General features: G+C 74.0%; 60 protein-coding genes (1 of these 60 only partly in view). 26 read left to right on the top strand and 34 right to left on the bottom strand.

The window, feature by feature from the left end; translation table 11 throughout:
* Nucleotides 1-618, bottom strand: partial view of an Ldh family oxidoreductase gene (locus tag E4P39_RS12565; protein ID WP_135136925.1) — the 5' portion only. Its footprint begins 444 nt before the window's first position; 618 of the gene's 1,062 nt are visible here — the first part of the coding sequence; it begins with the start codon at nt 616-618; its stop codon lies beyond the left edge, outside the window.
* Between the two features lie 83 nt (nt 619-701).
* On the opposite strand from E4P39_RS12565, the gene E4P39_RS12560 reads away from it, so the two are divergent.
* From E4P39_RS12560 to E4P39_RS12545, 4 genes are read left to right on the top strand one after another with little or no spacing between them, the layout of a single operon-like run.
* Nucleotides 702-1,019 carry a putative quinol monooxygenase gene (locus tag E4P39_RS12560; RefSeq protein ID WP_135136924.1) on the top strand — a complete coding sequence of 106 codons (318 nt, stop codon included), beginning with the start codon at nt 702-704 and terminating at the stop codon, nt 1,017-1,019.
* Nucleotides 1,016-1,504 (top strand): cupin domain-containing protein, encoded by a 489-nt coding sequence (locus tag E4P39_RS12555; protein ID WP_135136923.1) that lies wholly within the window; start codon nt 1,016-1,018, stop codon nt 1,502-1,504. Before E4P39_RS12560 ends, E4P39_RS12555 begins: the two co-directional genes overlap by 4 nt.
* Nucleotides 1,501-2,913 carry an NAD-dependent succinate-semialdehyde dehydrogenase gene (locus E4P39_RS12550; RefSeq protein ID WP_135136922.1) on the top strand — a complete coding sequence of 471 codons (1,413 nt, stop codon included), beginning with the start codon at nt 1,501-1,503 and terminating at the stop codon, nt 2,911-2,913. The genes E4P39_RS12555 and E4P39_RS12550 overlap by 4 nt, the downstream gene beginning before the upstream one ends.
* Before the next feature lie 7 nt (nt 2,914-2,920).
* Nucleotides 2,921-3,997 carry an isocitrate/isopropylmalate dehydrogenase family protein gene (locus E4P39_RS12545; RefSeq protein ID WP_135136921.1) on the top strand — a complete coding sequence of 359 codons (1,077 nt, stop codon included), beginning with the start codon at nt 2,921-2,923 and terminating at the stop codon, nt 3,995-3,997.
* Between the two features lie 118 nt (nt 3,998-4,115).
* On the opposite strand, the gene E4P39_RS12540 is transcribed toward E4P39_RS12545, so the two are convergent.
* Nucleotides 4,116-5,312, bottom strand: coding sequence for an MFS transporter (locus E4P39_RS12540; protein WP_209306510.1), 1,197 nt, complete (start codon nt 5,310-5,312; stop codon nt 4,116-4,118).
* A complete protein-coding gene (locus tag E4P39_RS12535) occupies nt 5,309-6,001 on the bottom strand; it encodes a GntR family transcriptional regulator (RefSeq protein ID WP_135136920.1) in 693 nt (230 codons plus the stop codon). Before E4P39_RS12535 ends, E4P39_RS12540 begins: the two co-directional genes overlap by 4 nt.
* Nucleotides 6,002-6,075: 74 nt before the next feature.
* Here E4P39_RS12535 and rraA point away from each other — a divergent pair, with 74 nt between their 5' ends.
* Nucleotides 6,076-6,564 carry a ribonuclease E activity regulator RraA gene (gene rraA / locus E4P39_RS12530; protein WP_135136919.1) on the top strand — a complete coding sequence of 163 codons (489 nt, stop codon included), beginning with the start codon at nt 6,076-6,078 and terminating at the stop codon, nt 6,562-6,564.
* A gap of 58 nt (nt 6,565-6,622) precedes the next feature.
* Here rraA and E4P39_RS12525 read toward each other — a convergent pair whose 3' ends face one another.
* Both E4P39_RS12525 and E4P39_RS12520 read right to left on the bottom strand, forming a co-directional pair.
* Nucleotides 6,623-7,015 (bottom strand): nuclear transport factor 2 family protein, encoded by a 393-nt coding sequence (locus tag E4P39_RS12525; protein WP_135136918.1) that lies wholly within the window; start codon nt 7,013-7,015, stop codon nt 6,623-6,625.
* Between the two features lie 177 nt (nt 7,016-7,192).
* On the bottom strand, nt 7,193-7,420 hold the full coding sequence (locus E4P39_RS12520; RefSeq protein WP_135136917.1) for a hypothetical protein: 228 nt from the start codon (nt 7,418-7,420) through the stop codon (nt 7,193-7,195).
* 19 nt (nt 7,421-7,439) lie between these two features.
* On the opposite strand from E4P39_RS12520, the gene E4P39_RS12515 reads away from it, so the two are divergent.
* Nucleotides 7,440-8,093 carry a hypothetical protein gene (locus tag E4P39_RS12515; protein WP_135136916.1) on the top strand — a complete coding sequence of 218 codons (654 nt, stop codon included), beginning with the start codon at nt 7,440-7,442 and terminating at the stop codon, nt 8,091-8,093.
* 63 nt (nt 8,094-8,156) lie between these two features.
* Nucleotides 8,157-8,474: a hypothetical protein gene (locus E4P39_RS12510; RefSeq protein ID WP_135136915.1), complete on the top strand. Its 318-nt coding sequence runs from the start codon at nt 8,157-8,159 to the stop codon at nt 8,472-8,474.
* Between the two features lie 12 nt (nt 8,475-8,486).
* Here the strand turns inward: E4P39_RS12510 and E4P39_RS12505 are convergent, their stop codons facing one another.
* From E4P39_RS12505 to E4P39_RS12470, 8 genes are all read right to left on the bottom strand, one after another.
* Nucleotides 8,487-9,047, bottom strand: a complete 561-nt coding sequence (locus E4P39_RS12505; protein ID WP_135136914.1) for a dihydrofolate reductase family protein — start codon at nt 9,045-9,047, stop codon at nt 8,487-8,489.
* 59 nt (nt 9,048-9,106) lie between these two features.
* Nucleotides 9,107-9,478: a hypothetical protein gene (locus E4P39_RS12500; protein WP_135136913.1), complete on the bottom strand. Its 372-nt coding sequence runs from the start codon at nt 9,476-9,478 to the stop codon at nt 9,107-9,109.
* A gap of 75 nt (nt 9,479-9,553) precedes the next feature.
* A complete protein-coding gene (locus tag E4P39_RS12495; RefSeq protein WP_135136912.1) occupies nt 9,554-11,863 on the bottom strand; it encodes a heavy metal translocating P-type ATPase in 2,310 nt (769 codons plus the stop codon).
* Nucleotides 11,860-12,756: a hypothetical protein gene (locus tag E4P39_RS12490; RefSeq protein WP_135136911.1), complete on the bottom strand. Its 897-nt coding sequence runs from the start codon at nt 12,754-12,756 to the stop codon at nt 11,860-11,862. The genes E4P39_RS12495 and E4P39_RS12490 overlap by 4 nt, the downstream gene beginning before the upstream one ends.
* Before the next feature lie 25 nt (nt 12,757-12,781).
* Nucleotides 12,782-12,991 carry a heavy-metal-associated domain-containing protein gene (locus E4P39_RS12485; protein ID WP_135136910.1) on the bottom strand — a complete coding sequence of 70 codons (210 nt, stop codon included), beginning with the start codon at nt 12,989-12,991 and terminating at the stop codon, nt 12,782-12,784.
* A 26-nt stretch (nt 12,992-13,017) separates the two neighbouring features.
* A complete protein-coding gene (locus E4P39_RS12480) occupies nt 13,018-13,326 on the bottom strand; it encodes a metal-sensitive transcriptional regulator (RefSeq protein WP_280790858.1) in 309 nt (102 codons plus the stop codon).
* A gap of 92 nt (nt 13,327-13,418) precedes the next feature.
* On the bottom strand, nt 13,419-13,766 hold the full coding sequence (locus E4P39_RS12475; RefSeq protein WP_135136908.1) for a helix-turn-helix domain-containing protein: 348 nt from the start codon (nt 13,764-13,766) through the stop codon (nt 13,419-13,421).
* A 74-nt stretch (nt 13,767-13,840) separates the two neighbouring features.
* Nucleotides 13,841-14,335, bottom strand: a complete 495-nt coding sequence (locus E4P39_RS12470; RefSeq protein ID WP_135136907.1) for an Hsp20/alpha crystallin family protein — start codon at nt 14,333-14,335, stop codon at nt 13,841-13,843.
* A 206-nt stretch (nt 14,336-14,541) separates the two neighbouring features.
* Here E4P39_RS12470 and E4P39_RS12465 point away from each other — a divergent pair, with 206 nt between their 5' ends.
* The 4 genes from E4P39_RS12465 to E4P39_RS12450 all read left to right on the top strand — a co-directional run bounded on the left by E4P39_RS12465 (nt 14,542) and on the right by E4P39_RS12450 (nt 17,727).
* Nucleotides 14,542-15,744 (top strand): ABC transporter ATP-binding protein, encoded by a 1,203-nt coding sequence (locus tag E4P39_RS12465; RefSeq protein WP_135136906.1) that lies wholly within the window; start codon nt 14,542-14,544, stop codon nt 15,742-15,744.
* An 89-nt stretch (nt 15,745-15,833) separates the two neighbouring features.
* Complete coding sequence (locus E4P39_RS12460) at nt 15,834-16,088, top strand: hypothetical protein (protein WP_135136905.1); 255 nt, start codon at nt 15,834-15,836, stop codon at nt 16,086-16,088.
* Entirely contained in the window at nt 16,066-17,007 is a 942-nt protein-coding gene (locus E4P39_RS12455) for a hypothetical protein (protein WP_135136904.1), read from the top strand. Before E4P39_RS12460 ends, E4P39_RS12455 begins: the two co-directional genes overlap by 23 nt.
* Before the next feature lie 9 nt (nt 17,008-17,016).
* Nucleotides 17,017-17,727 (top strand): nitrilase-related carbon-nitrogen hydrolase, encoded by a 711-nt coding sequence (locus E4P39_RS12450; RefSeq protein WP_135136903.1) that lies wholly within the window; start codon nt 17,017-17,019, stop codon nt 17,725-17,727.
* On the opposite strand, the gene E4P39_RS12445 is transcribed toward E4P39_RS12450, so the two are convergent.
* The 3 genes from E4P39_RS12445 to E4P39_RS12435 form a co-directional block, all read right to left on the bottom strand.
* The gene (locus E4P39_RS12445) at nt 17,677-19,950 is read right to left on the bottom strand and encodes a LuxR C-terminal-related transcriptional regulator (protein ID WP_209306509.1); all 2,274 of its coding nucleotides are present in this window, start codon (nt 19,948-19,950) and stop codon (nt 17,677-17,679) included. The two genes, E4P39_RS12450 and E4P39_RS12445, sit on opposite strands and share 51 nt — an antisense overlap.
* 69 nt (nt 19,951-20,019) lie before the next feature.
* Nucleotides 20,020-20,409, bottom strand: a complete 390-nt coding sequence (locus tag E4P39_RS12440; RefSeq protein ID WP_209306508.1) for a hypothetical protein — start codon at nt 20,407-20,409, stop codon at nt 20,020-20,022.
* Between the two features lie 79 nt (nt 20,410-20,488).
* Nucleotides 20,489-21,385 carry an oxidoreductase gene (locus tag E4P39_RS12435; RefSeq protein ID WP_135136901.1) on the bottom strand — a complete coding sequence of 299 codons (897 nt, stop codon included), beginning with the start codon at nt 21,383-21,385 and terminating at the stop codon, nt 20,489-20,491.
* A 92-nt stretch (nt 21,386-21,477) separates the two neighbouring features.
* Here E4P39_RS12435 and E4P39_RS12430 point away from each other — a divergent pair, with 92 nt between their 5' ends.
* The 4 genes from E4P39_RS12430 (at nt 21,478) to E4P39_RS12415 (ending at nt 24,240) form a co-directional block, all read left to right on the top strand.
* Nucleotides 21,478-21,876: an STAS domain-containing protein gene (locus E4P39_RS12430; protein ID WP_135136900.1), complete on the top strand. Its 399-nt coding sequence runs from the start codon at nt 21,478-21,480 to the stop codon at nt 21,874-21,876.
* A gap of 72 nt (nt 21,877-21,948) precedes the next feature.
* The gene (locus tag E4P39_RS12425) at nt 21,949-23,223 is read left to right on the top strand and encodes a YibE/F family protein (protein ID WP_135136899.1); all 1,275 of its coding nucleotides are present in this window, start codon (nt 21,949-21,951) and stop codon (nt 23,221-23,223) included.
* Nucleotides 23,220-23,840, top strand: a complete 621-nt coding sequence (locus tag E4P39_RS12420; RefSeq protein ID WP_135136898.1) for a class I SAM-dependent methyltransferase — start codon at nt 23,220-23,222, stop codon at nt 23,838-23,840. The genes E4P39_RS12425 and E4P39_RS12420 overlap by 4 nt, the downstream gene beginning before the upstream one ends.
* A gap of 73 nt (nt 23,841-23,913) precedes the next feature.
* Entirely contained in the window at nt 23,914-24,240 is a 327-nt protein-coding gene (locus E4P39_RS12415) for a TraR/DksA C4-type zinc finger protein (protein WP_135136897.1), read from the top strand.
* Nucleotides 24,241-24,247: 7 nt separating this feature from the next.
* Here the strand turns inward: E4P39_RS12415 and E4P39_RS12410 are convergent, their stop codons facing one another.
* Together E4P39_RS12410 and E4P39_RS12405 are read right to left on the bottom strand one after the other, a co-directional pair.
* Nucleotides 24,248-24,907, bottom strand: a complete 660-nt coding sequence (locus E4P39_RS12410) for a response regulator transcription factor (protein ID WP_135136896.1) — start codon at nt 24,905-24,907, stop codon at nt 24,248-24,250.
* A complete protein-coding gene (locus E4P39_RS12405; RefSeq protein ID WP_167761826.1) occupies nt 24,904-26,082 on the bottom strand; it encodes a histidine kinase in 1,179 nt (392 codons plus the stop codon). Before E4P39_RS12405 ends, E4P39_RS12410 begins: the two co-directional genes overlap by 4 nt.
* A 187-nt stretch (nt 26,083-26,269) precedes the next feature.
* Here E4P39_RS12405 and E4P39_RS12400 point away from each other — a divergent pair, with 187 nt between their 5' ends.
* Nucleotides 26,270-26,977: a hypothetical protein gene (locus E4P39_RS12400; protein ID WP_135136894.1), complete on the top strand. Its 708-nt coding sequence runs from the start codon at nt 26,270-26,272 to the stop codon at nt 26,975-26,977.
* A 56-nt stretch (nt 26,978-27,033) separates the two neighbouring features.
* Here E4P39_RS12400 and E4P39_RS12395 read toward each other — a convergent pair whose 3' ends face one another.
* The 3 genes from E4P39_RS12395 to E4P39_RS12385 form a co-directional block, all read right to left on the bottom strand.
* On the bottom strand, nt 27,034-27,963 hold the full coding sequence (locus E4P39_RS12395; protein ID WP_245159797.1) for a prenyltransferase: 930 nt from the start codon (nt 27,961-27,963) through the stop codon (nt 27,034-27,036).
* A gap of 160 nt (nt 27,964-28,123) precedes the next feature.
* Nucleotides 28,124-28,921, bottom strand: coding sequence for a class I SAM-dependent methyltransferase (locus tag E4P39_RS12390; RefSeq protein WP_135136893.1), 798 nt, complete (start codon nt 28,919-28,921; stop codon nt 28,124-28,126).
* Nucleotides 28,915-30,237, bottom strand: a complete 1,323-nt coding sequence (locus tag E4P39_RS12385; RefSeq protein ID WP_135136892.1) for a glycosyltransferase family 4 protein — start codon at nt 30,235-30,237, stop codon at nt 28,915-28,917. Before E4P39_RS12385 ends, E4P39_RS12390 begins: the two co-directional genes overlap by 7 nt.
* Nucleotides 30,238-30,334: 97 nt before the next feature.
* On the opposite strand from E4P39_RS12385, the gene E4P39_RS12380 reads away from it, so the two are divergent.
* Both E4P39_RS12380 and E4P39_RS12375 read left to right on the top strand, forming a co-directional pair.
* Entirely contained in the window at nt 30,335-30,628 is a 294-nt protein-coding gene (locus tag E4P39_RS12380) for a Dabb family protein (RefSeq protein ID WP_135136891.1), read from the top strand.
* Between the two features lie 84 nt (nt 30,629-30,712).
* Nucleotides 30,713-31,828 (top strand): DUF4192 domain-containing protein, encoded by a 1,116-nt coding sequence (locus E4P39_RS12375; RefSeq protein ID WP_135136890.1) that lies wholly within the window; start codon nt 30,713-30,715, stop codon nt 31,826-31,828.
* Nucleotides 31,829-31,852: 24 nt separating this feature from the next.
* On the opposite strand, the gene E4P39_RS12370 is transcribed toward E4P39_RS12375, so the two are convergent.
* On the bottom strand, nt 31,853-33,934 hold the full coding sequence (locus tag E4P39_RS12370) for a S9 family peptidase (RefSeq protein WP_135136889.1): 2,082 nt from the start codon (nt 33,932-33,934) through the stop codon (nt 31,853-31,855).
* A gap of 138 nt (nt 33,935-34,072) precedes the next feature.
* A complete protein-coding gene (locus tag E4P39_RS12365; RefSeq protein WP_135136888.1) occupies nt 34,073-34,798 on the bottom strand; it encodes a metal-dependent transcriptional regulator in 726 nt (241 codons plus the stop codon).
* Nucleotides 34,799-34,983: 185 nt separating this feature from the next.
* Here E4P39_RS12365 and E4P39_RS12360 point away from each other — a divergent pair, with 185 nt between their 5' ends.
* Complete coding sequence (locus E4P39_RS12360; RefSeq protein ID WP_135136887.1) at nt 34,984-36,165, top strand: acetoin utilization protein AcuC; 1,182 nt, start codon at nt 34,984-34,986, stop codon at nt 36,163-36,165.
* Nucleotides 36,158-38,869: a bifunctional GNAT family N-acetyltransferase/acetate--CoA ligase family protein gene (locus tag E4P39_RS12355; RefSeq protein ID WP_135136886.1), complete on the top strand. Its 2,712-nt coding sequence runs from the start codon at nt 36,158-36,160 to the stop codon at nt 38,867-38,869. Before E4P39_RS12360 ends, E4P39_RS12355 begins: the two co-directional genes overlap by 8 nt.
* Nucleotides 38,870-38,929: 60 nt before the next feature.
* Here E4P39_RS12355 and sigB read toward each other — a convergent pair whose 3' ends face one another.
* Entirely contained in the window at nt 38,930-39,916 is a 987-nt protein-coding gene (gene sigB, locus E4P39_RS12350; protein WP_135136885.1) for an RNA polymerase sigma factor SigB, read from the bottom strand.
* Nucleotides 39,917-40,153: 237 nt separating this feature from the next.
* Entirely contained in the window at nt 40,154-40,573 is a 420-nt protein-coding gene (gene dtd / locus E4P39_RS12345; protein WP_348633817.1) for a D-aminoacyl-tRNA deacylase, read from the bottom strand.
* A gap of 208 nt (nt 40,574-40,781) precedes the next feature.
* Here dtd and E4P39_RS12340 point away from each other — a divergent pair, with 208 nt between their 5' ends.
* From E4P39_RS12340 to E4P39_RS12330, 3 genes are all read left to right on the top strand, one after another.
* Nucleotides 40,782-41,228 carry an STAS domain-containing protein gene (locus E4P39_RS12340; RefSeq protein WP_167761824.1) on the top strand — a complete coding sequence of 149 codons (447 nt, stop codon included), beginning with the start codon at nt 40,782-40,784 and terminating at the stop codon, nt 41,226-41,228.
* A 73-nt stretch (nt 41,229-41,301) separates the two neighbouring features.
* Nucleotides 41,302-41,883 carry an HhH-GPD-type base excision DNA repair protein gene (locus tag E4P39_RS12335; protein ID WP_209306507.1) on the top strand — a complete coding sequence of 194 codons (582 nt, stop codon included), beginning with the start codon at nt 41,302-41,304 and terminating at the stop codon, nt 41,881-41,883.
* A gap of 134 nt (nt 41,884-42,017) precedes the next feature.
* Nucleotides 42,018-42,350: a DUF3099 domain-containing protein gene (locus tag E4P39_RS12330; protein WP_135136881.1), complete on the top strand. Its 333-nt coding sequence runs from the start codon at nt 42,018-42,020 to the stop codon at nt 42,348-42,350.
* Between the two features lie 10 nt (nt 42,351-42,360).
* Here E4P39_RS12330 and E4P39_RS12325 read toward each other — a convergent pair whose 3' ends face one another.
* Both E4P39_RS12325 and E4P39_RS12320 read right to left on the bottom strand, forming a co-directional pair.
* Complete coding sequence (locus E4P39_RS12325) at nt 42,361-43,239, bottom strand: PfkB family carbohydrate kinase (protein WP_135136880.1); 879 nt, start codon at nt 43,237-43,239, stop codon at nt 42,361-42,363.
* Nucleotides 43,240-43,246: 7 nt separating this feature from the next.
* Nucleotides 43,247-44,191, bottom strand: a complete 945-nt coding sequence (locus E4P39_RS12320) for a pseudouridine-5'-phosphate glycosidase (protein ID WP_209306506.1) — start codon at nt 44,189-44,191, stop codon at nt 43,247-43,249.
* A 103-nt stretch (nt 44,192-44,294) separates the two neighbouring features.
* Between E4P39_RS12320 and E4P39_RS12315 the strand changes: the two genes are divergently transcribed.
* Nucleotides 44,295-44,525 carry a DUF3039 domain-containing protein gene (locus tag E4P39_RS12315; protein ID WP_135136878.1) on the top strand — a complete coding sequence of 77 codons (231 nt, stop codon included), beginning with the start codon at nt 44,295-44,297 and terminating at the stop codon, nt 44,523-44,525.
* A 113-nt stretch (nt 44,526-44,638) separates the two neighbouring features.
* Here E4P39_RS12315 and E4P39_RS12310 read toward each other — a convergent pair whose 3' ends face one another.
* From E4P39_RS12310 to ppgK, 5 genes are all read right to left on the bottom strand, one after another.
* A complete protein-coding gene (locus tag E4P39_RS12310) occupies nt 44,639-45,718 on the bottom strand; it encodes a YhjD/YihY/BrkB family envelope integrity protein (RefSeq protein WP_135136877.1) in 1,080 nt (359 codons plus the stop codon).
* 105 nt (nt 45,719-45,823) lie between these two features.
* Nucleotides 45,824-48,262, bottom strand: coding sequence for a VanW family protein (locus E4P39_RS12305; RefSeq protein ID WP_135136876.1), 2,439 nt, complete (start codon nt 48,260-48,262; stop codon nt 45,824-45,826).
* 142 nt (nt 48,263-48,404) lie between these two features.
* Entirely contained in the window at nt 48,405-48,620 is a 216-nt protein-coding gene (locus E4P39_RS12300) for a hypothetical protein (RefSeq protein WP_135136875.1), read from the bottom strand.
* Nucleotides 48,621-49,087: 467 nt separating this feature from the next.
* A complete protein-coding gene (locus E4P39_RS12295; RefSeq protein WP_135136874.1) occupies nt 49,088-50,488 on the bottom strand; it encodes an RNA polymerase sigma factor in 1,401 nt (466 codons plus the stop codon).
* 329 nt (nt 50,489-50,817) lie between these two features.
* On the bottom strand, nt 50,818-51,561 hold the full coding sequence (gene ppgK, locus E4P39_RS12290; RefSeq protein WP_135136873.1) for a polyphosphate--glucose phosphotransferase: 744 nt from the start codon (nt 51,559-51,561) through the stop codon (nt 50,818-50,820).
* A 56-nt stretch (nt 51,562-51,617) separates the two neighbouring features.
* Here ppgK and E4P39_RS12285 point away from each other — a divergent pair, with 56 nt between their 5' ends.
* Nucleotides 51,618-52,445: an inositol monophosphatase family protein gene (locus E4P39_RS12285; protein WP_245159795.1), complete on the top strand. Its 828-nt coding sequence runs from the start codon at nt 51,618-51,620 to the stop codon at nt 52,443-52,445.
* Nucleotides 52,446-52,452: 7 nt separating this feature from the next.
* On the opposite strand, the gene E4P39_RS12280 is transcribed toward E4P39_RS12285, so the two are convergent.
* Together E4P39_RS12280 and E4P39_RS12275 are read right to left on the bottom strand one after the other, a co-directional pair.
* Nucleotides 52,453-52,986: a LytR C-terminal domain-containing protein gene (locus E4P39_RS12280; RefSeq protein WP_135136872.1), complete on the bottom strand. Its 534-nt coding sequence runs from the start codon at nt 52,984-52,986 to the stop codon at nt 52,453-52,455.
* Nucleotides 52,987-53,094: 108 nt separating this feature from the next.
* The gene (locus tag E4P39_RS12275) at nt 53,095-54,141 is read right to left on the bottom strand and encodes a phosphotransferase family protein (protein ID WP_135136871.1); all 1,047 of its coding nucleotides are present in this window, start codon (nt 54,139-54,141) and stop codon (nt 53,095-53,097) included.
* A 355-nt stretch (nt 54,142-54,496) separates the two neighbouring features.
* Here E4P39_RS12275 and E4P39_RS12270 point away from each other — a divergent pair, with 355 nt between their 5' ends.
* The gene (locus E4P39_RS12270) at nt 54,497-54,799 is read left to right on the top strand and encodes a DUF4193 domain-containing protein (RefSeq protein ID WP_089335018.1); all 303 of its coding nucleotides are present in this window, start codon (nt 54,497-54,499) and stop codon (nt 54,797-54,799) included.
* Nucleotides 54,800-54,981 lie beyond the last annotated feature (182 nt).

Here is a 54,981-nt window from a genome sequence, read left to right as displayed (position 1 = left end):
CGCGGTGAGCGCCCAGGTCTCCGGGATGGGCTCCCCGCGGTTCTTCGCCAGGTAGATCTTGCCCCGGGCCACGGCGGTGTTGGCGATGTCGACGGCGACGACCCGGCCGTCGGGCCCCGGGGCGGCGATCGACCACGGGTTGGTGCCGAGCCGCTTCTCCCGACCGCCCCAGGGAGCCATCGCCGGGCTGGCGTTCGTGGTGAGGACGGCGACGCAGCCGTCGTGGGCGGCGCGGCGGGTGAAGTACATCGCCGTGCCGAAGTGGTTGGAGTTGCGCACACCCACCACCCCGACGCCGTGGGTCCGGGCCCGCTCGACGGCCAGCCTGCGGGCGCGCTCGGTCAGCACCTGGCCGATGCCGTCGCGACCGTCCAGCAGCAGCAGCGGTCCGGTGTCGGACAGGACCGCGGGGTCGGTCACCGCGCCCATGGCGCCGGAGCGGATCCGCGCGGCGTACCAGGGCAGCCGCAGGAGGCCGTGCGACTGGTGGCCCCACAGGTCGGCCTGCACGAGGCTGTCCGCGACCAGGGCCGCGTCCTCGTGCGGCACGTCGAGGGAGACGAGGACCCGCGTCCCGAAGTCCCGCATCGTGTCCGGCGAGATCCGTGCCTCTGTCATGACGAGCCTCTCGGTCTTGTGTTGTACTCGTTGATGTATACAGTATCGCATACAACAACCCCCACGGAATCGAAGGACGGCGAATGTTCAGCCTGGTGGTCCAGATGGATGTGCGGCCCGAGCATCGGGAGGAGTTCCTCGCCGGCATGACGGCGAACGCCGAGGCGGCGGTGCGCGACGAACCGGGGTGCCTGCGCTTCGACATCTCGTCGGTGGCGACCGACCCCAACCGCTTCTTCCTCTACGAGATCTACACCGACGCCGCGGCCTTCGAGGCGCACAAGGCGTCCCCGCACTTCGCGCAGTGGCGCCGGATCGCCGAGCGCGTGCTCGTCCCCGGCAGCCAGGTCAACACGGCCGGCTCGCTGCTCGTCACCCACACCGCCGAGGAGTCCGCATGAGCACTGAATCCGCTTCCACGCAGCCCGTCCCGCCGTCGATGGTCCTGCGCCCCGAGGAGATCGAGCGCTTCGACCGCGGCAACGGCGTCGCCACGATCCCGTTCGTCGGCAAGTGGAACTGCGAGCACAACAAGGTCACCACCGGGATGACCGTGTTCTCGCCGGGCACCGGGATCCCGCTGCACTCGCACGACGTCGAGGAGAGCGTGCTCGTCTTCGAGGGCGAGGCCACCGCCGTCGTCGGGGACGACGAGTTCGACCTGGTCGCCGGGCAGGCCACCTGGGTGCCGGCCGGCGTTCCGCACTGCTTCCGCAACCGCGGCGAGGGCTCGATGACCATCTGCTGGGTCTACGGCGGGCGCGACGTCACGCGCACGATCACCGCGACCGGCGAGACGTTCGAGCACCTGTCCGACAGCGACCGTGGCGCTGGACCCGTGCACCGTGGCGATGGTGCCGTGCCCTCGTCCGGCGAATCGGCATGAGCGCCGTCGTCACCGTGAACCCGGCGACGGGGGAGCGGCTCGCCGAGTACCCGGCCTTTACCGACGCCGAGGTGGACGCCGCCCTCGACCGGGCGGCCGAGGCGCAGTGCGAATGGGCCGCACGGCCGTACGCCGAGCGGGCCGCGGTCCTCCGCCGCACCGCCGAGGTCCTGCGGGCCGCGGCCGAGGACCTCGCCCTGCTCGTCACCCGGGAGATGGGCAAGCCGCTGGCCGAGGCCCGTGCCGAGGTGGAGAAGTGCGCCACGGCGTGCGACTACTACGCCGAGCACGCCGGCGAGTTCCTCACCGACGAGCCGGTGGCCACCTCCGCCGACCGCAGTTGGATCGGCTACGAGCCGGTCGGCGTGGTGCTCGCCGTCATGCCGTGGAACTTCCCGCTCTGGCAGGTGCTGCGCTTCGCGGCCCCGGCGCTCATGGCAGGCAACGCCGCGCTGCTCAAGCACTCGCCGAACACGACCGGCTGCGCGCTGGCGGTCGAGCGCGTGCTGGCCGAGGCCGGTGCGCCGAAGGGGTTGTTCAAGGCTCTGGTGGTCGCCGAGCCGGACGTTCCCGCCGTCACCCGCCGGCTGATCGACGACCCCCGGATCGGCGCCGTCACCATCACCGGCAGCGAGCGGGCGGGCCGGGCCGTCGGCTCCGCCGCGGGCGATGCGATCAAGAAGTCCGTGCTCGAGCTGGGCGGCTCCGATCCCTTCGTCGTCCTCGCCGACGCCGACCTGCCGCGCGTCGCTGCCATGGCGGCGCGCGGCAGGTTCCTCAACGCCGGGCAGAGCTGCATCTCGCCGAAGCGGTTCGTGGTCGACGCCTCGGTCGTCGACGAGTTCACCCGGCTGCTGGTCGCCGAGGTGGCGGCGCTGACCGTCGGGGATCCGGAGGCGGACGGCACCGACGTCGGGCCGATGGCCCGGGAGGACCTGCTCGAGGGGGTCAACCGGCAGGTGGAGGCGTCGGTCTCGAAGGGTGCCCGGCTGCTCGCCGGCGGGCATCGTCTCGACCGACCCGGGAACTTCTACGCGCCGACCGTCCTGGCCGACGTCGAGCCCGGTCAGGTCGCCCACGACGAGGAGACCTTCGGCCCCGTGGCCACGGTGATCGTGGCCGACGGCGACGACGAGGCCGTCCGGATCGCCAACGACACCCGCTTCGGCCTCGGCGCGAGCGTCTGGACGGCCGATCCCGAGCGCGGGATCGCCGTCGCCCGGCGGATCCGCTCCGGCGCCGTCTTCGTCAACGCCGTCGTCGCCTCGGACGTCCGGATGCCGTTCGGCGGCACCCGCGCCAGCGGCTACGGCCGGGAGCTGGCCGCCGCCGGCATCCGCGAGTTCGTCAACGTCCGCACCTGGTGGGTTCTCGACGAGCCCGCCGTCACCGCACCCACGTCCGAGTAGGAGAGTCATGTCGCACACGTACCGCCTGGGCGTGATGCTCGGGGACGGCATCGGCCCCGAGATCGTGCCCGCATCCGTGCGGGTGGTCGACGCCGCCCTCGGGGCCGCCGGCGCCGACCCGGTCGACTGGCAGGAGCTGCCGCTCGGCGCCTCCGCCATCGACGAGCACGGCAGCGCCATCCCGGCCGCCACCCTGGAGGCGCTGACCGGAACCGACGGCTGGCTGCTCGGGCCGCACGACAGCGCGGCGTACCCCGAGCCGCACCGGTCGCAACTGAACCCGAGCGGCGCCATCCGGAAGCACTTCGACCTGTACGCGAACATCCGGCCTGCCCGTGGCTTCGAGGGCGGGCAGGCGATCGCCCCCGACACCGACCTGGTGATCGTCCGCGAGAACACCGAGGGCTTCTACGCCGACCGCAACACCTACGCCGGCACGGGGGAGTTCATGCCGACGGCGGACGTGGCGATCTGTCTGGGGGTCTTCACCCGGCCGGCCGTCGAGCGGATCGCCCGGACGGCGTTCGAGCTGGCCCGCCGCCGGCGCAACAAGGTGACGATCGTGCACAAGGCCAACGTCCTGCAGCTGAGCTCCGGTCTGTTCAAGCGGGTCTGCCTGGAGGTGGCCGAGGCCTTCCCGGACGTCGAGGTCGACGACTTCCACATCGACGCGATGACGGTGCACCTGCTGCGCCGGGCCGCCGACTTCGACGTCGTGGTCGCAGAGAACATGTTCGGCGACATCCTGTCCGACATGGCCGGCGAGCTGGCCGGCTCGCTGGGCATCGCCCCGTCGATCAACGCCTCGGACGACCGGTGCATGGCGCAGGCCTCGCACGGGTCCGCCCCGGACATCGCGGGCAAGGGCCTGGCCAACCCGATCGCGATGATCCTCTCGTCCGGCATGCTGCTCGACTGGCTGAGCACGCGATACCGCGACGAGCGGGCAGCCGACGCCGCCGGGCGCGTGGAGGCCGGCGTCCGCGCGGCGGTGCGCGGGGGAGTGGCCACCCGCGACCTGGGCGGCACCGCCTCCACCGACGAGTTCACCGGAGCCGTGGTGGAGCACATCGCCGCGAACTAGAGCCGGCGGCTCCAGGGACGGCGTGCCGCGGGAACGTTGTGCGCGGATGAGCAGGTTTCTGGCGAGAGACTGCTGATCAGCGCCCACTGTTCGGTCGCTGGGTAAGGCTGTCCGCGGCCTAGGTGGTCGTGCCGCCGTCCACGGCGAGCCGCCGAGCCGCGACCCCGACGACCGCGAGCGCGGCGGCGGTCGCGGCCAGCACCCCGGCGGCGCCGACCCCGGCGGCGACCAGGCCGACCGCGCTGGGGATGAGCACCTGGCCGAGCCGGTTACCCGTGAGCCGCAGGGACATCGCCCGGCCACGGAGGCCGGGTGGGGCCACCTCGGCGAGCCAGGACATGGTCAGCGGCTGCCCGACCCCCAGGCCGAGACCGAGCAGCACGACCACGACCGCCACGGCCACCGGCGGCAGCGGCACGGCGACGACGGCCATGGAGACGGCTGACAGGGCGACGCTGACGATCATCAGCCGGCGTCGTCCGACCCACTGGACGAGGCGGCCGAGGAAGAACCGCGAGGTCATCGAGGCGACGGCGCGCAACGTCAGCAGCAGCCCGACGACGCCCGCGGCCAGGCCCCGGTCGGCGCCGAGGGCGGGCAGGTACACGAGGGTGATGTCGACCGCGGACAGGACGACGCAGCTGATCAGGAGTGCCCGGACGAGTCCGGGTAGGCGCAGCAGCGTGCCCATGCCGCCACTCGCGGCGTCGCCGCCCGGGCGGGCACGGGCCGGCATCCGCAGGAACGCGGTACAGACCAGGAGGACGACGCCGAGAACGGTGGCGGTCGCGAAGATCGGTGTGGTGTCGGGGAGCGCCCCGTCCCCGCCGAGCAGCGTGATGAGGGCCGGTCCCGCTGCCTGGCCCAGGGACGCGGCGAACGTGTAGTAGCCGAAGGCGGTGTCGAACCGGCCGGGGCCCGCGGTGTTCGCGACGGCGGCCTGCTGGCCGACGACCGACAGCAGGTGGCCGGTGCCGAGGACCACGCTGCCCAGGACCAGCCCGGCCGCGCCACCGCGTTCGGTCCAGAAGACCGCGCCCGAGGCGGCCATGAGCACGGCGCCGACGAGCATCACGCGTCGCTCGCCGAAGCGGTCGGTGGCCTGCCCCGAGGGCACGGCCAGCACGAGGGGAACGACGGCGAACGAGGCGGTGAGCACCCCCAGCCAGGCGGCTGGCACGTCCAGCTCGAGCGCCCGGTACGCCGACGTGGGGCGCAGGACGAACGTCACGACCTGGGTGATCGTCGAGTGGAGCAGCAGGAGGCCGAGCAGCTTGCGCCCCGGCCTGCCGGTGGCTTCCCCCGGGCCGCTCACCGGGGTCGTTCCGGGTCGGCCAGCCGGTCGGCCGACCGTGCGCCGAGGCTGGTCTCCACGTGGCGGCGCATCAGCTCTGCTGCGGTGTCCGCGTCGCCGTCCCGCACCGCCTCGAACAGCTGCCGGTGCTCGGTGACCCGGGCCGCACGCTCCTCGTCGCTCCGGCCGGCCTCGAGGCCGTGCCGGCGGTAGCGGTCGGTCTTCACCCAGAGCCCGTCGAGGATCTCGACCAGCAGTGCGTTGTGCGACGCGAGGTGGATGGCCGCGTGAAACCGGTGGTGGCTCTCCAGCTGCGCCGCGGAAGGACGAGTCGGTAGGGCGTCTAGCCCCTCGAGGGCGGCCCGGACGTCGGCGACATCGGCGTCGGTCCGGCGCTGCGCTGCGAGGGATGCGGCGAGCGGGTCGAGGCTCGATCGCAGCTCCAGCAGGTCGCGCGCCTCGGCGGCGTCCAGCGGCCGCACCCTGGCGTCCCGGTGGGCGTCGAGGTCGACGAGGCCCTCCTGCTTCAGCCGGCGCAGGGCCTCTCGCAGGGGAGTGGTGCTGATCCCGATCCGGGAGGCGAGCGCTCCCTGGGGCAGGACCGCACCCGGCGCCAGGTCGCCGGACAGGATCAGCCCCCGGAGCCGCGTGTAGGCGAGGTCGCTCTTCGTCGCGAAGCCGGGGTCGCCGGAGTTCGGGGCATCGAGCACGGTGTTCCTTCCGCCAATCGGTGGCTACGTTATAGGTTATAACCGTCCGCCCGTCGACGAGAGCGAGCCACTCCGTGACCAGTCCCGCGACCACCGATCTGTGCGACGCCCACCCGGAGGTCCAGGTCTGCGAGCCGGTGTTCCAGATCTTCGGCGGCAGGGTCCGGTTCAGTGGGCCGCTCACCACTCTCAAGGTGTTCGAGGACAACACCCTGATCAAGCAGGCGGTCGAGAGTCCGGGCGAGGGCCGGGTCCTCGTCGTGGACGGCGGGGGCTCGCAGCGCTGTGGGCTCGTGGGCGGCAACCTGGCCGTCTCCGCCGCGGCGAACGGCTGGGCAGGGATCGTGGTCTACGGCTACATCCGGGACGCCGACGAACTGGCCGAGCAGGCGCTCGGTGTCCGGGCGCTGGGGGCGTTCCCGCGGAGGAGCGAGCGCGGGCTGCACTCGGGTCAGGTGGGTCGGACGGTCGTCTTCGCGGGCGTGGTGTTCCGCGAGGGGGAGTGGCTCTGCGCGGATGCCGACGGCGTGATCGTGCTGCCGGAGGCGCCGGCAGCCGGCTGATCGGTGACGACGCGGCGCGCGATCGGGATCCCGGTCGACGCGCCGCGTCGTCGCCTCGTCAGCCGATCAGCTCGTCGAGGGCGTACTGGTCGGCGGACGCGGCGGTGAACTCGGTGACCCGGCCGTCCCGGAAGCGGAAGACGTGCACGTCGGTGATGTCCGCCCGGACGTTCCCGCGGTGTCCGGTCGTCCGGCAGACGGCGACCCCGGTCTCCTCGTCCGCGAGCACGGTCATCGGCTCGGTGGCGAAGCTGCCCTCCGTGACCTGCATGAGCCGGCCGAACATCTCGTAGACGGCGGTGCGGCCCTCGTAGGTGCCGGCCAGCTGGCTGCGCCCGGGCTGATTCCAGCGGATGTTCTCGTCGAACAGGTCGTCCAGAGCGGCGAAATCACCCTTCGCGAAGGCCACGTAGCCCTCGCGGAGACGCCGGGCGTTCGGGTGGTCGGACATGGCTGCCTCCTCGCAGTCGTTCCCCAGCGGGATGTGGACCGCGTCGGCCCGGCCGGATGACCCAGGGGCGCGACCGGCGGTGCCGGCGGGCGCGAGCAGTCTGACGCGCGCGGGGTACGGCCGGCACCCGATCCGGTACGGCCCGGGGTGGCGGTTGCGGAGGGTGGTTCGCAGACGTCAGCGGCGGCGGAGCAGGCGGGTGACGCGGTGCAGGCGGCCGGGCTTCGGTTCGGGGGGTGCCGCCGGCTCGGGGGCCTCGGTCAGCCCGGCGTGGCGCTCGTGCAGCCGGGTGCGCACGTCGTCGGGCGTGTAGGCGCGGCGCTGGCGCTCGTTGCGGGCCAGGACGGCACCGGTGGCGGCGACGCCGGCGAGGCCGGCCAGTCCGAGCAGCTTCCAGGGGCGCACGCTCCGTAACCTATCGCCCGTGGCAGAGCTGGCACTGGACGAGGCCGTCGAACTCACCCGCACCGGCGACGTGTGGGTCTTCCGCGGCGCCTCGATCGCCGATCGCGCGATCCGGGCGCTGACCAACGCGCCGGTCAACCACGTCGGCATGGCCGTCGTCCTCGAGGACATGCCGCCACTGCTCTGGCACGCCGAGCTCGGCCGCTCGCTGCCCGACGCCTGGACGGGTCAGCACCAGCGCGGCGTCCAGCTGCACGACCTGAACGACGCCGTCACGACCTGGCGACGCCGCTACGGCCAGCGGGCGTGGCTCCGGCAGCTCGTCGGGCCGGCGGAGGACGGCGGCGTGACCCCGGAGATGGAGGACGCCGTCCTGCGCACCATCGCCCGGCTCGACGGCCGGCCGTTCCCGACCACGCGCGGGCTGGTCCGCGGCTGGGTCAACGGCCGCCTCCGGCGCAGCACCTCCGCGGAGACGGTTTTCTGTGCGGAGCTGGTGGCGGCCACCTACACCGCCATGGGGCTGCTCCCCGGGGATCGGCCGCTCAACGCCTACGACCCGGGCAGCTTCTGGTCCGGCGACGATCTGGAGCTGCTGCAGGGCGCCCGGTTGGGGCCGGAGATTCCCGTCGAAATGTCTCTACCGGGTGGGACTCTCCCTCCTGAGGGATAGGGCATTCCCGAGGTGTTGCCCGTGTTGATCGGTGCGCGGGGAGGTCTGCACAGGAGGGCCGTCATGGACGAGGTACTCGCCCGCCGAGAAGCGTCGCCGGACCGGGCCGCACAGCACCGGCACTGGCGTCGACCCGATCCCGTGGGAGACATCCTCGCGACCGCTTGGAGCTCCGCTGCCGCAGAGCCGCGCGAGATCCGGGTGCGCCCCGAGGTCTACCACCGCATCCTCGCCGAGCTCGACCCGGTCGAGCGGGCGCTCGTCGAGGAGCGACGCCTGCTCGGCTCGCCCATCGCGCTCCCGCTCGTGGTCGACGCCCAGCTGCCCCTGCTCCCCGGGTTCGAGATCGTGCGTGCCCGGCCGCACGCGACCGCGGCCTGACGAAGGTCCGGGTCAGGCGTTCCGGCGCACCCGGTAGGTGGACTGCACCATGCCGCCGGGATAGGTCTGCGTGCGGACGTGCTCGAGCGGGATGTCGGCCGTCAGCTCGCCGAACGGCGTGTGTCCCGTGCCGATCAGCACCGGCACCCGGGAGAGCGTCAGGTCCACGACCAGACCCGCCCGCAGGAACTGGTGCACGGTGCGCCCGCCGTCGACGTACACCCGCCGGTAGCCGGCCGCGGTTCCTGCCGCCACCGCCTCGTCGAAGGAGCGGTGCACGGTGATGCGGGGATCGGCACCGACCTCCAGCGTCGTGCTGAGCACGTGCACCGGCCTGCCCTGGTACGGCCACTCGTCGAACGGTGCGATGACGTCGTAGGTGGCGCGGCCCATGACCAGCGCGTCGATGCCGCTGACGAACTCGCTGAAGCCGAAGTCCCCGCCCTCGCCGTCGTCGGGGCCGGCGTTCTCGTCCGCGCCGCCGGTGAGCCAGGCGATGTCGCCGTCGAGCCGGGCGATGAAGCCGTCGACGCTCATGCCGAGGAAGACATGAGCGGTGAAGGAAACGTCCATGCCGGACACCCTGCCGCAGCGGTACGACGCTTCGGGTTCCCTCGTGCGGCCGGACCGCGCTACTTCCCGCCGGGCCTCGGGACGACGGCCGGGAACACCGCGGCGGACACGGCCGCGACCCCGCCGCTGACCAGGGCGGCCCGGCGGTAGCGGGGCAGTCGGAGCAGCGGCACCATGCTCGCCGCGTGCAGCAGGTCGACCGCTGACGCGGCACCGACCAGCCGGGCCCCGGGCGCGACCAGCACGCCGGCGTGCTGGACCAGTAGTCGCGCCCCCAGCACGCGGACGACCCACACGCGCGACCGCGGGTACTCGGGGCACAGCGCGTCGACCAGCGTGCGCGGACGGGCGAGGAGCGCGACTCCCCAGGTCAGGCCCAGCGCCGCGAGCAGTCGGGTGAGGACCAGGCGACGCGTGCCGGGGCGAGCCATCGAGGTCCTCCGCGAGGTCGGGGGTGACGGCCGCCAACCTACGTCCCTGCTCCCAGGGGGAAGCGGAGACATGGGTCAGCCGCGGGCGGTCTCGGCCGGGCGGTCCGTCCGTGGCCGGCCGGCGGGTACCGGCGGGGCGGCGTCCCGGTTCTCCGCCAGCGGCGCGAAGCCGCGCAGCCGCAGGCTGTTCGTGACCACGAACACCGAGCTGAACGCCATCGCGGCCCCGGCGATCATCGGGTTGAGCAACCCGGCGGCGGCCAGCGGGATCGCGCCCACGTTGTAGGCGAAGGCCCAGAAGAGGTTCCCCTTGATGGTGGCCAGCGTCCGGCGGGACAGCCGGATCGCATCCGCGGCCACCCGCAGGTCACCGCGCACGAGCGTCAGGTCGCTGGCCTCGATGGCGACGTCCGTGCCGGTGCCCATCGCGAGACCGAGGTCGGCCTGTGCCAGTGCGGCGGCGTCGTTGACCCCGTCGCCGACCATCGCGACGGTCCGGCCCTCCGCCTGCAGCCGGCGGACGACGTCCACCTTCTGCTGCGGCAGGACCTCGGCGATGACCTGCTCGATCCCGACCTCGGCCGCCACGGACCGCGCGACGGCCTCGTTGTCGCCGGTCAGCAGCACCGGGGTCAGGCCGAGGCCGCGCAGCTGCCGGACGGCGTCCGCGGAGGTCGGCTTGATCGCGTCGGCGACGACCAGGACACCGCGGGCCGCGCCGTCCCAGCCGACCGCGATCGCCGTCCGGCCGGCGGCCTCGGCGGCCGCGGCCGCGGCCTCCAGCTCGGCCGGCAGGCGGAGTCCTCGCTCGGCCAGCAGCCGGCGGCGGCCGGCGAGCACGCTGCGCCCGTCGACGACGCCGGTCACGCCCAATCCCTCGACGTTGGCGAAGCCCGAGACCGCGGCCAGGGCGCCGGTCCGCTCGGCGGCGGCGCGGGCCACCGCCCGCGCGATCGGGTGCTCCGACGCCGCCTCCAGGGCCCCGGCCAGCCGGAGCACCTCGACGGCGTCCTCTCCGGCGGCCGGGACGACGTCGAGCAGCGTCATGCGGCCGGTGGTGACGGTGCCGGTCTTGTCGAGGACGACGGTGTCGACGGTCCGCGTGCTCTCCAGCACCTCGGGGCCCCTGATCAGGATCCCGAGCTGGGCGCCGCGGCCCGTGCCGACCATGAGCGCGGTCGGCGTCGCCAGCCCCAGCGCGCAGGGGCAGGCGATGATCAGGACGGCGACCGCCGCGGTGAACGCGGCCGGCAGACCCGCGCCCGTCCCGATCCAGAAGCCGAGGGTCGCGACGGCCAGCGCCAGCACCACCGGCACGAAGATCCCGGAGATCCGGTCGGCCAGGCGCTGCACCTCGGCCTTGCCGTTCTGCGCGTCCTCGACCAGCCGCGCCATCTGGGCGAGCTGGGTCTCCGAGCCGACGCGGGTGGCCCGCACGACCAGCCGGCCGCCGGCATTGACGGTGGCCCCCGCGACGACGTCGCCCGGACCGACCTCGACCGGCACCGATTCGCCGGTCAGCATCGAGGCGTCGACGGCGGACGAGCCGTCGGTGACCACGCCGTCGGCGGCGATCTTCTCGCCGGGGCGGACGACGAACTCCTCGCCCACCGCGAGCTCATCGACGGGGATCAGCCGCTCGACCCCGCCGCGCAGCACCGCGACGTCCTTGGCGCCGAGCTCCAGCAGGGCCCGCAGGGCGGCACCGGCCTGCCGCTTGGAGCGGGCCTCGAAGTAGCGCCCCGCCAGGAGGAACGTCGTCACCCCGGCGGCGGCCTCGAGGTAGATGTTCGCGGTGCCGTCGGTCCGCGCGATGGTGAGCTCGAAGGGGTGCACCATGCCCGGCTCTCCGGCGGAGCCCAGGAACAGCGCGTACAGCGACCAGCCGAAGGCGGCGAGCGTGCCCAGGGAGACGAGGGTGTCCATCGTCGCGGCCCCGTGCCGCAGGTTGGTCCAGGCCGCCCGGTGGAACGGTGCGCCGCCCCAGACGACGACGGGTGCGGCCAGCGTGAGGGACAGCCACTGCCAGAAGTCGAACTGCAGCGCGGGGACCATCGCCATGGCCACGACCGGCACGGTCAGGGCGGTGGAGACCAGCAGCCGGGTGCGCAGCGACCGCACGGGGTCGGCCCGGTCCGGCTCCTCGTCGCGGACCGGCTGGGGGAGCGCCGCGGTGTACCCGGTCTGCTCCACGGTGGCGATCAGCTCGTCGGTCGTCACGCCGTCGGCGAAGCGGACCTTCGCCTTCTCGGTCGCGTAGTTGACCGTCGCGGTGACGCCGTCCATCCGGTTCAGCTTCTTCTCGACGCGCGCCGCGCAGGACGCACACGTCATGCCGCCGATCAGCAGCTCGACCTCGCCGGGGCCGCCCGCAGTGGTGGTCATCGGCCCTCCTCGTGCGCGCCGGCCGCGACGGTGAACGCGGCGGTGCGGACGACATCCCCGTGCTTGAAGTCGAGGAACAGCCGGTAGGTGCCGGCGGACGGTGCGGTGGTGAAGAAGCGGACGTCCGGCCCCGCGTCGCCGTCGTCGGCCGGGTGGACGTGCAGGTAGGCGAGGTCGCCGCTGCGCAGCGCGACCAGGTGCCCGTACGCCCCGAGGTAGGGCTGCAGGTCGGTCACCGGCCGGCCGTCCCGGCGCACCGAGAGGGTCAGCTCCGACTCGGTGCCGGCGGTCAGCTCGCCGTCCAGGGTGACGGTGTAGCCGGCGACCTCGCTGGTCCGGGACGCCGCGGGCAGCGGGGTGGGCATGAAGCCCCCGGCGACCGACAGGTCGGCGCCGAGGATCCGGTTCTCCCCGTCAGCGGACGGGACGAAGTCGGCGAACACCCGCCACGAGCCGGGAATGAGGGCCAGGGGAGTGGTCCAGACGCCGTCGGCGCCGAGGGTCGGGTGGACGTGCTGGAAGCCGGAGAGGTCGCGTCGGACGGCGATCAGGTGGATGTCCTGTTCGTGGCTCTCCTCGTACGCGCGGACGGCGTGCCCGTCCGGCCCGACGACCCGGAACGTCAGTGCGGTCGCGTCCCCTGCCGGCACCGTGCCCGCAGCGAGGTCGAGGGTGTAGCCGTCCTCGGAGACCATCAGGCCCGCGGGGACCTCGGCGTCGGCCACCGGGGCCGCCTTCTCGCCGTCGTGCGCGTCCGCGCCGCCATGTCCGGCGTCCGCGGCCGGGGCCGAGGTCGGCCCGACCGGACCGACGGCCGAACCGAGCCCGGCGGCGGCGCCGAAGACGGCGACCAGGCCGAGGGCGAAGCCGGTGAGCCTGACGGGAACGTTCATGGGAGCGGCCTCAGGGAGATCCGGCTCAGCGGCCGGCGACCTCGTAGCCGGCTTCCTCGACGGCGGCGCGGACGGCGGCCTCGTCGACCGGTGCCTCGCTGGTGACGGTCAGGCCGCCGCTCTCCAGGTCGACGTCGACGGCGGTGACGCCGGAGACCTGCGAGACCTCCTCGGTCACGGCACTCACGCAGTGGCCGCAGGTCATCCCGGTGACGGTGTAGGTGGCGGTGCTCATGGGGGGTCCTCCGGGAGAGTGGGCAGTCAGGAGCGGACGAGGCGAGCGATGGCGTCGGAGGCCTCGCGCACCTTCTCGTCGGCCTCGCGGCCGCCGGTCCGCGCCGCCTCGACGACGCAGTGGCTCAGGTGCTCCTCGAGCAGGCCGAGGGCCACGGACTGCAGCGCCTTCGTCATCGCCGAGACCTGGGTGAGGATGTCGATGCAATACTTCTCGTCCTCGACCATGCGCTGCAGACCACGGGCCTGACCCTCGATCCGGCGCAGCCGGGTGAGGTAGTCGTCCTTGCGGTGGATGTAGCCGTGCCGGTGGGCGGCACCGCTGTCCTCGACGATCTCCACGCTGCGTCCTCCTGGCCTGTCCGTCGCCGTGCGGCTGACAGGAACTATACCCCCCTAGGGTTTTCAGGGCCAGTGGCGGTCAGGAGTCAGCGTCCGTCGCCGCGGAGCCGGTCGACGTCGGACCTCAGCGCGGCGGCGTCGGCCCGGGCGTCGGCGAGCTGGTCCTGCAGCCCCACGATCGTCTCCGCCGAGGCGAGGGAGTGGCCGTCGTCCAGGAGCCCGCGCATGCGGGCGGCGAGGGCGAGCTGCTGCCGGGAGTAGCGGCGGTGGCCGCCGGCCGACCGGTGCGGCCGCAGGACGCCGGAGCTGTCCAGGCTGCGGAGGAAGGCGGCCTGCACGCCCAGCAGTTCCGCCGCCTGGCTCATGGTCAGGGCGGGGTAGTCGGGGTCGTCGAGCCGACCGAGGGGATCGGTGTCCGCTGCGTCTGCGCTCATGACCGCACTCCTGGCTCGTCGGGGAAAGACGGAACGGGCCGGGCCCGAAGGACCCGGCCCGTTCCGGAAGGGCGTCAGCGCTCGACGGCCTTCGCCTCCTGCTGCTGGGGCTCGCCCTCGATCGTGCGGTGCTCCACCGACGCCGGGGCGTCGGCGCGGGTGACCGTGATCTTGCGAGCCCGGGCCTTCTCGGCGACCGGGATGCTCAGCGTGAGCACGCCGTCGTGGTAGCTGGCCTCGAGCCGGTCGGTGTCCAGGCTGCGGCCGAGGACGAGCTGGCGCGTGTAGCTGCCGAACGGCCGCTCGGCGATGCTCCACTCGGCGTTCTCGATCTGCGGTACCGAGCGCTCGGCGCTCACCGTGAGCGTGTTCCCCTCGACCGAGAGGTCGATGGAGCCGGGGTCGACCCCGGGCAGGTCGAAGTGGGCGACGAAGTTGTCGCCGACCTTGTAGGCGTCCATCGGCATGCCCGACAGGGAGCGGGCGGTCATCTGGCCTCCGCGACCGGTGAGCTGCTCGAGCGCGCGCAGGGCGGGGGAGGAGGGGAACGGGTCGTAGGCGGTCAGCATGGCTGGCAACCTCCTTGCGGGTCCTTCCGTGCGGGTCAGTGATGTCCAGCGCCTCCGGAAACCTCCGGTGACGACTGGAGATTACCTCAGTTGTCCGCTCCGGTAAACCTCGTGCCGCCCGGAATTTCCACGAAATTCCTGCGAGGGTGGACCATCGTGGCCGACGGGGGCTTGGGCGAGGGCGCAGGCGCGGACGGGCGGGGGACGTGAGCGGCACGGGCTGGGAGCGGGTGACCGTCGTCCGCGACGGCACGACGGTGCTGCGCGACGTGACCCTCCGGGCGGCCGACGGCGAGTTGCTGGTGGTCCTGGGTTCCTCCGGCAGCGGCAAGTCCACGCTGCTGCGCGTGCTCGCCGGCCTCGACGAGGTCACCTCCGGGGACGTCGTCATCAAGGGCCGCACGGTCACCGGGCTGCCGACCGACAGGCGTCGCGTGTCCATGGTCTTCGAGGCGACCGCGCTGATCCCGTTCCTGGACGTGTCGCGCAATCTCGGCTGGGGGCTTCGCACCCGGGGGACGCCGGAAGCCGAGGTGCAGGCGCGGGTCAGCGGACGGGCCCGGCAGCTGCGCCTGGGCCGGCTGCTGTCCCGCCGTCCCGCGGAGCTGTCCAAGGGAGAGCGTGGCCTCGTCGGGATCGGCCGCGCGCTCGTCCAGACCCCGGACGTCTACCTGCTCGACGAGCCGCTCGCGGGCCTCGACGCGGCGCAGCGGTCCACGGTGCGGCGGGAGGTCGTCGACGCCGTCCGCCGGCTGGGGGTGACCACGATCTACGTCACCCACGACCAGTCCGAGGGGCTCGCGGTCGCCGACCGGGTTGCCCTGCTGCACCAGGGCAGCGTGGTGCAGGTCGGCGGACCGAGGGAGCTCTACGAGCGGCCGGTGAACCTGGTCGCGGCCGGGTCCGTCGGAACGCCGTCGATCGGTCTGCTGCCCGCGCGGCTGGTGTCCTCGGGTCGGCAGGCCGGCTTCGTGGTCGGCCCGCGGACGCTGCCGCTGTGGCGGCCGGTCCCGCCCGCCCTGCGCGACCACATCGGCCGGGACGTGGTGCTGGGGCTGCGGCCCGAGGACGTGCACGACGCGGGGACCGGTGAGGCCCCGGAGGCGGTGGCGCTGGACGGCGTGGTGACCGAGGCGGCCTACACCGGCAGGAACACCGTGGTCTCGCTGGCCGTGGGCGCCCCGCCGGTCACCGCGCCCGGCGTCGAGCTGTCCGCGGGCAGCTCCTCGGGCGCGACGTTGCGCTCCTTCTTCCCCGCCGGGGCAGCGGTCCGGCCGGGCGATGCGGTGCGGGTGGCCGTCGAGGCGGTGCGCGCCCACGTCTTCGACGCGGTGACCGGTCAGGCGCTCTGGCACCCCGCGGACGATCGAACCGCCGGACCGGGGGAATCCTCCGACGACCTCCGGTGAGACCGCTCCACCCAGGGTGGTTCTGCGCCGGGGGTGGTGCGGGCACGGCGACGGCCGAGGCACGGTGGTCGGGACCGCAGGAGGCCGCCGTGGGATCGACGCAGTGCGTGGTGGTGAGTGGGCCGATGCCGTCGGCGGTCGCCGGGATCGTGCGGGACCGCTTCGAGGACGTCCGCATCTCCACGGCACCGGCCGGAATGGTGATCGAGTGCTCGATCCCCGACCAGGCGGCGCTCCGGGCGCTCCTGACCCAGCTCTGGGACGTGGGAGGCGCAGTCCTCCTGGTTGCCGTCCTGTCCACCGACAGCGAGAGGAATCGGCATGACCCCACGCATCACGGGTGACAGGGGTGCCGCGCCCCGCGGGGCGGACACCGAGCGCCGCTCTTCCAGCGTGTCCCCGTCGTACGCCGTCCCCCCGTGGTCGTGGCTGTGGCTGCTCGTGGGCACGGCACTGCTGCCGTTCGCGAACGTCCAGACCCTGATTCCCCTGACGGCATGGCTGGCGCCGGTGTTCCTGCTGCGCTTCACGCGCAGCCAGCGGCCCGCGATCGCCCTCCCGGCGCTCGTCGTCGCGATGGCCCTGGCGCTGCTCCTCGGGCTCCGGGACGGGTTCTTCCCGATCGAGGACGGCTTCGGCCACTACCTCTTCGTCGCGACCCTCGGCGCCGGTGGTGCGGTGCCGTTCGCGGTCGACCGCGCCCTGGCGCCGCGGCTGGCCGGCGTGTCCCGGACGCTCGTGTTCCCGGCGGCCGTGACGGTCACGGAACTGCTCGGGACGCTCGGCAGCGCCTACGGCACCGCGGGCAGCACGGCCTACTCCCAGTACGCCGGCCTTCCACTGCTGCAGCTGGCCTCCGTCACCGGGATCTGGGGGCTGACGTTCCTGGTCAGCTGGTCGGCGTCCGTGGCGAACGACCTGTGGGAACGCGGATGGGGCGCCGCAGGAAAGCCGCCGGCGGTGATCTTCGTCGTCGCCCTCGCTGCGGCGCTGCTGTTCGGCGGCGCCCGCCTCGCATTCGCGGCGCCGGCTGCCGAGACGGTGCGCGTCGCGGCCCTCGCCCCTGATCGGCAGCTGTCGGACCTCGCGTACTCCGCACCGGATCTCGGCGCTGCCGATACCGACGAGCGTGCCGCGGTGCGGGAGGAACACTTGCAGCCGGTGCTCGAGGAGCTGTTCGAGCGATCCGAGCGGGAGGCTGTCGCCGGCGCGAAGATCATCGCCTGGTCGGAGGCCGCGGTGCGGACCCTCGAGGAGGCCTAGGCCGGCGTCGTGGCGCGCGCGGCCGACCTGGCGCAGCGACACGAGGTCTACCTCCAGGTCTCGATGATGGTGCTGCTCGCCGGCGGGGACGGAGCGGGCGGAACCCCGGTGAACGAGAACCATGCCGTTCTCCTCGACCCGGGCGGCACGGTCGTCTGGGACTACCAGAAGTCCAAGCCGACGCCTGGCGACGGGCACGGTCCCGGCCCCGGCGTCGTCCCCACCGCCGACACGCCATATGGCCGGCTGGCCACGATCATCTGTCAGGACGACTTCTTCCCCGCCCTGGTGCGGCAGTCCGGCAGGGCGGGGGTCGACATCCTCCTGGTGCCGTCCAGCGACTGGCGCAGCATCTCGGCGTGGCATGCCCAGCAGGCGCCGTTCCGAGCCGTCGAGAACGGTGTCGCCCTGGTCCGCCCCACCCGCCAGGGGATCTCGCTGGCCACCGACGGGCAGGGACGGCTCCTCGGCCACAAGGCGGACTACTACGTCGCCTCGGACCAGACCCTCGTGGTGTCCGTGCCGACACAGGGGAGCCGCACCTGGTACTCCCGGATCGGGGACACCTTCGCCTATGCCAGTGGAGTGGTGCTGCTGGTCCTGATGGGCGCGGCCCTCCGCCCCGGCCGGCGTCGCACGGACACGACAGGGACGCCGGCACGGCCGGGCTCAGGTCAAGCCGAGCGCCCTGCCCCGCTCGACAGCCTCCCGGCGCGATGACGCGCCGAGCTTGCGGTACAGGCTCTTGGTGTAGCCCTTCACCGTGTTGACCGAGAGGAACAGGGCGGCGCCGATCTCCCGCTGGGTGGCGGAGCCGGACAACGCGCGCAGCACCGACAGCTCCCGATCGGTGAGGTTCTCGTGCAGGCGACCGACCCGTCGCGCGGCACGGACCGCGCCCCGGCCGAGCCTCGTCTCGACCGCCTGCAGTTCCTCCGCCGCGAGTCGTCGGATCGGAGCCGCGTCGGCGACCTCGCGGGCCCGGGTCGCCGCCTCGCGGGCCGCTTCCCGGTTGCCAGCGGCGAGTTCCGCCTCCGCCAGGCTGCTCAGTGCCCTCACCAGTTCGACGTCCCGCCCCCAGACCTCGGCGAGCTGGACCGCGCGGCGCAGGCGGTGCCGGGCGAGTGTCAGGTCCCCACTGTGGTGGGCGAGGCGGCCGGCGACGAGCCGGAGCCAGGCGACCGACCCGGCGGCGGCATCCCCCCACGCGCCCTCCACGGCGTCGGCGGACGTCGCGACCTCGTCACAGACCTCGCCCGCTGCCTCCAGGTCGCCCACGTGGACGAGATTCAGGGCCAGCAACCCCGCCGTCTGCAGCAGCGCGGACGTCGGCAGCAGCGCGCGCGAGGGTCGTCGCCAGGCGTCCGCGAGCAGGGCGACCGCGTCGTCGAACTGCTCGCACCGCATGTGCGCGCTCGCGAGCGCAGCGCGCGCCAGCACGTAACCGGGGCGCTCGGGATCGGTCTCGAGCTGCACGGCGCGACCTCCCTCGGCGAGGGCGGCGGAGGCGCGGTCGCTCTCCACGTGTCCGTACGCGGCTCGCATCGTCAGGAGGCAGGCTCGGGCGCTGAGCCACCCGTCGACGGACACGGCGCGGTCGTCGACCAGGGCCTCCGCAGCGTCGCACCAGTGACGCACGCGGTCGAACCGGCCGCTGAGGACCGCGGCGTACGCCAGCATCATGACGACCACCGCATCGGCCGGGCCGCCGGCCGACGCCGCGTCCTCGCCCAGCCGCAGGTAGGTCGCCGCCGCACCACGCTCGAAGAACCACCCCTCCGACGACCTCAGCAGGTCCGTCGCTCCGGCGACGTCCCCGGCGGCGATTCGATGCCGGACGGCCTCGTCCATCCGGCCTTCGCCGGCGTACCAGTCAGCGGCCCGGCCGAGCAGGAGCGGGACGGCGTCGGGAGAGGCGGCCTCGAGCTCGCGCCGCAGCACATCCCGCAGGAGGCCGTGGCACCGGTACCAGCGTCGACCGGGATCCAGGGCGGCCACGAAGAGGTTCGCGTTCTCCAGCTGTCGCAGGACCGCAGCCGACCCCGTGCGCTCGAGCACCGCATCACACAGGGGCCCGGACAGGCGCTCCAGGACGGAGGCCCGCACCAGCAGATCGCGCTGCTCGGGCTCCAGCCGATCCAGGACCTCGGCCGAGAGGTAGTCCAGGATGTGACGGTCGTCCCCGCGCAACCGGGCAAGCCGGGACTCGGGCCGGTCGGAGCCGCGGAGGGAGAGCGCGGCGAGCTGCAGCCCGACCGCCCAGCCTTCGGTGCGTCGCCACAGGTGGACCAGCGTCGAGGGCGGCAGCCCGATCCCGCCGACCGTGGCGATCATGGCCGTCGACTCCTCCGGCGTGAACCGCAGGTCCTCCGCGCGGATCTCGGTGAGCTCCCCTCTCGCCCGCAACCTGGCCAGCGGAAGTGGAGGATCCGCTCGTCCTGCCATCACCAGGCGCAGGGACGCCGGCACGTACGCGAGCAGGAACTCCAGCCCCTCCCAGACCCGGCTGTCGCGCAGGACGTGGACGTCGTCCAGGACCAGGACGTACCGGCCGGTGGTTGCTGCCAGGTCGTTGATCAGCAGCGGCAGGGCCACGGTCACCGGCTCCACTCCCGGAGCGGACAGCGCCGCCAGCGCCCGGCGACCCACGGTCGGGTCCACTCCGCCGAGCGACGTCAGCACGTAGGTCCAGAACCGGACCGGCTCGTCGTCCGACCGGTCGAGCGACACCCACGCCGTGGCCGGCTGCTCCTCGGGGTCCGTCGCCCACTGGGCCAGCAGGGTCGTCTTGCCCCATCCGGCCGGCGCCACCACCACGCACAGCCGTGTGCCGCGGGCGGCGCGAAGCCGGTCGTGCAGCCGCTGCCGGGGCACCGCCCCGGGGCGAGGAGGCGGCACCGCGTGCTTCACGGACAGGAGCGGTGAACTCGGTGGTCCCGCCACGACGACCTCCCGGACCGGCGCGCCGATGGTCCCAGACCGCTCGCTCCCCAGAAAGGCCCCGGCCGGCGACTACCGATCGGGTGCTGGGAGGTCGGGTGCATGCGGCAGGCCGGCGACGGCGGCCAGCGTGTCGGCCTCGTGGCGCAGTCGCCGAGCGCGCTCGTGCTCGCCTGCCTGCTCGTAGACCCGTGCCGCTCGTCGCCGCTCGTCGATCTCGTCGCGGACCAGGCGCTTCACGTCCTCGTCCGACAGGTCCCGGCGCGCCATCTCCCGGACACCGACACCGACCGGGGTCTCCTCCAGCGCGAGGCTCCCGTGGCCGTGTTCCGGCAGCGGGACCGCTTCGGCGTTGTCGAGAGCAGCAAGCGTGGCGCGCAGCACGGCCACCAGTGCCGCATCTCGCTGCTTGAGGGCCGCGGGGAGAGCTGTACGCAGGCGTTCCCGGACGTTCATGGACACCGCTCGGAAGATAGCGGTCACGGCCGTCCGGCACGGACTCTTCAGGGGACGCCGGCCGGGAGCACCCGGAACGAGGTTGCTAGGCGGCGTTGCTGCCGGCGGGCAGGTCGATCCCGGTGAGGGCCGCCGAGGCCTCCCAGAGACGGCGGGCGAGGTCGGGGTCACTGGCGGACGGCGTGCGACCGACGAGAGTCGGCGTCCCCCGCATCTCCTGGAAGCCGCCCGGGCCGAGGTAGCTGCCACCGGGGAGGTCACTCGTGGCCGCCGCGAGGATCGGCAGCGCTCCCGACGCGTCGGACTGCGCGACGATCCGGTTGGCCAGCAGTGCGGCGCGGTCGGCCAACCGGTTCCCCGTCCGGCCCTGGAGGTTCGTCGCGGCCCAACCCGGATGCGCGGCCAGCGCCCGGACGCGGGATCCGTCGGCGGTCAGCCGGCGCTGCAGCTCGAGGGTGAACAGCAGGTTCGCCAACTTGGACTGGGCGTAGGCGCCGGTGGGCGAGTACGGCCGGCGCTCCCAGTTCAGGTCGTCCAGGTCGATGCGCCCGGTGCGGTGCATCATCGAGGCGACGGTCACCACCCGGTCGGTGACCTGCGGCAGGAGCAGCGCGGTCAGCGCGAAATGGCCCAGGTGGTTGGTGCCGAACTGCAGCTCGAACCCGTCCACCGTGACGCCGGGCGGCACCATCATGATCCCGGCGTTGTTCACCAGGACGTCGAGGTCGCCGGTCCACTCCGCGGCGAACGTCCGGACCGACGCCAGGTCGGCCAGGTCCAGGTGGCGGACCTCCACCTCCCCGTCGATCGACGCCGCAGCTTCCCCGCCGCGCGAGAGGTCGCGGACGGCGAGCACCACGCGCGCCCCGGCCCGGGCCAGCTCCCGCGCCGTGGCCAGGCCCAGGCCGCTGTTCGCGCCGGTGACGACGACCGTCCGGCCGGCCTGGGGAGGAATGTCGGCGGGGGTCCGGGAGGGGGTCATGCACCCGACTGTAGGCAGCGCCGCGGCCGGCCGGCTCCGGGTCGTCGGCCGGGCGAGGCGTGATCATCGGCCGTACCGGGCAGTGACACGGCGTGGAGGAGACGACGAGTTCCGCAGCGCCCCCGCCGTCGGGCGCGGGCCGCCCCGCCGAACCCGAGGTGGCCCACGCTGTCGACGGCGGCGTCGCCCGCCTGAGCCTGGCCGGGGAGCTGACCGGCGCCGCCCGCCGTCCGCTCATGCGCGTGCTCACCGATCTGCTCCTGCAGGTCCACTCGCTGCACCGGGTCGAGCTCGATCTGCACGCGGTGACGTTCATGAACTCCGCGGGCATGGCCGTGCTGGTCCAGGCACTGCGCATGACGTCGCCGCGGGCGATCGAGCTGATCCTGGTGGGGCCGACGGCGGCGGTGATCCGGCCCCTGCAGCTCAGCGGCCTGTGGCACCGGTTCACCATGCTCGAGAACCCGACCGAGGGCGGGGGCGGGGAGTGACATCGACCGGGTCGGCCACGCGGAGCCGGTGTCGGTGTGGAGCCGGGGCGGGCCTGCTCCTAGCCTGAGCCGGTGCCGCCCAGCCACGACCACAGCCACGGTCCCGATCCCGACGCGCCGCCGCCGAGCACCGAGACCCTCGGCCTCCGCAGGCGGGCCGTGTGGCTCATGCTGCTGCTGCTCGTGCCGGTCGGCCTGGCCACCGTCATCGGGCTGATCGCCCTGTGGCCCGACGGGGAACCCACCCGGGCCCAGCAGGTCGCCGCGACGTACTCGCCGCCCGGGACCACCTATCCCGACGCGAGGGTCGTCTCCGTCGAGGAGGTCGAGTGCGGCCTCGGCTCGGAGGGCCCCCAGCAGACCTGCGCGAACGCCGTGATGGAGGTTCTCGAGGGCGAGGGCACCGGGGACTTCTCGCAGGTCGAGCTCCCACCGGAGGTCGTCGCGGCCGGGGTGTCCGAGGGGGACACGCTGGTGCTCAGCCGCGACGGAGGCGCCGAAGGGGGCGCGGTCTACGTCTTCGACGACTACGCGCGGGACCTCCCGATCGTCGTCCTGGCGCTCACCTTCGCCGTCGTCGTCGGCGTGGTGGCGCGGCTGCGGGGTCTGGCGTCCCTGGTCGGGCTGGCGTTCGCCTTCTTCGTCCTGCTGCAGTTCGTGCTGCCGGGGTTGCTGTCCGAGGACTCCCCGACGCTGGTCAGCCTGGTCGGCTCCGCGGCGATCATGTTCGTCGTCCTCTATCTCGCGCACGGCTTCTCCGCGCGGACGACGACGGCGCTCGTGGGCACCCTCTTCGGACTCACCCTGGTGGCCGTCATGGGGTCGGTCGCGGTCTCCGTCGCGAAACTGACCGGCCTGACCAGCGAGGAGACGGTGACCCTGCAGGGCTACGACCCGACCCTGAGCTTCTCCGGCATCGTCCTCGCCGGGATCGTCGTCGCCGGGCTCGGCGTCCTGAACGACGTCACGATCACGCAGGCGTCGGCGATCTGGCAGCTGAAGGAGGTGTCGCCGGACATCACCTGGCGGGAGCTCTACACCCGGGGGATGGCGGTGGGCCGGGACCACATCGCCTCGACGGTCTACACCATCGTCTTCGCCTACGCGGGGGCCGCGCTGCCGCTGCTGCTGATCTTCGAGCTGTCCGACCGGTCCCTCTGGAACATCGTCACCAGCTCCGATCTCGCGGAGGAGGTCGTCCGCACCCTGGTCGGCGCCATCGCCCTCGTCCTCGCCGTCCCGGTGACGACGGCGGCCGGTGCGTTCTTCGCGAACGCTGCGGACACCGCGGCCGGGACGGCGACCGACCGGCGGATGACCTCGCTGAGGGCACGGTTCTCCCCGTGAGCGCCGAGCTGCTGACCGCCGCCCGCGCTGCGCCGGGGTTCATGCCGGACGACGAGGGGTCCGCGCTGTACGAGGCGGCCCGGACCGTCGCCGTCCCGGGGCCGTTGCTCGAGGTGGGCAGCTGGATGGGCAAGTCGGCGCTGTACCTCGCGGCGGCGGCCCGCGAGACCGGCCGTCAGGTGGTGACCGTCGACCACCACCGCGGCTCGGAGGAGCACCAGCCCGGCTGGGAGTACCACGACCCCTCGCTGGTGGATCCGCACGTCGGCCTGGTCGACACGTTGCCGTGCTTCCGCCGCACGATCGCCGAGGCGGGCGCCGAGGACGTCGTGGTCGCGGTCGTCACGCGCTCCGAGGTGCTGGCCCCGCTCTGGTCGACGCCGCTGGCCCTGCTGTTCCTGGACGGCAGCCACACGGAGGAGTCGGCCCGGCGGGACCAGGACGCGTGGGTCGCCAAGCTCGCGGTCGGCGGCACCCTCGCCATCCACGACGTCTTCCCCGATCCGGCCGCGGGCGGTCAGGCACCGTTCGGCGTCTACACCCGGGTCCTCGCGTCCGGGAACTTCGAGGAGCTGCCGGGGGCCGGCTCCCTCCGCCTGCTGAGACGGCTGTCGTGACCGAGCTTGCGAGGTCACGCAATGGTTCAGCACCCCCGGGCACGGCATCGACGAGCGCCAGCGAGGAGGTGTCGTGACCGACCCACTCGAGCAGGAGCAGGTGGCGGCCCTCGCCCAGATCGAGGCACTGACCCGGGAGTTCGACGAGGTGGTGGCGGCATCGCGGTCGTCCAACGCGGACGACGAGCACGACCCGGAGGGCGCCACCATCGCCTTCGAACGCCAGCAGGTGGTGGCCCTCCTCGAGCAGGCGCGGGCGCGGCTCGCCGACGTCGAGGCGGCGCTGGCCCGCCGCGCGGCGGGGGAGTACGGGATCTGCGAGACCTGCGGCAGGCCGATCGCACCCGAGCGGCTGGCCGCGCGGCCGGCCGCCCGCACCTGCATCGACTGCGCCCGCTGACCGCCGGTCAGTGCGCGCCCGGGCGCACCAGCCCGCGCTCGTAGGCGAAGACCACCGCCTGCACGCGGTCCCGCAGCCCCAGCTTCGCCAGCATCCGGGCGACGTGGGTCTTCACGGTCGCCTCGCTGACCACGAGCGTGGCGGCGAGCTCCGCGTTGGACAGCCCCTGAGCGACCAGGTGCAGCACCTCGAGCTCGCGCTCGGTCAGTCCGGCCACCTCCGGGGGCGCCGGTCCCGGGGCCGGCGTGCGGGCGAACTCCTCGATGACGCGGCGGGTGACGGCCGGATCGAGCAGCGCTCCACCGGAGGCCACCACCCGGATCGCCTGGACGAGCTCCTCCGGCGGCGCGTGCTTGAGCAGGAAGCCGCTGGCGCCGGCGCGCAGCGCGTCGTAGACGTGGGAGTCGACATCGAACGTGGTCAGGACGACGACCCGGGTCACGGCCGGATCCTCGGCGGTCAACCGGGCGGTCGCGGCGATGCCGTCGAGCCGCGGCATCCGGATGTCCATGAGGGTGACGTCGGGCCGCAGTCGGCGGGCCGCGGCCACTGCCTCGAGCCCGTCGGCCGCCTCGCCCGCCACGGAGATGTCCGGCTCGGCCGAGAGGATCAGCCGGAACCCGGCCCGGACCATGGTCTGGTCGTCGGCGAGCAGAACGCGGATCACGGCGCGCCCTCGGCCCCGGTCGTTCCGGCGGGCGCAGGGGCGGGCTCCGGGTCCGGCACCGGCAGGACGGCGTGCACTGCGAACCCGCCGGCCGGCCGGGGCCGCGCGTCCACGGACCCCCCGTACAGCGCCGCCCGTTCGCGCATGCCGACCAGACCGTGACCGCCCTGCCGCGGGGCAGCCGCGCCCCGACCGTCGTCCACGACCTGCAATTCCACGCAGGTCGCGCCGTAGTCGATCCTGCAGTCGAGCCGGCGGGCGGCCGCGTGCCGCAGCACGTTGGTGACCGCCTCCTGCACGATCCGGTACGCGGCCAGGTCCACGCCGGGCGGCAGCGGGCGCGGTACCCCGCCGATGGTCAGCTCGGCCTGCAACCCGGCCCGTCGGGCGGCGTCCAGGAGTTCGGGTACCCGGTCCAGCCCTGGGGCGGGCCCCCGCTCGCCGTCCTCGGACGAGCGGAGCACGCCGAGCATCCGGTGCATCTCCGCCAGGGACTCGCGCCCGGTCCGCTCCACCGCCTCCAGCGCCGATCGCTCCTCGGCCTGCTCCGGCCGCAGCAGCCGGCGGACACCGCTGACGTGCAAGGTCATCACGCTCAGGCTGTGGGAGACCACGTCGTGCATCTCCCGGGCGATCCGGAGCCGCTCCTCCGCCACGGCCGCGGCCGCCTGCCATTGCGCCTGCTGCTCCGCCAGCGCCGCTCGCTGCTCGAACAACTCCGCCCGCTCCGTCCGGCTGGCGACCGCCCGGCCGGCCAGCCAGGCGCCCGAGGCCAGCAGCCAGGCGAAGGCGATGTCGGCGAGGACGAACCCCTTCTCCAGGACGATCGAGACCGCGAAGCAGAGCAGCGCCGTCGCCAGGGCGACGACCGGCCGGGGCGCGTGGTAGCCGGCGGACACCAGGAGCCCGAGCACCGTGACGAACCAGCCGAACGAATCCGCCGGGTCCACGCCCAGCGCCCCCGGGATGACGACCAGTGCGCACATGGCCGTCACCAACGCGGTCAAGGGGGCGATGCGGTGCCAGGCGGCCGCCGCGGTGCCCACGGCGTAGGCCAGCGCGAGCAGCGGCCGCGGGCCGAACGTCGCCGGCGCGAGCCACAGCTCCACCTGGCTACCGGCGGTCAGCACCGCGGCGGCGGCCAGGTCCAGCGGGCGCGGCACCCACCTGTTCATGACGTCACGGTAGGGCCGGGTGGTTCCCGGCGGATCGCTCGCGAGAGCGATCTCCGGCCGAGGAAGGTCATCCGACCGGACGACGCCGATCGAGCCTCGGTGCCGACGACGCGGGCGGAACCCTCGAACCATCGTTTCCGGCGTCCGACCGGCGGGATGCGCCGGTCACCGTCGAAGGAGAACCGCCATGACGACCACCGGTACGAGGACCGCCCCTCTCTCCCGCCGAGTCCGCCGCATCGCTGCCGGCGGCAGCCTGATTCTCTTCTCCGCCGTACTCATCCCGCAGGCTCTCCTCGACCCGGCCGAGGGCGGCACCGGCGAGGTGATGTACCGCGCCGCGACCGAGCACAGCGCGGCGCTCACGGTGTCGGCGGTCCTGCTGATCGTCTCCGCCGTCCTCATGGCTCCCGCCGCAGCGGGCGTCCTGCACCAGGCCCGCGACCGCGGTGCCGGACTGGCCGACGTGGGGGCCGCCCTCGCCGTCCTCGGCGGCTTCGGCTACTTCGGGATCGCGCTGTTCTACGTGGTGTCCCTGTCCCTGGCGGGCGGGGACGAGGCGGAGATGATCGCGTTCATCGACCGGCTCAACGAGAGTGCGGTGCTCGGCGCCGTGGCCTTCCCGCTGATCCTGTGCTTCGGGCTCGGCGTCGCGCTGCTGCCGTGGGCGGCCTGGCGCGCCGGTGCGGTCGGAGTGTGGGCCCCGGCCCTGGCGACCGTGGCCGTGCTCGTCGGCCAGGGACTGCCGTTCAGCAACGACGTCACGGTGCTCGCGACGGTGAGCGCGCTGGTCGTCGTCTTCGTCCACCTCGGCGTCCGTGTGCTGCGGATGACCGACGCGGAATGGGACGGCGTCCCGCGTGTGGCTTCCTCCGCGGAGCCGACCCGCGTCTGAGCAGACACGGCCCGGCCGGTCGGCGGCCTTCGGGGTGCCGGCCGGTTCCGCTGCGCTCAGGGGAGGACGGTGCCGGCGCTCCCGGGCAGGTACTCGGCGTCGGCGGCGTGCGTTCCGGGCAGCGCCGCGGGGTCGCGGAACAGGCCGGACGCGGGCGTCGATGCGGACAGCGCGTCGGCGGCGAGCACCACCGCCCCCGCCGTCCACGTGGTCCGCTCGACCGGCCACCGGGCGTCGTCGGGGTAGACGAAGCCCGTCCAGTAGGACCCGTCCTCGTGCCGGAGGTGCTGCATCGCGGCGACCTGCTCGATCCCGGCGTCGATCCGCCCCGCTGCTGCCAGGGCCAGCGCGAGCTCGCAGGTCTCGGCGCCGGTCACCCACGGCCGGTCGGCCACGCAGCGGACGCCGAGGCCCGGGACGACGAACCGGTCCCAGTCCGCGGCCAGCCGCTCGTCGGCGTCGACCCCGGTGACCGCGCCGGCCAGCACCGGGTAGTACCAGTCCATCGAGAAGCGGGAGCGGTCGGCGAAGTCCGCGGGGCGGCCGCGGAGCGCGGTGCCGAGGTCGGTGACGGCCAGCTCCCAGTCCGGCTGGGGCTCCCCGCACAGCCCGGCGAGGGCGATCCCGCAGCGCAGTGCCTGGAAGAGGCTGGCGCTCCCGGTCAGCAGCGCGGTGTCGTCCGGGCTGCCGTCGGGCCGGAGTGCCCAGCCGATCGCGCCACCGGCCAGCTGCATCCGCGTCACCAGGTCCAGGCCGCGACGGACCACCGGCCACAGCTCCGTCACCAGGGGCTCGTCCCGGGACGACAGCCAGCTGTGCCAGGTGCCGACGGCGAGGTAGCCGGCGTGATTGCTCTCCGTGGCTGGTGCCGACTCCACGCCCCCGCGGTAGTCCGACGCCCAGGACCCGTCGACGCGCTGACGGGTGGCGAGCCAGCGGTACGCCCCGGCGGCGCGGTCGTGCTGCCCCCCGACGTCGAGGGCCATCGCCGCTTCCACCGAGTCCCACGGGTCGAGCTGGCCCGCGCGGGCCCACGGCAGCGCGCCGTCGCGTTCCTGCTGGGCGGCGATCCACGCGACGGTCTCCCGCAGCTGGTCACCGGTCAGGACGCCGGGCAGCTCGGGGAGGGTGCCCCGGCCGGCCCGGTCAGCGCGCCGCAGCGGTCCGCTCCTCCGCCGGGGGGACGTAGCCGCCGCCCGCGGCGGAGCTGCCCCGAGCGACCGCCGGCTTGTCGGCGTAGACGACGAGGCTCTTGCCGAACAGGGGGTCGAGCAGCCGCTCCGCGGTGCGCGTGATCCAGGGCCGCTTCGTGAGGTCCCAGACGAGCAGCCGGTGGTATGCGCGGACGGCGGCGGAGTCGCGCTCGACACCCACGGCGCACTTCAGCCACCAGAACGGGGCGTGCAGCGCGTGGGCGTGGTGGCCCGCCCCCGGCACCAGGCCGGCCGCGGTCAGCCGGGTCCGCAGCACGTCGGCGCGGTAGATGCGGACGTGGCCGCCCTCGTTGGCGTGGTAGGCGTCCGACAGGGCCCAGCAGATCCGCTCGGGCCCGTAGCGCGGCACGGTCACCGCCAAACGCCCGCCGGGCTTGAGCACCCGCGCGATCTCCGCGATCGCCGCGGCGTCGTCCGGGATGTGCTCGAGGACCTCCGACGCGATCACCCGGTCGACGCTGGCGTCCGGCACCGGCAGCGCGCACAGGTCGCCGCGCACCACCTCGGCGCGAGCCACCCTGCCGTCGCCCGCCCGCCCAGCCTCCCCGGCCTCGGCGATCGCGTCCAGCCACTGCCTCGTCGTCTCGACCTCGGGGACGCCCCAGTCGACGGCGAGCACGGAGGCACCGCGGCGGTAGGCCTCGAACGCGTGCCGTCCCTCACCGCAGCCGAGGTCGAGCACGGTCATCCCCGGCCGCAGGTCGAGGCGGTCGTAGTCGACGGTCAGCACGGCGACTGCCCTTCGACTCCGGGCTCGACCCGCTCCCCGGTCGCTGGGGCTCCCTCGCCCGTCGTCCTCATCGAACCCTTCCGGTCGAGCACCTCGCCGTACCAGTCGGCGGTGCGCTGCGCCGTCGACCGCCAGGTGTAGCGATCCAGGACCCGGCGCCGGCCCGCCCGGCCGAGCCGGCCGGCGAGGTCGGGGGAGTCCAGCACCCGCCGCAGGGCCTCGGTCAGCTCACCGACGTCCCCGGCCCGGACCCGCAGGCCCGCCTCGTCGCCGACCACCTCCGGCAGTGCCCCGGCATCGGTGGTGACCAGGGGAGTGGCGCAGGCCATGGCCTCGACGGCCGGCAGCGAGAACCCCTCGTACAGCGACGGGATGGCCACCACGGTGGCCCGCTGCAGCAGGTCGACGAGCTCGGCCTCGGGCACGGGCCCGGTGAAGTGCACCGCATCGCGCAGCGAGAGCCGGTCCAGGGCGGCCTCGGCCGGTCCGCCGGGCCGGGCGGTCCCGACGACGGTGAGCCGCACCGGGCGCTCGGTGCGCAGCTTCGCCAGCGCCTCGAGCAGGTTGACCAGCCCCTTGAGGGCGACGTCGGCGCTGGTGATCACGAGGACGGACCCGGGGTCCCGCGGCTGCCCGGCGGGCGGGGGCGTGAACTCCGCCGGGTCGATGCCGACCGGGATGACCGCCACGTTGTCGGCGGAGGCGCCCATGTGCGTGGCGATGTCGCGCCGTGAGTTCTCCGAGACGGTGGTGAGGCCGTCGAGCCGGCCGGCCACGCGCGCCTGCATGGCGGTGAAGGCGTACCAGCGCCGCAGGGTCAGCCGACGGCGCAGCGACGGTGCCGCCGCGAGCTCGAGCGCCCGGTCGATGACGATCGGGTGGTGGACGGTGGCGACGGTCGGGATCCCGGCCCGCGTGAGCCGGAGCAGCCCCCAGCCGAGGGACTGGTTGTCGTGCACGACGTCGAACTCCGCCGCCCTAGGCAGCAGGTGCCGCGCGGCCCGCAGGCTGAAGGTGAGCGGCTCGGGGAAGCCGGCGGTGCACATGGTCGCCCACTCCAGGACGTCGATCCGGTCGCGGAACTCCGACGGCCGGGGCGTGCGGAAGGGGTCGGGCTCGCGGTAGAGGTCGAGACTCGGCAGCGGCGTCAGCGGCACGCCGTCGGCCAGCTCGGGGTAGGGCTGCCCGCTGAACACCTCCACGCGGTGCCCGAGAGCGGTCAGCTCCCGGGACAGGGCCCGGACGTAGATGCCCTGGCCCCCGCTGTGCGGCTTGCTCCGGTAGGACAGCAGTGCGACGCGCAACGACCGTCCCATGCGGCGGACTCTAACGAGCGCGCACGACGCGCCGGCCGACCCGCCGGGCAGCGGGGTCGTGCGCCCGGCCGGCCGGGCGCCTGGCAGGGTGCAGGCCATGATCCGTCACGTCGTGGTCTTCACGTGGTCGGCCGCCGCCGATGCGCGTCGCCGGGCCACCAGCGTGCAGGCGCTGCGCCGGCTGCGGCAGGACGTGGGCGGGATGCTCGCCCTGGTGGTGGCCGAGGACGCCGGGCTGTCGGACGGCAACGGCGACGTCGTGCTGATCGCGGACTTCCCCGACGTCGAGGCGTTCTACCGCTACGCGCAGGACCCCGTCCACGTGGCGGTCATCGCCGAGCACGTGCGTCCGTGGCTCGCCGCGCGCAGCGCCGTCCAATACCAGATCTGAGGCCACCGGCCGGCAGGACGCTCGGCCGTCCACAAGTCGGGTCCGCGGATCGGCGAGGCCCCGTCCGGCGCCCAGGGTCGGTGCATGGACCCCCGTTCCGACCGGCATCCCGGCTCCGATCCCCAGCGGATCGACGTGCGGCTCTCCGACCCCGGGGAGATCGTCGCGTCGCTGCCCGCCCTGCTCGGCTTCCGGCCGCGGGAGTCGGTGGTGCTGGTCGGCCTCACCGGCGCGAGCGGCGGCCGGGTGGGGTTGACGGTGCGGGGCGATCTGCCGCCCCCGGAGGACGCAGCCGCCGCGGCGGCCGTTCTCACGCGGAGTGTGCGCACCGATCGGCCCAGCGGGGTGCTGGTCGCGGTCGTCACGGAGGCGCCCGACGTCCCCGAGGCGGGTGGCCCCGGGAGGGGGCCGGACGGCGGCGCCTCCGGGCTGCCGCACCGGGACGTGGTCCACGAACTGGTGCTCGCCCTCGCCCGGGACGGCGTCGCGGTGTGCGCGGCGCTCCTCGTCCGCGCCGGCCGGTGGTGGTCCTACGACTGCCCGCGGCCGTGCTGCGCGCCCGGAGCCGGGACGCCATTGCCGGAGGGCGTGACGACCCTGGAGGTCGCCTCCGTCGCCACGGGCGTGGTCGTCGAGCGGGACCGCAGCGACCTGGTCCGCCGGATCACCGGCCCGGTCGGCCCCGCACGGGACGACATGGCGGCCGTCTGCGCCCGGGTCGCGGTCGAGTGCTCGGCCCGGGTCCTCGAGACGGGGTTCGACGCGGTGGCGGAGGAGTCGTTCGCGGCCGTCACGGCGGCGGCTGCCCGGTGCCGCCCCGGTGCCCCCCGGCGCGCCCTGACCGACCGGGAGGTGGCACGGGTGGTGTGGGGGCTGCGCGACCGGGACGTCCGCGACCGCGCCCTCGGGCTGGCGATCGGCGCGGACGCTCCCGCCGCGGAGGTCCTCTGGACCGAGTGCACCCGGCGGGCGCCCGCCCCGCTGGATGCGGCGCCGGCCACCCTCCTCGCGGTCAGTGCCTGGCTGCGCGGGGACGGCGCTCTGGCCAACGTCGCCCTCGCCCGCGCGCTGGACGTCGAGCCGGCGTACGCGCTCGCCCGGCTGCTCGCCCAGGCGCTGGCCCGGTGCGTGCCACCGGCCGAGCTGCGCGCGATGATCGGGACCACGCTGGCTTCCCCCGGCGCCTCCCGGCCGGGCTGATCGGCCGTGGGGGACCGGCGCCGGTCAGAGGAGCTCGGGCCGCTGCCACTCCTCGCCGCGCACGTGCTCGGCCAGGAAGGCCAGCACCGTCTCGTACCAGACGATCGAGTTGCCCGGCGTGAGCACCCAGTGGTTCTCGTCGGGGAAGTACAGGAACTTCGACGGCACGCCGCGCTTCTGCAGGTCGTACCAGAGCCGGAGCCCCTCACCGATCGGGACGCGGTAGTCCTTGTCCCCGTGGATGACCAGCATGGGCGTCCGGATGGCGTCGGCGTAGCGGTGCGGCGAGTTCTGCTCGTAGCGCTTGGGCTCGCGCAGCGGGTCGCCCCACTCCTTCTCCCAGTAGTACGCGGCGTCCGTCGTACCGGTGAACGCGTCGAGATCCCACAGGCTGGCGTGCGTGACGATGGCCCGGAACCGGTCCGTCTGGGTGGCGATCCAGTTCGCCATGTACCCGCCGAACGAACCGCCCATCGCCGCCGTCCGGGTGCCGTCGACCTCCGGCCGCCCGACCGCGACGTCGACGGCGGCCATGAGGTCGGTGTAGGGCGCGCCGCCCCACTCACCCCAGCCGCGGCGGACGAAGTCGAGGCCGAAGCCCTGGGAGAGGGCCGGATTGGGCAGCAGGACGGCGTAGCCGCGCGCGGCCATCACCCAGGGGCACCACCGCCAGGACCACGAGTTCCAGCTCATCAGCGGGCCGCCGTGGACCCACAGCAGCAGCGGCGCCGGGGAGTCCGCCGAGGCGCCCTCGGGGAGCACCAGCCAGGACTGCACCCGCGTGCCGTCGGCGGTGGTGGCCTCGACCTCGTGCAGCGTGCCGGGCAGCCGGTCCAGGCTGCCGGGGCTGGGCAGCACGGCCGGCTCCTGGAGGGGTGCCGCGGGATCGAGGCGTACCGGCACCGAGGGGGAGTCGTATGCGGAGCGCAGCGCATAGAGGGCGCTGCCGTCCCGCGCGACGTTCAGGTCGCTGTAGGCACCGTCGCCGGTCAGCCGGACGGGCTCGCCGCCGTCCACCGGGACCCGGAACACCGCGTGCCGGCCGTCGTCGTCGGCCAGGAAGTAGACCGCCGAACCGTCGGCGCTGAACTGGGGCGCGCTCGGCCACCGGTCGAAGCCCGGGGTCAGCTCCGACGCCGCACCCGTGGCCACGTCGACCAGCAGCAGCGTGTAGTCCGGTGGCTCGGCGTAGGTCGCCAGCCTTTCCCGGACGCAGACCACGGTGGCGCCGTCCGGCGAGAATCGGGGCCGGTAGACGTCGGCGAGCGGATCGTCCACCAGCACCCGCGATCCGCCGCTCGCGGTGTCGGTGACGACCAGGCGCGACCGGCGCGACGCCGGGCCGTCGTTCACCTCCTCCGAGCGGGCCAGGGAGAGTCCGTCAGGGGACAGCGCGGCGTCGTCCCCGGAACCGGTGGGTGGCGCGGCCTGTGGGGTGAGGTCCCGCAGCTCGACGTCGTCCGTGCCGCCGGGCGATTCCTCGTCGGGCAGCTGCCCCGCCCAGAACAGATGGGGGAAGGCGGGACCGAGGTCGTGGTCCCAGTGCCGGATCGGGTAGCTCTCGTGGAGGATCGCCGACACCCCGGCGTCCTTGCGCTTGCTGCGCCGCTCCGCGTCGGCCTCCGTATCCGACCCGCCCGGCATGGTCGCGGAGACGACGACGACGTCGCCGCTGTCGGCCGCGAGGAGGACCGGGCCGACGCCTCCCGGCCGGGAGAGGACGAGGCGGGCCTCGCCGCCCCGCGGAGGCAGGCTCCACAGCGCCGGCTGGGGATCCCCGTTCTCCGCGGCGGCGGCCGGGTCCGGGCGCGCCGACGTGAAGAGGAGCGAGCCGTCCGGTGCCCACACCGGGGACGACTCACCCGGCGCGCTGCGGGTGAGGCGCCGCGCCGGGCGCCGACCGGCCGGGTCGACCTCCCACAGCGCCGATTGCCACTTCTTCTTCTCCGGGTCCAGCGTGTGCACCGAGACGGCCAGCCGGGAGCCGTCGGCGGACAACGCGAGCGCACTGATCCGGGGCAGCGCCACGAAATCGGCCAGCGACGAGAACGGGCTGCCGGAGGACCCGGCGGACGGCTCGGCGGGGGTGGACGGGGGCTGGCTCACCGTGGGTTCTCCCTGCCGGAGTGCGAGGTGGCGGACGTCCGGTCCACAGTAATGAGCGTCCCGCCGAGCCCGGCCCGCGCCCGGTCCGGCGCGCCGCGGCGCGGCCGACGGGCCGGACAGCTGCCCTCCGGTGCCCGCTCAGAGCCGGGGCGCGGCCTCCAGCGGGGTCAGGTCCTCGTCGACCGCGCTGACGAACAGGTGCTGGGCGACCCCCGCGCGCAGCGGCTGCCCGTCCAGGGTCACCGAGCCGTCGACGAGCCGGGCCACCATCGTCACGCCCGGCCGGACGCCCTGCTCGGCCAGCTCGCGGAGCAGCGCCGTGTCCTCCTGCAGCTGCTCGCTGATCCGCCGGACCACGACCGGACGCCCCTCGGCGGTCGCCGTCGAGGACAGCAGGGTGAGGGAGTCGAGCACCGCGGAGGTCTCGCCGCCCAGCAGTTGGTCGCCGCGCAGCGCCTCGAGACCGGGGATCGGGTTGCCGAACGGAGAGGTGGTGGGATTGCCGAGCAGCGTGAGCAGCTTGAGCTCCACGGCCTCGCTCATGACGTGCTCCCAGCGGCACGCCTCCTCGTGCACGTCGGCGTAGTCCAGGCCGATCACGTCCACCAGCAGGCACTCGGCGAGGCGGTGCTTGCGCATGACCGCCGTGGCCAGGCGGCGTCCCTCGTCGGTGAGCTGGAGATGCCGGTCGCCCTCGACGGTCAGCAGGCCGTCGCGCTCCATGCGGGCGACGGTCTGGCTGACCGTGGGGCCGCTCTGGTGCAGGCGCTCGGCGATCCGCGCACGCAGCGGGACGACGCCCTCCTCCTCCAGCTCGAAGATGGTGCGGAGGTACATCTCGGTGGTGTCGATGAGGTCGTTCACAGGCACTCCTCCGTGTCGAAGGCAGTCTACGGGGTTGCCCCTCGCCGCCCGGTCGATCGAGGGAGCGGTCCGGACGGGAAGCCGCCGGCCCGGCAGCGGGTAGCGTCGCTCCGCGGGCGGGGTGCCGACCCGCGCAGGGGACAGCAGGGCCGCTCGGGCGGTCCGGTACCGGCGAGGAGAGACCCGTGAGCGACTCGGTCGCGGTCGTCTGGGACGACTCGCTGCTCGGCTACACCATGGGCGGGGACCATCCGCTGCACCCGGTCCGGCTCGACCTGACCATGCGCCTGGCGGACAGCCTCGGCGTCCTCTCGACCGGCCGGCTCGAACTGCTCAAACCCACGCCCGCGGACGCCGAGCTGCTCACCCTCGTGCACGACCCCGCCTACCTCGAGGCGGTCCGGCGCGCCCCCACCGACCACGACGTAGGGCACGGCCTCGGCACCCCGGACAACCCCATCTTCGAGGGCATGTACGACGCCGCGGCGCTGATCACCGGTGGCAGCGTGCTGGCCGCCCAGCAGGTGCACAGCGGCAGGGCACAGCACGCGGTGAACATCTCCGGCGGCCTGCACCACGCCATGCGGGACGCCGCCTCCGGCTTCTGCGTCTTCAACGACGCGGCGGTCGCCATCGCCTGGCTGCTGCGCCAGGGCTACGAGCGGATCGCGTACGTCGACCTCGACGTCCACCACGGGGACGGCGTGCAGAACGCCTTCTACGACGACCCCCGGGTCCTCACCGTCAGCGTCCACCAGACGCCGCTCACGCTCTTCCCCGGAACCGGGTTCCCGGAGGAGACCGGGGACCCAGGGAAGGCCATGGGGAGCGCGGTGAACCTGGCCCTGCCCAACGGCACCGACGACTCCGGCTGGCTGCGCGCCTTCACCGCCGTCGTCCCCAGCGTCCTGCGCGCCTTCTCGCCGCAGATCCTGGTGACCCAGTGCGGCTGCGACGCCCACCACGAGGACCCCCTGGCCGACCTCTCGCTCACCGTCGACGGACAGCGCGCCAGCTACCGGGCGATGCACGAGCTGGCCCACGAGGTGAGCGACGGGCGGTGGATCGTCCTCGGAGGCGGCGGGTACGGCCTGGTCCGGTGCGTGCCCCGGGCCTGGACGCATCTGATCGCCGAGGTGAGCGGCGAGCCCCTCGACCCGGCCACCGAGATCCCGGAGGCATGGCGGGAGGACGTCGTGCGCCGCGGTCTGCGGATCCGGCCGCCCACCCACATGACCGAGGGCGGCTACACCGGGTTCTCCCGCTGGGACCCCTTCACCGAGTCCCGCGTGGACCGTGCCGTGTCCCGGACCCGGCAGGCCACCTTCGGCTACTTCGGCCTCGATCCGGACGACCCCCGTGACTGAGCAGACCGCCCCCGCCCCCGACGTCGCCGCGGACCCGCCACCCCCGCCGCCGCCGCACTGGGAGGCCGACATCGTCGCCGCCGACGGCGGAACGGTGCACCTGCGCCCGATCTGCCCCGACGACGACGAGGGCCTGGTCGGGCTGATGGAGCGGAGCAGCGACCAGACCCGCTACTACCGCTTCTTCGGGCCCATGAAGCGGCTCTCGGACCGCGACCTGCACCGGTTCACCCACGTCGACCACGTGGACCGCGTGGCCTTCGTCGTGCTCCTCGGGGACCAGGTGATCGGCGTGGGCCGCTTCGACCGCTATCCCGACACCGACGACGCCGAGATCGCCTTCCTGGTGGAGGACGCCCACCAGGGGCGTGGCCTGGGCTCGGTGCTGCTGGAGCACCTGGCGGCCGCCGGGCGGGAGCGGGGCATCAAGCGGTTCGTCGCCGAGGTGCTGTCGCAGAACAACAAGATGGTGCGGGTCTTCCAGGACGCCGGCTACCAGGCCACCCGCGAGTACGAGGACGGCGTCGTCCACCTGACGTTCCCGATCGAGCAGACCGAGGATGCGCTGGCCGTCGCCTACGAGCGCGAGCAGCGCAGCGAGTCCCGGTCCATCGCGCGGCTGCTCACGCCGTCGTCGGTCGCCGTCGTCGGCGCCAGCAACGACGAGGGCAAGATCGGCAACGCGGTGCTGCGGCACCTGCTCGACCAGGGCTTCGCCGGGCCGGTCTACCCGGTCAACCCCGGGGCCCGGCACGTGCGCGGCGTGCCCGCCTACGCCGACATCGAGTCGATCCCCGACGACGTGGATCTGGCCGTCCTCGCCGTGCCGGCCGACGAGGTGGCCGGGGTGGTGGAGGGCTGCCGGCGCAAGCGGGTCCGCGGACTGGTGGTCGTCTCCGGTGGCTTCGGGGAGACCGGGCCCGAGGGCCGCGCGGCCGAGCGGCAGCTGGTGGCTGCCGCCCGCGCATCGGGCATGCGTGTCGTCGGGCCCAACTGCCTCGGGATCGTCAACACCGCCCCGGACGTGCGGCTCAACGCCAGCCTCGCGCCGAAGATCCCCGGCCGCGGGCGGGTCGGCTTCTTCGCCCAGTCCGGGTCGCTCGGGGTCGCCCTCCTCGAGCACGCCCGCAGCCGGAACCTGGGTCTGTCCACGTTCGTCTCCGCGGGCAACCGGGCCGACGTCAGCGGCAACGACCTGCTCCAGTACTGGGCCACCGACCCGGCCACGGAGGTCGTCCTCCTGCACCTGGAGAGCTTCGGCAACCCCCGCAAGTTCGCCCGGCTGGCCCGGAGCGTCGGCCGGACCAAGCCGGTCGTCGCCGTGAAGAGCGGCCGGCACGTGAAGATCCGACGCGGCCTGGTCGACACCTCGGTCGCGGTGCCGGAGCAGTCGGTCGCCGCACTCTTCGCCTCCGCCGGCGTCATCCGGGTGGACACCGTGGCGCAGATGTTCGACGTCGGCACGCTCCTGGCCCACCAGCCGCTGCCGGCCGGGAAGCGGGTGGCGATCGTCGGCAACTCGACGGCCATCGGCGTGCTGGTCGCCGACGCCGTCCTGGACCAGGGCCTGGAGCTGGCGCGCGAGGAGCCGCTGGACATCGGCGCCGACGGCACGCCCGAGGACTTCCGCGCCGCCCTCCAGGAAGCCGTCGACGACGACGGCGTCGACGCGGTCGTCGCGGTCTTCCTGCCGCCGCTCATGGCCGGGTCGAGGGAGTTCGGCCCGGCGCTCCTGAACGTCGCCCGGGTCTCGGCGACGCCGATCGTCGCGAGCTTCATGTCCACCGACGGCGTCCCGCCCGAGCTCGCCGTCCTCGACGAGAGCGGCATGCCCTCGCGGGGATCGGTTCCCTCCTACTCGACACCCGAGCGGGCGGTCATCGCCCTGGCGAAGGTCGCCGAGTACGCCGACTGGCGCCGCCGGCCGGTGGGCACCGTGCCGGAGTTGCCCGGCTTCGACGAGGACGCCGCCCGCGACCTCGTGCGCGCCGTGCTGGCGGAGGCGCCCGGCGGGCGGGATCTCACCGACGACGAGTTGATCGCCCTGCTCGCCGCCTACGGCGTACCGCTGCTGGGCACGCGGACGGTCTCCGATGCCGACGCCGCCGTCGCCGCGGCGGACGCGGTCGGCTACCCGGTGGTGCTCAAGTCCACCGCGCCGTGGCTGCGGCACCGATCGGACCTGGGCGGTGTGCGGCTCGACCTCGCCGACGCCGACGCCGTGCGGGCGGCGTTCGCGGCCATCCCGTCCGGTGACCCGGTGATCGTCCAGGAGATGGCTGCGCCGGGGGTGGCGACGGTGGTGGAGATCGTCGACGACCCGTCCTTCGGCGCGCTGGTCAGCTTCGGCCTCGGCGGGGTGGCGACCGACCTGCTGGGCGACCGGGCCTTCCGCACGCTGCCGCTCACCGATCTGGACGCCGCGGAGCTCGTGCGGGCCCCCCGCGCCTGGCCGCTGCTCGACGGCTACCGCGGCTCCGAGCCGGTCGACGTCGCCGCCCTCGAGGACCTTCTCCTGCGAGTCGCGCGGCTGGCCGACGATCTCCCCGAGGTGCTGCGGCTCCGGCTGGAGCCGGTCATCGTCGGCCCGGCGTCGCCGTGGCACGGCGGGCGGTCGCTGGTCGTCGCCGGCGGCACCGGGCAGGTCGGTCCGCCGACGGCCCGGGTCGACCCCGGCCCTCGGCGGATGCGCAACCCGGTGTGACGAAACGGCGAGAGCCGGTTCCCTGCGGGGAACCGGCTCTCGTCGGATGTTCGGTCGCGCTCAGCCCAGGTAGTCCCGGAGTGCGTCGGCCCGCTCCGGGTCGCGGAGCTTGCTCATCGTCTCGCGCTCGATCTGCCGGACCCGCTCGCGGGACAGACCGAACTGCTTGCCGATCTGCTCCAGGGTGCGGGGCTGGTGGCCGTCCAGACCGAACCGCAGGACGACGACGTCGCGCTCGCGGTCCTCCAGGGTCGACAGGACCGTCCGGACGTCGCCCTTCATCATCTGGAAGGCGACGGCGTCCTCCGCGACGGCGGCGTCGGCGTCCTCGATGAAGTCACCGAGGCGGGACTCCTCGTCGGCGCCCACCGTCTGGTCCAGGCTGACCAGGTCGCGGCTGTACTCCAGCAGCTCGATGATCCGCGCCTCCGGGATGTCGAGCTCGAGGCCCAGCTCCTCGGCCGTGGGCTCGCGCTCCAGCTCCTGGTGCATGCGCCGCCGGGTACGGACGACCTTGTTGACCTGCTCGGCCAGGTGGACGGGCAGCCGGATGGTGCGACCGGAGTCCGCCATCGCACGGGTGATGGCCTGCCGGATCCACCAGGTGGCGTACGTGGAGAACTTGAAGCCCTTGGTGTAGTCGAACTTCTCGACCGCGCGGATCAGGCCGACGTTCCCCTCCTGGATGAGGTCCAGGAAGGTCATGCCGTGGCCGGTGTAGCGCTTGGCCACCGAGACGACGAGCCGCAGGTTGGCCTCCAGCAGGTGCGCCTTGGCGGCCTTCCCGTCGATGGCGAGGGCCTTGTAGTCCCGCTTGCGCGCGGGGGACAGGCCCTGCTTCTCCTTCAAGAGGCGGTCGGCGTACAGACCGGCCTCGATCCGCTTGGCGAGCTCGACCTCCTGCTCGGCGGTCAGCAGCGCGGTCTTGCCGATGGTGTTGAGGTACACGCGCACGAGGTCGGTCGACACCAGGCCGGTGGTGTCGGGCTCACGTCGCGGTGCACGCGTCTCGAGCGTGTCCGTGGGGGAAGACTGCAGCAGCGTCACGATGGGTCTTCGTCCTTGCCTTCGGTTCGGATGCATCGCGCCGCGTGTTGCGGTCTCGGTGGCGCATCCGGGCGTAAGTGCCGGGCTCTCCGGGGTGTCGTGCCCCGGACTCTTCTGTCCGATGTGGTACGTGATGCACAACGGTTCGTGGCCGGGACCTGTTCCGCCGCGGCCAGGTTCACAGGAAAACCGCAGGGAGTGTGTTCGGTCACCCTGTGATACCCCGCCGCGACGGTCTCAGACCTCCAGCAGCAGGGTCATCGGCCCGTCGTTGACCGACGAGACCTGCATGCGGGCGCCGAACGACCCCGTCTCGACCGCACAACCGCGCCGTCGGAGTTCGGCGATCAGCTCCTCGACCAGCGGTTCCGCCACGTCCGCGGGCGCCGCCGGCTCCCAGGACGGCCGGCGCCCCTTGCGCGTGTCCGCGTAGAGGGTGAACTGGCTCACCACGAGGATCGGCAGTGCCAGGTCGGCCGCGGACCGGGCGCCGTCCTCGGCCGGGAAGATGCGGAGCTCGTGGATCTTGCGGGCCAGGGCGCGCGCGGAGCGGGCGTCGTCCTCCCGGCCCACTCCGACCAGTGACAGCAGGCCTCGGCCGATCTGCCCGACGATCCGACCGTCCACCGTTACAGCGGCAGTATCGACCCTGCTCACGACGGCGCGCACCGGCACATCCTGCACGCGGCGCGACCGGTCGCGAGGCCAGGGTGCCCGCCGCTCCAGGGCACCCGCACGGGCACGGCCCGGGGCCCCCGCCCGGGCACGCGGGCGGCGTATCTTCCCTGGCGCGAACCCGTGCTGTGCACCGATGGCCGGTGGCCTCCTTCGCCGGCGGCCGCGGTGAGCGGGGCAGGAGGTGCACGTGCACACGTACCCCGAGCAACGGCCTCCCGCCGGGTCCATCACGATCGAGCACGAGGGCGCGGATCGCCGGGTGCTGTGCCTGCGCGGCGACGTGGACACCGAGGTGGCGGCGCGGTTCACGAGCTCGCAGGGCCGCGAGCGGGTCGCGGTCGACGCGATCGACGCCGGCGCCGTGACCTTCATCAGCTCATCCGGACTCGCCCTCCTGCTGCTCTGCGTCGAGGCGTCCCGCGCCGCCGGCCGGCACCCGTTGCTGCGCGCGGCGTCCCGGTCGGTCGACCGGGCCCTGCGGATGGCGGGCATCGACAGCGTCTTCCCGCGCCCGGAGCCGGACGAGGGCCCGGCCCCGCATGCGGGGAGCGCCGCAGGGAACGGCGACGCGGCGACCACCCCGTCGCAGGCTTCGGCGCCCGGCGCCCGGCGCCCGGCGCCCGGCGCCCGGTGATCGGCGCCGGTGTCCGTCCCGGCCGTGCGGAGCGCGAGGCTGCCCGGGACGGCGATGCGGCAGGATCGCAGGGGTGCCGAACCTTTCGATCGCCCAGGACGCCGCGGCCGACGAGCTGCTCGGCCGGGACCCCCTGGCGCTGCTCCTCGGGATGCTGCTCGACCAGCAGTTCCCGATGGAGCGTGCCTTCGGGTCCCCGCGCCTGCTGGCCGATCGCCTCGGTGTGCAGAGCCTCTCGGCCGAGGACCTGGCCGCGATGGACGCCGAGGACCTCGTCCGCGTGTTCCAGGGGCCGCCGGCGCTGCACCGGTACCCCGGCTCGATGGCCGCCCGGACCCAGGAGCTGTGCCGCCTGCTGGTCGAGCGGTACGACGGCCGCGCCGAGAACCTCTGGGCCGACGTCCCGGACGGGGCGACGCTGCTGAAGCGTCTGGGGGAACTGCCGGGCTTCGGGGCGCAGAAGTCGAAGATCTTCGTGGCGCTGCTCGGCAAGCAGTACGGCGCGACGCCACCGGGCTGGCGCGAGGCCGCGGGCGACTACGGCGCCGACGGCGCCCGGAGGTCCGTCGCGGACATCACCGGTCCCGAGTCGCTGGCCGAGGTGCGAGCGTTCAAGCAGGAGCAGAAACAGGCGGCCAAGGCCGCGAAGGCGTAGCGACGGAAAGAGCAGGATCCGGGCACGACAGGCACGGGCGCCGCCCCGATCGCGGTGGCACCATGGGGCGCGTACCGGGGCGTGCCGGGGACGATGTCCCCCGGACCCCGGTCAGCTGAGGGGATGGATTGCCCGTGGCGTCGAGCCAGCAGTTCCCGCGGCCGCGCACGCCGGAGCCGGTGCTCATCACCGAGGCCGAGCCGAGCCGGGCCGAGCAGCACGCCGCCCGGAAGAAGCGCTACGCGATCACGATGGGCATCCGCGGGATCTGCATCGTCCTCGCCGCGGTCTTCCACCAGATCCTGTGGCTGATGCTCGTCTTCGCGATCCTGGGTGCGGTGCTGCCCTGGATCGCCGTGGTCATGGCCAACGACGGGCCCCCGAAGAAGCGCCTGCACGTCAGCCACTACGACGCGCGCCCGGACCGGGTCCTGGAGCAGCGGCCCACCCGCGTCATCGACGGCTGAGACCGCCGGCTCAGCGGGCGCCGGGACGCCGGACGACCTCGGCGGCCAGCGCCAGGCCGGCGTCGAGTGCCGTGACCGGGTCGGGCTCGCGGCCCGCGGTGAGCCACGCCGCCAGCAGGCCCGCGGCGAACGCGTCGCCCGCTCCCGTCGTGTCGACCACCTCCGTCGCCTGGGCCGGCCGGTGGACCAGCGCCGTCCCGGCGGCCCACACCGCACCCTCGGCGCCGAGGCTCACCGCCACCACCGGGTGATGCACCGCGAGGGCTCGGGCGGCGTCGACGGCGTCCGTGCAGCCGGTGAGCAGGCACGCCTCGTCCGCGTTCGGCAGCAGCACGGTGGCGGCCGCGGTGTCCGCCAGCCACCGGTCCACGCCGTAGCGGCGCAGCGGCTCCGTGGAGGCTGGGTCCACCGAGACGGTGCAGCCGGCCGTGACGGCGGCCGCCAGCGCTCCGAGGCCGGCCGCCCGGGGACCGGGGTCCAGCAGCGTGTACCCGGACAGGTGCAGGTGGCCGCCCTGGGACAGGGGAGGGACGTCCCCGGGTTCCAGCTCGAGGTTGGCGCCCCGGTCGGCCAGCATGCTCCGCTGTCCGCCCGGCTCGACCAGGCTGACGACGACGCCGGTGGCGGCCCCGGCCACCGTCCGCAGGGCCGGCTGCACCCCGGCCGCGGCCAGCTCCGCGCGGAGGACGGACGCCGCGGCGTCGTCCCCCACGCAGCCGGCCAGCTGCACGGGAATCCCCAGCCGGGCGAGATGGACGGCGACGTTCGCGCCGGCGCCGCCGCCGCGGGTGCGGATCGACGCCGGGCGGTCCGAGCCCGGCGCCGGGTCGCCCGTCAGCGCGACCACCACGTCGGTGGCCACGTCCCCGACCACCACGACCGGCCGCATCGCGGGCTCAGGCGGCGCGTGCGGACAGCGCGACCGCGATCTGCCCGGCCAGCTCGGCGTTGCGCAGCACCAGGCGGACGTTGACCGCCAGGGTCGCGCCGGCACTGGCCCGGTGCAGGTGGTCGAGGACGAACGGGGTCAGCGCCTTGCCCCGGACCCCGGCCTGCTCCGCGGCGGCGAGCGCGCCGGCGATCACGCGATCGTGCAGCGCCGGGTCCAGCTGCTCGCCGGCGGGCAGGGGATTGGCCACGACCAGGGCGCCGGGGACGAGGTCGCGGCGCTCGGCGAAGACGGCGGCGGCCTGCTCCGGGTCCCCCACCGACCAGTCGAGGGTCGCACCCGAGTCGGCGACGTAGAAGCCCGGGAACGTCGTCGTCCGGTAGCCGACGACGCTGACCGACAGGCTCTCCAGCCGCTCGAGGGTGGCGGGCACGTCGAGGATCGACTTCACCCCGGCACACACGACGACGAGGGGGATCCGGGACAGCGCCGTGAGGTCCGCCGACTCGTCGAAGGTCTCCGCCGCCTCCCGGTGGACTCCGCCCAGGCCGCCGGTCGCGAACACATCGATCCCGGCGGTGGCGGCGAGCAGGGCGGTGCTGGCGACCGTCGTCGCCCCGCTCAGGCCGAGCGCGACCGCCACGGGCAGGTCCCGGATCCCGAGCTTGGCGAGGCCGGGGTCGGCGCAGACCCGGTCGAGCTGCCCGGAGGTGAGCCCCACGTGCGGCACGCCGTCGAGGACGGCGATGGTCGCGGGGACCGCTCCGCCGGCGCGGACCGCGGCCTCGACCTCGTCCGCGGCGGCCCGGTTGTCCGGGCGGGGGAGCCCGTGGGCGAGAAGAGTGCTCTCCAGGGCGACGACGGGCCGGCCGGCGTCCAGGGCGGCCCGGACCTCCGGGGACGGCACTGCTCGGGTGCCCCGTGGGGGAGCGGGGGAGTGGTCGGGCTGCACCCTGACATCATGAGGGCGGCGCGGCCGCGCCCCGTGCCCAGTCCTGTCCGGCGGGAGAGCGGGCGGCCGCCGGCATCCGTCCCGTCGATGCAGGGAGACCACCGTGAGCAGCAGCGACATCCTGGAGCGGCCCGATACCCGCGAGTCCGACACAGGCCGTGCGAACGAGGTCTTCCACTACGTCCGGAAGAACAAGATCGCCGAGAGCGCGGTCATGGGGACGATGGTGGAGGCGCTCTGCGGCGAGGTCTTCCCCGTCACCAAGACCCCGAAGCCGGGCAGTCCGGTGTGCCCGGCCTGCAAGGAGATCTACGAGCAGCTCAAGAAGGAGTAGCGCAGCGCTGTCGTCCCGAGTGGCCCCGGAGGGGTCCGCGTAGGGACGACGAAACGGCTCCGCGCGGCAGGGGGACGGCCCCTGGCCGCGGTGCGGCCCGGAGGATCGCCGTGTCACAACAGCCCGAGCCTGCGGGCCTCCTCGAGCTTGGCGGCCCGGCGCTCCCGGCGGCGGCGCTCGTGGCGCCGCAGGGGCGCCGGCCAGCGGGCCTGGATCGTGGCGTTGAGCTCCGCCCCGAGCAGCACGGCCATGCCGAAGAAGAAGCAGAACAGCAGCGCGCCGATGGGAGCGGCCAGGGCGCCGTAGGGCAGCGCCGTGGTGAGGATGTCGGCCACGTAGGTCCGCAGGAGCAGCGCGGCGAGCAGGAAGAACGCCACGGCGAGCACCGAACCCGGCAGGTGCCTGCGCCACGGCAGCCGGTGCGGCAGCACCACGTGGTAGAAGCTGGTCAGCGCCAGGAGCAGGCCGATCAGCACCAGCGGCCAGTAGACGGCGTCGATGAGCACCGTGGCCGTGTTCCGCCAGTCGCGGGGTAGCAGCCCGACCAGCACCTCGCGGCCGAGGACCAGCAGCGGCAGGGTCAGCACCGCCATGACCATGCCGACGACGAACAGCCAGAGCGCCTTGAGCCGCGTCCGGATCGGTCCGCGCACGTCGCGCTGGTCGTAGGCGATCACGATCGTGTTCATGAACGTGGCGGTGGCCGACGACCCCGCCCAGAGGGACAGCAGGAAGCCGAGGCTGAGCAGGTCGAGGCGCCCGGAGCCCAGGATGTCGTCCAGGGTCGGGGCCACCAGGTTGTCCACGACGCCGGGTGTCAGCACCTCGGCCGACGCCGTCAGGAGCCGTTCCTCGATCTCGCGCACCGACGCATCGCCGATCACCGAGCCGAGGTAGCCCAGCGACCCGAGCAGCCCGATCAGCAGGGGCGGCACTGACAGGATCTGCCAGAACGCCGCCTCGGCCGACAGCCCGAGAATGCGGTCGTGCCAGGCCTTGGCCAGCGTCTGGCCGAGCAGCCGCAGCGGTACGGCGAGCGCGGGCGGCAACGCGTCGAGCCGCCCCGCGGCCGGCTCGGCCGCGCCGGCATGCGGGGCGCCGGTCGCCTCGCCGTCCTCGGCCCGGGCCGGCTCGCGCGCACCGTCGAGCGACCCGGCGTCCTCGGCGCGTGCCGGGGGCAGGACGGTGCTCATCCGCCCAGTGTGCACGGCGGGAGGGCGCAGACGGGCCGGTGCAGCGGCGACCCGCAGGGCGCCTCCCTCCGTCGGGTGAGCGGCCCGTCGTGGGAACGGGGCCGGTCAGCCGCCCGGCGGGGTGCCCTCCGGCGCCGGTGCGGGCTCGGACGGCGGGATGCACCGGATGATGGCCTCCGCGGCGTAGCGGGTGTTGAAGGTCTCCCGCCGCAGCTCCTGGCCCGAGTTGAGGTCGCGGAAGACGCGCGTGACGCTCACGTCGAACCCGGGGATCCCCGGCTGCGGCGTGCAGTTGCCGTCGTCGACCTTCTCCTGCTCGGTCGGCTGCCGGGGATTGGTCCGCGGGCCCTCGATCGCCTCGATCTCGTAGCGCTTGGTCCCGTAGAAGGTGACCGTGAGGGAGCCCGGCGTCCAGGCGGTGTCGATGTAGACCCCGGAGTCGGTGTCGTTGCGCCACTGCAGGTCGATGGCACCCTCGTACACCGTCGCCTCACGGCCGGCCGGGTACCGGCTGATGTAGAAGCTGTGCGGCTTGTGGAAGACGTCCTCGAGCCCGGCGAAGAACACCGCGTTGAACATCGTGGTGGCGAACTGGCTGATGCCGCCGCCGACCGCCTTCGACAGCTCGCCGTTCTGGATGACCGCGGCCTCGACGTAGCCCTGGGCGGTGCCGCGGGGTCCGGTGAACGTGTTCAGGCTGAAGGTCTCGCCCGGCATCACCAGGGCGCCGTCCACCTCGGCGGCCACGACGCGGATGTTCGTTCCGCTGGCCGCGCTGGTGAACCGCGTGGTGAAGCTGCTGATCTCCTCCTTGATCCCGAGGGCCTGAGCCTCCTCGGTGGTGAAGTCGGCCGGCACCGGGCCGAGCTCGGCCGTCACCGACCGCGGCGCGGGGGTGGCGAGCACGGGGATCAGCTGCTCGGCGAGCTTCGCCGGGTCCACGCCGGTGCCGTCCACCGAGGGGACGACGGTCACCGCCCCGCCCGAGATCTCGAAGTCCGCGTCCTTGGCCGGCGTGCCGAACGCCGACAGCTCCTCACCCAGGGCGGTCTGGAGCGCAGTCGGATCGATCGCGACGGCGAGCTCGCCGTCGTCCTGGGGCGTGAAGGTCAGCGACGCGGCGATCGCCTCCGCCGGCACCTCGGCCGATGTCGCCCCGTCCCCGCTGACCACCGCCACCGGCGCGGACACCGCCGGGGTGACCGTCTCCGCGAGCACCCGCTCCGCCTCGGCGCGATCCACGCGGACCGGCGTGATCTCCACCGGCATCTCGATCGGCGACTCCGGGTCGCGCCCGGAGGCGAGCGCCCCGGTGAGCGTGTCGGCAGCGCCCTCCTGGTCCAGTGCCCGTCCGTCGGCGGCGTCCACCACGCTGGGCGTGGTGCCCTCGAAGGTGATCGTGGCATCCACCGGTGCGCGGTCGACCAGCGCGGCGATGCTCTCGATCTGCGCCGACAGCGCGGTGTCCTCCGTGGCGATGACCGGCCGCACCTCGCGGTCGCCGAACAGCGTGACGAGCCGGGTCCACGGGTTGAGCGGCTGGTCGTCTGCGGCGTCCACCGTGCCGTCGACGTCGAGCGTGAGCCCTGCGGCGGCGGGGGAGAGGGTCGCCTCCACGTCGTCGGCGACGACGGTGCGGTCGGCGGCGACCGTGGGTGCGAGTTCGCGTTCCAGCGTCGTGGCAGCGGCGGCGGGGGACAGTCCGCCGATGTCCACGCCGGCGACGACGGTGGACCTCGGGATGCTGCCCTGTGCAACGGCGAGGTCGACGCCGTAGGCGGCCGCGAGCACGGCGACGGCACCGGCAGGGACGAGCACGGCACGGCGCCGCCACCAGGGGGCGCGCGGTCCGGCCGGAGGCAGGTCGCCATCAGGCGGGCGGCGGCCCGACGTCCTGGGCGGCTGGTCGACAGCCGGGTCGGCGGCGGCCGGGCGGTCGGCGGCGGCCGGGCGGTCGGTCGGCGCCGGGGCGGCCGCGAGGTCAGACCTGGTCAGATCGATCTTCTGCGTGCCGTAGTCGTCCTCGCCCGGAAAGGGGGCACCGGGACGTTCGTCGCCGGCCGGCGCCCGGTCGGCTCCGGTCCCGACGGCGTCGTCGTCCAGGACGAGCCGCGCCGTCTCGTCGTCCGTGCTGGTCGGACCCGCGGACGACGCGATGGTCTCGGCACCGGAGGACGTCGTGCCGGACGAGGAGGGATCGGCGGCGTCGGGGACTTCCGGCGTCGAGCGCCCCGGCTCTCCGGCCTGGGGCGCGCCCAGCTGCCAGTCCCGGGTCACCGGGCGGGTGTCGTCCGCCTCGACCTCGCGCGCGGCGTGGGCACCGACGCCACCGCCCGGCGTGGCGCCGTTCGGCACCTGCGGGGAGTGCCCAGCCGGTTCGGCGGCGTGCTCGGGAGGGAGGGAGGTGTCCGGCCGGTCGTCGGCCTCGGCTGGTTGGCGTGCGGGTGCCGCGGCGGAGGGCCGTCCGTCCAGCGGCGGGCGCCCGTCGGGAGCGTCGCCGCGGAACCGCACGGTCTCATCCGGTGCGGGGGGGTGCTGGGACATGGGGGAATCCTCCGGTGGCCGTCGACCGGGGGTCCCCCGAGATGACGGAGCCGCCGGCCCGACGCCCGCACGAGGCGGGACGTCGGACGCGGCGGCGTCGTCGGGTGAAGCTTTCATCGCGGGCGAGACGATACGGGCTCGCTCAGTTGGTGACGCGCTGCTCGCCGTCCGTGTCGATGATGTGGACGGCGATGTCCCGGAGCTTGCTCTCGTACTCGCGGGCGTGGTGCCCGCAGAAGACGAGGTCGCTGCCGCTCGCGAGAACGACGCGAACCTTGGCCAGTGCACCGCAACGGTCGCAGTGGAAGGGCACGACCAGGTCGTCGGCGGGCGGGGTCGTCGTCAGCGTCTGTGTCATCTGGTCATCACTCGCTCTCTACCGCACGGACCCGCAGGTGCGGATCGGCCTCTTGCACAGCGCCAGGATGGACCCTCCGATTCCCGATCCGCTCCAGTGGTCGTCGGACTCGCCGGGGACGGTGAGGCCGGGGCCACTGGGGCTGTTGATGGGGCGCGAAGCAGAGGACTGTCGCTGGCTCGTACTGATCGGATGGAACTGATGGTGCGTGGTTCTGCCTTCGTCACCGGTAGTCGATCGCCGGCTGTGGGTCCGCTGCTTGTCTGACCTCGCCCACGCTACGCCGCTTACCCGGGGGGTGCGCCGCTGCAACCCGCACCTAGCGCGCACGAGTGAGATCGTGACCAACCCGATACAACGCCCAGCACTGCGGTGCGGGTGTTGTGCATGCATTACGCGTACTGCATCACCCGCAATGTCGGTACAACACCCGCACAGCGAGGGGTTGAGGACGTGACAGGACTCACTCAGTCCAGGTAGTCGCGGAGCACCTGGGAGCGGCTGGGGTGACGCAGCTTCGACATGGTCTTGGACTCGATCTGCCGGATCCGCTCGCGCGTGACCCCGTAGACCTGGCCGATCTCGTCGAGGGTCCGCGGCTGGCCGTCGGTGAGCCCGAACCGCAGCCGGACGACGCCCGCCTCCCGCTCGGAGAGGGTCTGCAGCACGCTGGTCAGCTGGTCCTGCATCAGGGTGAAGCTCACCGCGTCCACGGCGACGACCGCTTCGGAGTCCTCGATGAAGTCACCGAGCTGGCTGTCGCCCTCGTCGCCGATGGTCTGGTCGAGGCTGATCGGCTCCCGGGCGTACTGCTGGATCTCCAGCACCTTGTCCGGGGTGATGTCCATCTCCTTGGCCAGCTCTTCCGGAGTGGGCTCGCGGCCCAGGTCCTGGAGCAGCTCACGCTGTATGCGGCCGAGCTTGTTGATGACCTCGACCATGTGCACCGGGATGCGGATGGTGCGGGCCTGGTCGGCCATCGCGCGGGTGATCGCCTGCCGGATCCACCAGGTGGCGTACGTGGAGAACTTGTAGCCCTTGGTGTAGTCGAACTTCTCGACGGCGCGGATCAGGCCGAGGTTGCCCTCCTGGATCAGGTCCAGGAACGCCATGCCGCGGCCGGTGTAGCGCTTGGCCAGGGAGACCACGAGGCGCAGGTTGGCCTCGAGCAGGTGGTTCTTGGCGCGCTCGCCGTCGCGGACGATCCAGTTGAGGTCCCGGCGCATCTGCGGCGAGATCTTCTGGTTCTCCTCCTCGACCTGGCGCAGCCGCTCGGCGCCGTAGAGCCCGGCCTCGATGCGCTTGGCGAGGTCGACCTCCTCCTCGGCGTTGAGCAGCGCGACCTTGCCGATCTGCTTGAGGTAGGCGCGGACCGAGTCGGCCGAGGCGGTGAGCTCGGCGTCCTTGCGGGCCTGCCGCAGGGCCTCCGACTCCTCCTCGTCGTCCCACTCGAAGTCGCCGCCCTCGGGAGCGGCCTCCTCCTCGGCGGCGACGGCCTCGACCGCGGGGCCGTCGGGACCGGCGACGACCGTCTCGTCGAGCTTGAGACCTGCGGCGCCGGCGTCGAGCACGGCGACGGCGGAGTCCCCGGTGGCCACGGCGGTCAGCACGGTGCCCTCACCGGCTCCGGGTGACGGCGCGATGGTCGGCTTGGCGCGGGTGCCCTTCGCGGGCGCCTTGGCGGCCGCGGACTTCGCCGGGGCGCGCTTGCGGGCCGGGGAGGCGCTGCCGGCCGGTGCAGTCTCCTCGGCCGGTGCCGTGGGCACCGAGGCACTGGCCCGGGGGGTCCGGGTACCGGCGGCGACCGTCCTCGTGCGCTCGGGGGCGCTCGCGGTGGGTGCTTCCGGTGCTGGCTGGTCGGCGGGCACTCAGTTTCCTTCCCGTACTGGGTTCGTTCCCCGGAAGACCGTCTGGTCTCCGGGCAGCGGCTCCGGCCGTCGTCCTGAACAGGGGAAGATCCCGGCAGTCCGGCGCAGCGTTCGACCGCTGGACGGGCAGGGGATGCCTCCCCGCTGGTCGGCGACGGGCTGGGGCTCTCTCATTGTAACGACGTGCACCGGTGATTCCACCGCCTCGGATCCGCAACCTGCCTCCGAGGGGGCGTTCTGCCTGCCCAGCAGTGCGGGATCACCCTCTGTGCTGCATCGGCCGCGAAGCGCCCGCGCTGACGTGCGGAGTCGCACGGCTCACTCCGTGCTCACCCGTCACGGCGCTCGTGAGCAGCCAGTGCGGCCCCCACGATGCCGGCGTCGTTCTGCAGTTCGGCGGCGAGCACGGGGGTGCGGGTGGACAGCAGGGGGACCCACTTCGCTGCCTTCTTGCTCACACCCCCGCCGACGATGATCAGGTCCGGCCACAGGCCGGCCTCCAGGACGTCGAGGTAGCGGTCGACCCGCTTCGCCCATTCGGGGTAGCTGAGGTCCTCGCGCTCACGGGCGGCGGCGGAGGCGCGCCGCTCGCCGTCCTCGCCGTCGACCTGGATGTGCCCGAACTCGGTGTTGGGCACGAGGTGGCCGTCGACGAAGAGGGCGCTGCCGATGCCGGTGCCGAACGTGAGCATCAGGACGACGCCGCGCCGGTCGCGGCCCGCGCCGTAGCGCATCTCCGCGATCCCGGCCGCGTCGGCGTCGTTCAGCGTCTCGACCGTCCCGGGGATCAGGGCGTCCAGGCCGGCGTCGACGTCGGTGCCGATCCAGCTCTTGTCGACGTTGGCCGCCGTGTGGGCGACCCCCCGCTTCATCACGCCGGGGAAGGTGACGCCGACCCGGCCGGTCCACTCGAACTGCGTCACGATCTCGGCCACCGCGGCGTACACGGAGGCGGGCAGCGACGGCTGCGGCGTCTCCACCCGGATCCGCTCCCCGAGCAGCCGGCCCTGCTCGAGGTCCACCAGGCATCCCTTGATGCCGCTACCGCCGATGTCCACACCGAAGCCCTGCACGCCCTCAGCGTAGTGATCAACGGCACCGGCCCGCTCGCCTGCGGCAGGATCGCCCCGTGCTGACTTCCGCCGCAGGTACGCCCGACCCCCAGGACCTCCTCGCCCTCGCCGTCGACACCGCCCGGGAGGCCGCCGCGCTGGTCGCCCGTGGCCGCGCCGGCGCCGCCGAGCAGGTGGACGTGAAGAGCAGCCCAGTCGACGTCGTCACCGCCGTGGACCGGGCGTGCGAGGAGCTCGTCGTCGGCCGTCTGCTGGCCGCCCGCCCCGAGGACGGCGTCCTGGGGGAGGAGGGCGCCTCGCGGGAGGGCTCGAGCGGGGTGCGCTGGGTGGTCGACCCCATCGACGGGACGGTGAACTTCCTCTACGACCTGCCGGCGTACGCGGTGTCGATCGCCGCCGAGGTGGACGGCGTGGTCCTGGCGGGCGCCGTCCTCAACGTCGCGACGGGGGAGCTGTTCACGGCCACGACCGGTGGTGGCGCCCACCTGGTGACGCCGTCCCGCCCGCAGCCGCTGCGGTTGCGCGGCAGCCGGCCGGCGTCGCTGGACCAGACCCTCGTCGCCACCGGATTCGGCTACCGGGTGGAGCAGCGGCGGGCGCAGGGTGCCGTGGTCGCCGAGCTCCTGACGCGGGTGCGCGACATCCGCCGCAACGGCAGCGCGGCGCTGGACCTGTGCTCCGCGGCCGCCGGGAGGGTGGACGCCTACTACGAGCTGCACCTCAACCCGTGGGACCACGCGGCCGGCGCGCTCGTCGCGGCGGAGGCCGGCCTGGTGGTCACCGGCCTGCCGGGGCGCCCGTTCGCGGAGCCGATGGCGATCGCCGCCGCGCCGTCGGTCGCGGAGGAGTTCGTCGGCCTGGTGGCCGCGCTGCACCCGGCGTGAGATCCGGTCAGCAGGCGGCGGCGTCCTCGGGCGGCGCGAGCGCCGCGGCCACCTCTTCCGGGGTGGCGAGGCCGGTGAACTCCGGCCCGATCACCAGGTCGACCTGCGCGGTGGCCCGGGTGTCGGGGTACTCGCCGGCATCGGGCAGGAAGGCGCCGAGGAACGCGGCCGCGTCCTTCCCGCGGGCGCCGAAGCGCACCTCGCCGGTGCCGGTCACCTCGCGGTCGCTGGGGTCGTTGGCGTACTCGGGCACGTTGAAGCCCCGGGTCGTCAGCTCGTCCCGCACGGTCTTCGCCAGGCCCGGCTCGTCGGTCGCGTTGAAGACGCGGACCGTCACGGTCGTGGGATCGAGCGAGGGCGGGGCCGCCTCGGCCGACGCGCAGGCGGCGGCCTGTTCGGCCTTGCGCTCGCTGTCCTGCTGGAGCACGTTCCACCAGACGGCGCCCGCGGCCACGGCGAGCACGAGCAGGAAGATCAGCGGCGGCAGCGGCCGGCGACCGCTGCGCGGGCGCACCGGGGGGCGTTCGGTGCGCAGCGTCACGGTCTCTCCTCGGCGCGGGACCGGCAGCGGCGGGGTGCCCGGAGGTCCGGGATGGCGCAGCGTGCGGGCGGGGTCGGTCGGACTCGAGTTTAGGGCCGTGGGCAGGCCCTAGATCGCACCGTCGTCCAGCGCGGCGCGTCCCAGTTCGACACAGGGGTCGATCCGCTCGCCGTACCCCGACGTGTCCTTGCCCGCCATGGCGCCGGCAGCCGAGCGGGCGACGATCCCGGCCATGATCGCCGCGAACTTGAAGAAGGCGAAACCCACGTACCAGTGCAGGTGGGAGAGGTCGGCGCCGGTGCGGTCGGCGTAGCGCTCCGCGATCTCCCGGCGGGTGGGGAAGCCGGGCAGCGTGGTCACCGGGCTCAGCGTGGTCGCCCGCTCCTCGCCGGCCTCCGGCCAGTAGACGAACATCATCCCGAGGTCGGTGAGCGGATCACCGAGCGTGGACATCTCCCAGTCGAGGACGGCGCGGATGCGGCCCGGGGTCGCCGGGTCGAGCAGGCAGTTGTCCAGCCGGTAGTCGCCGTGGACGACGCTCGACCGCTGGGCGACCGGAACGGACCGGGCCAGCCGCGCGCCGAGCGCGTCGAGGGCCGGCCGGTCGCGGTCGCGGGTCGCCTCCCACTGCTTGGTCCACCGGCGCACCTGACGGGCGGCGAATCCCTCCGGGCGCCCGAACTCCGACAGGCCGACGGCGTCGTAGTCGACGGTGTGCAGGTCCGCGAGCACGTCGATGAGCCCCTCGCCGACAGCGCGGCGCTGCGCCGGCTCGTCCGCGTAGCCGGGCGGGAACTCCCGGACGACGTGGATCCCCTCCACGCGCTCCATGACGTAGAAGGGCGCGCCGAGCACCGACTCGTCGGTGCAGAGGTGCAGGGTGCGCGGCACCGGGACTGGGGTCGGCCCGAGCGCGGAGATCACCCGGTGCTCCCGCGCCATGTCGTGCGCGGTGGCCAGGACCGCCCCCGTCGGCGGCCGCCGCAGGATCACCGCGTCGTCGGGCGAGCCGCCGTCCGGGGTGACCACGTACGTGAGGTTGGACATGCCTGCCGCGATGAGCTCGACGGTCACCGAGCGCCAGCGCTCGTCCCCGAGAGCCCCGGCCAGGTACGGCCCGACGACGGTTGGATCAGCACCCACGGGAGTCGACACGGCGGCAGGGTAACCTCTGGCGCTTCGACGGCCCGGGCGTCACGACGGGTTCCCATGTGTCGCCTCTCCGGGGGCGGGCACAAACGGGGACTGCGCGGCGTTGGGGGGCTGCTGGTCCTTCACAGCCGTCCACCCGGACGGCGGAAGGGCCGGCGCGGACCCGGAACCGGTCGCCCCCGCGGGAGACGGCACCGGTTCCCCGTCCGGCAGCACCACCGGCGCCGGGAGCCCCTGGATCGGGCCTCCGGCTCCCCGACCCACCGGTCGCCCCCGCGGCCGGCCACGACGACGACGCCCCCGCGTCGCGTCAGACGAGCGGGCAGGACGCCCGCTGTACCCGGAGGAGGGGCACACCATGGCCACCGATTACGACGCCCCGCGCCGCAACGAGGCCGACGAGCTCGGCGAGGACTCGCTCGAGGAGCTCAAGGCGCGGCGTGCCGAGGCGCAGTCCGCGTCGGTCGACGTCGACGAGACGGACTTCAACGAGAACCTCGAGCTGCCGGGCGCCGACCTGTCCGGCGAGGAGCTGACGGTTCGCGTGCTGCCCAAGCAGGAGGACGAGTTCACCTGCTCGCGCTGCTTCCTGGTGCAGCACCGCAGCCGGCTGGCGGCGACCAAGGGCGACCAGCTGTACTGCCGGGACTGCGCGGCCTGACCGCCGCAGGAGATCCGGTCCCGCGCACACGACCGGCCAGGGGAGGGACCCGATGACCGAGGACGGCACGCGCACCGGCGCGCCGCGGGACGTGCCGCCGCCGCGCCCGGTGGCCGCGCCCACCACGACCGTTCCGGCCGAGGAGACCGGCCTCGGCCGGGCCGCGCGCGCCCTGGCCGAGG

This window comes from Blastococcus sp. CT_GayMR19 (assembly GCF_004570385.1).
GTDB lineage: Bacteria > Actinomycetota > Actinomycetes > Mycobacteriales > Geodermatophilaceae > Blastococcus_B.
Note: the sequence above shows the minus strand (reverse complement) of the source record. Positions and strands in the feature narration are given on the sequence as shown.

What these genes read in the sequence shown, in the direction of transcription:
- E4P39_RS12550 (WP_135136922.1), top strand. Translation starts at nt 1,501, where the DNA reads ATGAGCGCCGTCGTCACCGTGAACCCGGCGACGGGGGAGCGGCTCGCC.
- E4P39_RS12505 (WP_135136914.1), bottom strand. Translation starts at nt 9,047, where the DNA reads ATGGACGTTTCCTTCACCGCTCATGTCTTCCTCGGCATGAGCGTCGAC.
- E4P39_RS12305 (WP_135136876.1), bottom strand. Translation starts at nt 48,262, where the DNA reads ATGTCCCAGCACCCCCCCGCACCGGATGAGACCGTGCGGTTCCGCGGC.
- E4P39_RS12490 (WP_135136911.1), bottom strand. Translation starts at nt 12,756, where the DNA reads ATGAACGTTCCCGTCAGGCTCACCGGCTTCGCCCTCGGCCTGGTCGCC.
- E4P39_RS12400 (WP_135136894.1), top strand. Translation starts at nt 26,270, where the DNA reads ATGACGACCACCGGTACGAGGACCGCCCCTCTCTCCCGCCGAGTCCGC.
- E4P39_RS12270 (WP_089335018.1), top strand. Translation starts at nt 54,497, where the DNA reads ATGGCCACCGATTACGACGCCCCGCGCCGCAACGAGGCCGACGAGCTC.
- E4P39_RS12405 (WP_167761826.1), bottom strand. Translation starts at nt 26,082, where the DNA reads ATGAACAGGTGGGTGCCGCGCCCGCTGGACCTGGCCGCCGCCGCGGTG.
- E4P39_RS12510 (WP_135136915.1), top strand. Translation starts at nt 8,157, where the DNA reads ATGGACGAGGTACTCGCCCGCCGAGAAGCGTCGCCGGACCGGGCCGCA.
- E4P39_RS12325 (WP_135136880.1), bottom strand. Translation starts at nt 43,239, where the DNA reads ATGCGGCCGGTCGTGGTGGTCGGGGACGTGGCCACCGACGTGGTGGTC.
- E4P39_RS12470 (WP_135136907.1), bottom strand. Translation starts at nt 14,335, where the DNA reads ATGCTGACCGCCTACGACCCGTTCCCCTCCTCCCCCGCCCTGCGCGCG.
- E4P39_RS12495 (WP_135136912.1), bottom strand. Translation starts at nt 11,863, where the DNA reads ATGACCACCACTGCGGGCGGCCCCGGCGAGGTCGAGCTGCTGATCGGC.
- E4P39_RS12380 (WP_135136891.1), top strand. Translation starts at nt 30,335, where the DNA reads ATGATCCGTCACGTCGTGGTCTTCACGTGGTCGGCCGCCGCCGATGCG.
- E4P39_RS12545 (WP_135136921.1), top strand. Translation starts at nt 2,921, where the DNA reads ATGTCGCACACGTACCGCCTGGGCGTGATGCTCGGGGACGGCATCGGC.
- E4P39_RS12310 (WP_135136877.1), bottom strand. Translation starts at nt 45,718, where the DNA reads ATGAGCACCGTCCTGCCCCCGGCACGCGCCGAGGACGCCGGGTCGCTC.
- E4P39_RS12485 (WP_135136910.1), bottom strand. Translation starts at nt 12,991, where the DNA reads ATGAGCACCGCCACCTACACCGTCACCGGGATGACCTGCGGCCACTGC.
- E4P39_RS12395 (WP_245159797.1), bottom strand. Translation starts at nt 27,963, where the DNA reads ATGGCCCTCGACGTCGGGGGGCAGCACGACCGCGCCGCCGGGGCGTAC.
- E4P39_RS12525 (WP_135136918.1), bottom strand. Translation starts at nt 7,015, where the DNA reads ATGTCCGACCACCCGAACGCCCGGCGTCTCCGCGAGGGCTACGTGGCC.
- E4P39_RS12560 (WP_135136924.1), top strand. Translation starts at nt 702, where the DNA reads ATGTTCAGCCTGGTGGTCCAGATGGATGTGCGGCCCGAGCATCGGGAG.
- E4P39_RS12455 (WP_135136904.1), top strand. Translation starts at nt 16,066, where the DNA reads ATGACCCCACGCATCACGGGTGACAGGGGTGCCGCGCCCCGCGGGGCG.
- E4P39_RS12555 (WP_135136923.1), top strand. Translation starts at nt 1,016, where the DNA reads ATGAGCACTGAATCCGCTTCCACGCAGCCCGTCCCGCCGTCGATGGTC.
- E4P39_RS12500 (WP_135136913.1), bottom strand. Translation starts at nt 9,478, where the DNA reads ATGGCTCGCCCCGGCACGCGTCGCCTGGTCCTCACCCGACTGCTCGCG.
- E4P39_RS12375 (WP_135136890.1), top strand. Translation starts at nt 30,713, where the DNA reads ATGGACCCCCGTTCCGACCGGCATCCCGGCTCCGATCCCCAGCGGATC.
- E4P39_RS12385 (WP_135136892.1), bottom strand. Translation starts at nt 30,237, where the DNA reads ATGGGACGGTCGTTGCGCGTCGCACTGCTGTCCTACCGGAGCAAGCCG.
- E4P39_RS12435 (WP_135136901.1), bottom strand. Translation starts at nt 21,385, where the DNA reads ATGACCCCCTCCCGGACCCCCGCCGACATTCCTCCCCAGGCCGGCCGG.
- E4P39_RS12300 (WP_135136875.1), bottom strand. Translation starts at nt 48,620, where the DNA reads ATGACACAGACGCTGACGACGACCCCGCCCGCCGACGACCTGGTCGTG.
- E4P39_RS12475 (WP_135136908.1), bottom strand. Translation starts at nt 13,766, where the DNA reads ATGAGCGCAGACGCAGCGGACACCGATCCCCTCGGTCGGCTCGACGAC.